Annotated in this window: 53 protein-coding genes (2 of these 53 only partly in view); 31 read left to right on the top strand and 22 right to left on the bottom strand. The window is 67.6% G+C overall.

Annotated features, from left to right (window positions below):
- The 3 genes from ACPV3N_RS04820 to ACPV3N_RS04810 all read right to left on the bottom strand — a co-directional run.
- Window position 1: a 1-nt sliver of a DUF1428 domain-containing protein gene (locus tag ACPV3N_RS04820; protein WP_440115271.1), read on the bottom strand. Its footprint begins 365 nt before the window's first position; just 1 of its 366 coding nucleotides falls inside the window; only part of the start codon is in view: it crosses the left edge, with 1 base visible at window position 1; its stop codon lies off the left edge, out of view.
- Between the two features lie 118 nt (window positions 2-119).
- A complete protein-coding gene (locus tag ACPV3N_RS04815) occupies window positions 120-962 on the bottom strand; it encodes an oxygenase MpaB family protein (protein WP_440115269.1) in 843 nt (280 codons plus the stop codon).
- Between the two features lie 32 nt (window positions 963-994).
- Window positions 995-1,564: a TetR/AcrR family transcriptional regulator gene (locus ACPV3N_RS04810; RefSeq protein WP_440115267.1), complete on the bottom strand. Its 570-nt coding sequence runs from the start codon at window positions 1,562-1,564 to the stop codon at window positions 995-997.
- A 136-nt stretch (window positions 1,565-1,700) separates the two neighbouring features.
- Here ACPV3N_RS04810 and cobS point away from each other — a divergent pair, with 136 nt between their 5' ends.
- Complete coding sequence (gene cobS / locus ACPV3N_RS04805) at window positions 1,701-2,690, top strand: cobaltochelatase subunit CobS (RefSeq protein ID WP_440115265.1); 990 nt, start codon at window positions 1,701-1,703, stop codon at window positions 2,688-2,690.
- 72 nt (window positions 2,691-2,762) lie between these two features.
- The gene (locus ACPV3N_RS04800) at window positions 2,763-4,913 is read left to right on the top strand and encodes a transglycosylase domain-containing protein (protein WP_440115263.1); all 2,151 of its coding nucleotides are present in this window, start codon (window positions 2,763-2,765) and stop codon (window positions 4,911-4,913) included.
- Window positions 4,914-4,916: 3 nt separating this feature from the next.
- On the opposite strand, the gene ACPV3N_RS04795 is transcribed toward ACPV3N_RS04800, so the two are convergent.
- The 4 genes from ACPV3N_RS04795 to ACPV3N_RS04780 all read right to left on the bottom strand — a co-directional run bounded on the left by ACPV3N_RS04795 (window position 4,917) and on the right by ACPV3N_RS04780 (window position 8,090).
- Window positions 4,917-5,324, bottom strand: coding sequence for a PaaI family thioesterase (locus ACPV3N_RS04795; RefSeq protein WP_440115261.1), 408 nt, complete (start codon window positions 5,322-5,324; stop codon window positions 4,917-4,919).
- Window positions 5,321-5,776 carry a PaaI family thioesterase gene (locus ACPV3N_RS04790; RefSeq protein WP_440115259.1) on the bottom strand — a complete coding sequence of 152 codons (456 nt, stop codon included), beginning with the start codon at window positions 5,774-5,776 and terminating at the stop codon, window positions 5,321-5,323. Before ACPV3N_RS04790 ends, ACPV3N_RS04795 begins: the two co-directional genes overlap by 4 nt.
- Before the next feature lie 123 nt (window positions 5,777-5,899).
- Entirely contained in the window at window positions 5,900-6,115 is a 216-nt protein-coding gene (locus tag ACPV3N_RS04785; protein ID WP_440115257.1) for a hypothetical protein, read from the bottom strand.
- A gap of 289 nt (window positions 6,116-6,404) precedes the next feature.
- Window positions 6,405-8,090 (bottom strand): amidohydrolase, encoded by a 1,686-nt coding sequence (locus tag ACPV3N_RS04780; protein WP_440115255.1) that lies wholly within the window; start codon window positions 8,088-8,090, stop codon window positions 6,405-6,407.
- 88 nt (window positions 8,091-8,178) lie between these two features.
- Here ACPV3N_RS04780 and ACPV3N_RS04775 point away from each other — a divergent pair, with 88 nt between their 5' ends.
- The 4 genes from ACPV3N_RS04775 to ACPV3N_RS04760 all read left to right on the top strand — a co-directional run bounded on the left by ACPV3N_RS04775 (window position 8,179) and on the right by ACPV3N_RS04760 (window position 16,789).
- Window positions 8,179-9,432, top strand: coding sequence for a threonine ammonia-lyase (locus ACPV3N_RS04775; RefSeq protein ID WP_440115253.1), 1,254 nt, complete (start codon window positions 8,179-8,181; stop codon window positions 9,430-9,432).
- 166 nt (window positions 9,433-9,598) lie between these two features.
- Window positions 9,599-10,441, top strand: a complete 843-nt coding sequence (locus ACPV3N_RS04770; RefSeq protein ID WP_440115251.1) for an arginyltransferase — start codon at window positions 9,599-9,601, stop codon at window positions 10,439-10,441.
- Window positions 10,425-12,581 carry an autotransporter assembly complex protein TamA gene (locus ACPV3N_RS04765; RefSeq protein WP_440115249.1) on the top strand — a complete coding sequence of 719 codons (2,157 nt, stop codon included), beginning with the start codon at window positions 10,425-10,427 and terminating at the stop codon, window positions 12,579-12,581. The genes ACPV3N_RS04770 and ACPV3N_RS04765 overlap by 17 nt, the downstream gene beginning before the upstream one ends.
- Entirely contained in the window at window positions 12,581-16,789 is a 4,209-nt protein-coding gene (locus tag ACPV3N_RS04760; RefSeq protein WP_440115247.1) for a translocation/assembly module TamB domain-containing protein, read from the top strand. Before ACPV3N_RS04765 ends, ACPV3N_RS04760 begins: the two co-directional genes overlap by 1 nt.
- A gap of 63 nt (window positions 16,790-16,852) precedes the next feature.
- Here ACPV3N_RS04760 and ACPV3N_RS04755 read toward each other — a convergent pair whose 3' ends face one another.
- The 6 genes from ACPV3N_RS04755 to ACPV3N_RS04730 all read right to left on the bottom strand — a co-directional run bounded on the left by ACPV3N_RS04755 (window position 16,853) and on the right by ACPV3N_RS04730 (window position 22,318).
- The gene (locus ACPV3N_RS04755; protein ID WP_440115245.1) at window positions 16,853-17,446 is read right to left on the bottom strand and encodes a fasciclin domain-containing protein; all 594 of its coding nucleotides are present in this window, start codon (window positions 17,444-17,446) and stop codon (window positions 16,853-16,855) included.
- The gene (locus ACPV3N_RS04750; protein WP_440115243.1) at window positions 17,443-18,438 is read right to left on the bottom strand and encodes a hypothetical protein; all 996 of its coding nucleotides are present in this window, start codon (window positions 18,436-18,438) and stop codon (window positions 17,443-17,445) included. The genes ACPV3N_RS04755 and ACPV3N_RS04750 overlap by 4 nt, the downstream gene beginning before the upstream one ends.
- Before the next feature lie 102 nt (window positions 18,439-18,540).
- Window positions 18,541-19,161 (bottom strand): lysozyme, encoded by a 621-nt coding sequence (locus ACPV3N_RS04745; RefSeq protein ID WP_440115241.1) that lies wholly within the window; start codon window positions 19,159-19,161, stop codon window positions 18,541-18,543.
- A gap of 141 nt (window positions 19,162-19,302) precedes the next feature.
- Window positions 19,303-20,712, bottom strand: coding sequence for a type I glutamate--ammonia ligase (gene glnA, locus ACPV3N_RS04740; RefSeq protein ID WP_440115239.1), 1,410 nt, complete (start codon window positions 20,710-20,712; stop codon window positions 19,303-19,305).
- Window positions 20,713-20,794: 82 nt separating this feature from the next.
- A complete protein-coding gene (locus tag ACPV3N_RS04735) occupies window positions 20,795-21,133 on the bottom strand; it encodes a P-II family nitrogen regulator (protein ID WP_440115237.1) in 339 nt (112 codons plus the stop codon).
- Window positions 21,134-21,508: 375 nt separating this feature from the next.
- A complete protein-coding gene (locus tag ACPV3N_RS04730) occupies window positions 21,509-22,318 on the bottom strand; it encodes a hypothetical protein (protein WP_440115235.1) in 810 nt (269 codons plus the stop codon).
- A gap of 735 nt (window positions 22,319-23,053) precedes the next feature.
- Between ACPV3N_RS04730 and ACPV3N_RS04725 the strand changes: the two genes are divergently transcribed.
- Complete coding sequence (locus tag ACPV3N_RS04725; RefSeq protein ID WP_440115234.1) at window positions 23,054-23,245, top strand: hypothetical protein; 192 nt, start codon at window positions 23,054-23,056, stop codon at window positions 23,243-23,245.
- 51 nt (window positions 23,246-23,296) lie between these two features.
- On the opposite strand, the gene ACPV3N_RS04720 is transcribed toward ACPV3N_RS04725, so the two are convergent.
- The 4 genes from ACPV3N_RS04720 to ACPV3N_RS04705 form a co-directional block, all read right to left on the bottom strand.
- On the bottom strand, window positions 23,297-24,265 hold the full coding sequence (locus ACPV3N_RS04720) for an IS1595 family transposase (RefSeq protein ID WP_440115232.1): 969 nt from the start codon (window positions 24,263-24,265) through the stop codon (window positions 23,297-23,299).
- Window positions 24,266-24,330: 65 nt separating this feature from the next.
- A complete protein-coding gene (argC, locus tag ACPV3N_RS04715) occupies window positions 24,331-25,266 on the bottom strand; it encodes an N-acetyl-gamma-glutamyl-phosphate reductase (protein WP_440115230.1) in 936 nt (311 codons plus the stop codon).
- 4 nt (window positions 25,267-25,270) lie between these two features.
- Complete coding sequence (locus ACPV3N_RS04710) at window positions 25,271-25,618, bottom strand: hypothetical protein (protein ID WP_440115228.1); 348 nt, start codon at window positions 25,616-25,618, stop codon at window positions 25,271-25,273.
- Between the two features lie 67 nt (window positions 25,619-25,685).
- Window positions 25,686-27,068: a leucyl aminopeptidase family protein gene (locus ACPV3N_RS04705; RefSeq protein ID WP_440115226.1), complete on the bottom strand. Its 1,383-nt coding sequence runs from the start codon at window positions 27,066-27,068 to the stop codon at window positions 25,686-25,688.
- A 36-nt stretch (window positions 27,069-27,104) separates the two neighbouring features.
- Between ACPV3N_RS04705 and ACPV3N_RS04700 the strand changes: the two genes are divergently transcribed.
- Together ACPV3N_RS04700 and map are read left to right on the top strand one after the other, a co-directional pair.
- A complete protein-coding gene (locus ACPV3N_RS04700; RefSeq protein WP_440115224.1) occupies window positions 27,105-27,935 on the top strand; it encodes a DUF4163 domain-containing protein in 831 nt (276 codons plus the stop codon).
- Window positions 27,936-27,966: 31 nt separating this feature from the next.
- Window positions 27,967-28,794 carry a type I methionyl aminopeptidase gene (gene map, locus ACPV3N_RS04695; RefSeq protein ID WP_440115222.1) on the top strand — a complete coding sequence of 276 codons (828 nt, stop codon included), beginning with the start codon at window positions 27,967-27,969 and terminating at the stop codon, window positions 28,792-28,794.
- Here map and ACPV3N_RS04690 read toward each other — a convergent pair.
- Window positions 28,791-29,453 carry a heme exporter protein CcmB gene (locus tag ACPV3N_RS04690; protein ID WP_440115220.1) on the bottom strand — a complete coding sequence of 221 codons (663 nt, stop codon included), beginning with the start codon at window positions 29,451-29,453 and terminating at the stop codon, window positions 28,791-28,793. The two genes, map and ACPV3N_RS04690, sit on opposite strands and share 4 nt — an antisense overlap.
- Window positions 29,450-30,022 (bottom strand): heme ABC exporter ATP-binding protein CcmA, encoded by a 573-nt coding sequence (gene ccmA / locus ACPV3N_RS04685; protein ID WP_440115218.1) that lies wholly within the window; start codon window positions 30,020-30,022, stop codon window positions 29,450-29,452. The genes ACPV3N_RS04690 and ccmA overlap by 4 nt, the downstream gene beginning before the upstream one ends.
- A 53-nt stretch (window positions 30,023-30,075) precedes the next feature.
- Here ccmA and ACPV3N_RS04680 point away from each other — a divergent pair, with 53 nt between their 5' ends.
- Window positions 30,076-30,366, top strand: coding sequence for a 4a-hydroxytetrahydrobiopterin dehydratase (locus ACPV3N_RS04680; RefSeq protein WP_440115214.1), 291 nt, complete (start codon window positions 30,076-30,078; stop codon window positions 30,364-30,366).
- A gap of 9 nt (window positions 30,367-30,375) precedes the next feature.
- Here the strand turns inward: ACPV3N_RS04680 and ACPV3N_RS04675 are convergent, their stop codons facing one another.
- The 3 genes from ACPV3N_RS04675 to ACPV3N_RS04665 form a co-directional block, all read right to left on the bottom strand.
- Window positions 30,376-31,194: an SDR family oxidoreductase gene (locus tag ACPV3N_RS04675; RefSeq protein WP_440115212.1), complete on the bottom strand. Its 819-nt coding sequence runs from the start codon at window positions 31,192-31,194 to the stop codon at window positions 30,376-30,378.
- Window positions 31,195-31,273: 79 nt separating this feature from the next.
- Window positions 31,274-33,325, bottom strand: coding sequence for a S9 family peptidase (locus ACPV3N_RS04670; RefSeq protein ID WP_440115210.1), 2,052 nt, complete (start codon window positions 33,323-33,325; stop codon window positions 31,274-31,276).
- A 65-nt stretch (window positions 33,326-33,390) separates the two neighbouring features.
- Window positions 33,391-34,008, bottom strand: a complete 618-nt coding sequence (locus ACPV3N_RS04665; RefSeq protein WP_440117439.1) for a DNA-3-methyladenine glycosylase family protein — start codon at window positions 34,006-34,008, stop codon at window positions 33,391-33,393.
- A 102-nt stretch (window positions 34,009-34,110) separates the two neighbouring features.
- Between ACPV3N_RS04665 and ACPV3N_RS04660 the strand changes: the two genes are divergently transcribed.
- The 21 genes from ACPV3N_RS04660 to ACPV3N_RS04560 all read left to right on the top strand — a co-directional run.
- A complete protein-coding gene (locus ACPV3N_RS04660; RefSeq protein ID WP_440115208.1) occupies window positions 34,111-34,428 on the top strand; it encodes a 2Fe-2S iron-sulfur cluster-binding protein in 318 nt (105 codons plus the stop codon).
- Between the two features lie 87 nt (window positions 34,429-34,515).
- Window positions 34,516-35,514 carry a cysteine synthase A gene (locus ACPV3N_RS04655; protein ID WP_440115206.1) on the top strand — a complete coding sequence of 333 codons (999 nt, stop codon included), beginning with the start codon at window positions 34,516-34,518 and terminating at the stop codon, window positions 35,512-35,514.
- A 61-nt stretch (window positions 35,515-35,575) separates the two neighbouring features.
- Complete coding sequence (locus tag ACPV3N_RS04650) at window positions 35,576-35,914, top strand: hypothetical protein (protein WP_440115204.1); 339 nt, start codon at window positions 35,576-35,578, stop codon at window positions 35,912-35,914.
- Window positions 35,904-36,650: a motility-associated ABC transporter substrate-binding family protein gene (locus ACPV3N_RS04645; RefSeq protein WP_440115202.1), complete on the top strand. Its 747-nt coding sequence runs from the start codon at window positions 35,904-35,906 to the stop codon at window positions 36,648-36,650. Before ACPV3N_RS04650 ends, ACPV3N_RS04645 begins: the two co-directional genes overlap by 11 nt.
- A 349-nt stretch (window positions 36,651-36,999) precedes the next feature.
- On the top strand, window positions 37,000-37,479 hold the full coding sequence (locus ACPV3N_RS04640) for a division/cell wall cluster transcriptional repressor MraZ (RefSeq protein WP_440115200.1): 480 nt from the start codon (window positions 37,000-37,002) through the stop codon (window positions 37,477-37,479).
- Entirely contained in the window at window positions 37,476-38,423 is a 948-nt protein-coding gene (gene rsmH, locus ACPV3N_RS04635; RefSeq protein WP_440115198.1) for a 16S rRNA (cytosine(1402)-N(4))-methyltransferase RsmH, read from the top strand. Before ACPV3N_RS04640 ends, rsmH begins: the two co-directional genes overlap by 4 nt.
- On the top strand, window positions 38,423-38,899 hold the full coding sequence (locus ACPV3N_RS04630; protein WP_440115196.1) for a hypothetical protein: 477 nt from the start codon (window positions 38,423-38,425) through the stop codon (window positions 38,897-38,899). Before rsmH ends, ACPV3N_RS04630 begins: the two co-directional genes overlap by 1 nt.
- Window positions 38,896-40,617, top strand: coding sequence for a peptidoglycan D,D-transpeptidase FtsI family protein (locus tag ACPV3N_RS04625; RefSeq protein ID WP_440115194.1), 1,722 nt, complete (start codon window positions 38,896-38,898; stop codon window positions 40,615-40,617). The genes ACPV3N_RS04630 and ACPV3N_RS04625 overlap by 4 nt, the downstream gene beginning before the upstream one ends.
- Window positions 40,614-42,104, top strand: coding sequence for a UDP-N-acetylmuramoyl-L-alanyl-D-glutamate--2,6-diaminopimelate ligase (locus ACPV3N_RS04620; RefSeq protein ID WP_440115192.1), 1,491 nt, complete (start codon window positions 40,614-40,616; stop codon window positions 42,102-42,104). Before ACPV3N_RS04625 ends, ACPV3N_RS04620 begins: the two co-directional genes overlap by 4 nt.
- A complete protein-coding gene (locus tag ACPV3N_RS04615; RefSeq protein WP_440115190.1) occupies window positions 42,101-43,558 on the top strand; it encodes a UDP-N-acetylmuramoyl-tripeptide--D-alanyl-D-alanine ligase in 1,458 nt (485 codons plus the stop codon). The genes ACPV3N_RS04620 and ACPV3N_RS04615 overlap by 4 nt, the downstream gene beginning before the upstream one ends.
- Window positions 43,559-43,570: 12 nt before the next feature.
- On the top strand, window positions 43,571-44,641 hold the full coding sequence (gene mraY, locus ACPV3N_RS04610; RefSeq protein WP_440115188.1) for a phospho-N-acetylmuramoyl-pentapeptide-transferase: 1,071 nt from the start codon (window positions 43,571-43,573) through the stop codon (window positions 44,639-44,641).
- Window positions 44,638-45,975, top strand: a complete 1,338-nt coding sequence (murD, locus tag ACPV3N_RS04605) for a UDP-N-acetylmuramoyl-L-alanine--D-glutamate ligase (RefSeq protein ID WP_440115186.1) — start codon at window positions 44,638-44,640, stop codon at window positions 45,973-45,975. The genes mraY and murD overlap by 4 nt, the downstream gene beginning before the upstream one ends.
- Window positions 45,972-47,192, top strand: coding sequence for an FtsW/RodA/SpoVE family cell cycle protein (locus tag ACPV3N_RS04600; protein ID WP_440115184.1), 1,221 nt, complete (start codon window positions 45,972-45,974; stop codon window positions 47,190-47,192). Before murD ends, ACPV3N_RS04600 begins: the two co-directional genes overlap by 4 nt.
- A complete protein-coding gene (gene murG / locus ACPV3N_RS04595; protein WP_440115182.1) occupies window positions 47,189-48,388 on the top strand; it encodes an undecaprenyldiphospho-muramoylpentapeptide beta-N-acetylglucosaminyltransferase in 1,200 nt (399 codons plus the stop codon). Before ACPV3N_RS04600 ends, murG begins: the two co-directional genes overlap by 4 nt.
- Window positions 48,385-49,800, top strand: a complete 1,416-nt coding sequence (murC, locus tag ACPV3N_RS04590) for a UDP-N-acetylmuramate--L-alanine ligase (protein ID WP_440115180.1) — start codon at window positions 48,385-48,387, stop codon at window positions 49,798-49,800. The genes murG and murC overlap by 4 nt, the downstream gene beginning before the upstream one ends.
- Complete coding sequence (gene murB / locus ACPV3N_RS04585) at window positions 49,797-50,765, top strand: UDP-N-acetylmuramate dehydrogenase (protein ID WP_440115178.1); 969 nt, start codon at window positions 49,797-49,799, stop codon at window positions 50,763-50,765. Before murC ends, murB begins: the two co-directional genes overlap by 4 nt.
- Window positions 50,762-51,721: a D-alanine--D-alanine ligase gene (locus tag ACPV3N_RS04580; protein WP_440115176.1), complete on the top strand. Its 960-nt coding sequence runs from the start codon at window positions 50,762-50,764 to the stop codon at window positions 51,719-51,721. Before murB ends, ACPV3N_RS04580 begins: the two co-directional genes overlap by 4 nt.
- Window positions 51,714-52,622 (top strand): cell division protein FtsQ/DivIB, encoded by a 909-nt coding sequence (locus tag ACPV3N_RS04575; protein WP_440115174.1) that lies wholly within the window; start codon window positions 51,714-51,716, stop codon window positions 52,620-52,622. Before ACPV3N_RS04580 ends, ACPV3N_RS04575 begins: the two co-directional genes overlap by 8 nt.
- The gene (gene ftsA, locus ACPV3N_RS04570) at window positions 52,622-53,902 is read left to right on the top strand and encodes a cell division protein FtsA (RefSeq protein WP_440115172.1); all 1,281 of its coding nucleotides are present in this window, start codon (window positions 52,622-52,624) and stop codon (window positions 53,900-53,902) included. The genes ACPV3N_RS04575 and ftsA overlap by 1 nt, the downstream gene beginning before the upstream one ends.
- Window positions 53,903-54,003: 101 nt before the next feature.
- A complete protein-coding gene (gene ftsZ, locus ACPV3N_RS04565) occupies window positions 54,004-55,704 on the top strand; it encodes a cell division protein FtsZ (RefSeq protein ID WP_440115170.1) in 1,701 nt (566 codons plus the stop codon).
- A gap of 59 nt (window positions 55,705-55,763) precedes the next feature.
- A protein-coding gene (locus tag ACPV3N_RS04560) for a tetratricopeptide repeat protein (protein WP_440115168.1) crosses the window boundary here: on the top strand, window positions 55,764-56,371 show its beginning. Its footprint extends 1,219 nt past the window's final position; only the first 608 of its 1,827 coding nucleotides appear in the window; it begins with the start codon at window positions 55,764-55,766; its stop codon lies beyond the right edge, outside the window.

The raw sequence follows: 56,371 nt of genomic DNA, 5'->3' as shown, positions 1-56,371 counted from the left end.
TGGGCGGACCTTCCCGGTAAAAAGCGGGGTCGCCGCGGCGACTCCCTTGCGAAGCCTGCGGACAGAGTGCGGCAGATTCCGGTCCGCGGCAAGGTTCGGGCCGGACGAAACCTTTCCGGTCAGCGCTGGCGAAAGGCCCACCGCAGGCCTTCCGACATCGTGCGGGTGGCAAGGCGGGCGGGAAGGGCGGCTCGGCCGGGCCGCTCGAGCCGAAGCATGGTTCGGGCATAGGGCGGCAAGAGATCGACCGCTGCAACGCCAAGAGCGCGCTGCACCGCTATCGGGGTCCCCCGCGGCCGCTGGTCGAGGACAAGGCGTGCGACTTCCCGCGCTGCCTCGCTCGTCGCCAGATCAGCGCGAAGCTCGTCTATCAGGCGCGCGGCCTCGCCCTGTGTCTCGGGCACCGGGTCTGCGCCAAGCGCGCGTGCGACGATCGCGAACTGCCGGAAATACTCGTCCCGATCGGCAGCGGGCATGTCCGGCCGGACATAGGCGAGATAGGCGCCAAGAAAGCTCGTCGCTTCCGCCACGTGGACCCAGGCGAGCGTGCGCGGGTTCGTCGCGGCATAGGGGACACCGCCCGGCAGCAAGCCGGCAACTTGCGCGTGTATCCGGTTGACCCGCTCGATCGCCGCCATGGCTTCGTCGCGGTGGGCGAACGTCGTCTGCGCAATGAATCGCGCCGTGCGCCGAAGGCGGCCGTGCATGTCGGCGCGAAAATCCGAGTGGTCGAGGACGCCTTGCAAGGCATGGGGATGAAGCATCTGCAGGAGCAGCGAGCGGATGCCGCCGACCATCATCGAGACCACGCCCGAATGCACCATCCGGATCGGGGAATCGCGCTCGAACAGGGCCTCGTCGCTGACCTCGACCGGGCGCTGGCCGGACGCGACATCGTTGAATACCCCGCGCACCTTGCCGACGAGGCGGCGCCGGACGAGTTCGAGAGGGGACCGCGGCATCGCTCGCTTCCTAGCGCAACGCCGCGTCGACGTCAGTAGGCGGACATCCGCCGGTCGAGCGTCGCGAGGGCGCGGTCGAACGCGGCAATTTCGCGGCTTGCACGCGCAGCGATCTCGGCGCCCTCGATCTGGGCGAGAACCGACCGCGCTTCCTCGTCGATATCGCCAGCGACGACGATCGTGCGGTCGCGCCTGCCCGCCTGGAGCGCGTGGGCGATGTGCCGGGCGAGCGTTTGCCGCGCGTCGACGAGCGCGGCGCGTGCCGCGCCGTCGATGACCGCCGGGTCGGCCGACATCGCCGTCACCAGGTCGACCGCCTCGCCGTCCCGGCACGAGTGGCGGCGAGCCTGGATCAGGCCGCGCAGGAGCGCGCAGCCCCGCCGTCTATCGTCCTGCAGCGCTTCGAATTCCCGGCGAAGGCGTTTCGCACGGCGTTGGATCAGCGCGCGACCGAAGTCCGCCTTGGTGGAAAAGTGGTGGTGGATCGAAGCCTTGCGGATCCCGGCACGGTCCGCGAGCGCGCCGTAACTGAATCCGCCAAATCCCTGAAAGCAGACGAGTTCCTCGCCGATATCGAGCAGCTCGTCGCGTGAGGTTTTCATGGTTCTACCTGATAGTAGGTTTTTTTCCACAGGGTCAAGCGGGTTCCCTACCTTGAGGTAGGCATGGCAACTTCGGCCACTGCAAGCGGAAATACCGTTGCGACCCCGCGTGCGCGCGTATAGGCCGCCCGGCACGATGAACGACATGACCGACGCCCTCGATACCGCCAAGCGGACAGTCCTTGCCGCTCCCGACACCACAGTCAGCGCGCGGGACGTTTTCGGGGTCGACGTGGACTGGCAGGTGCCGGCCTTTTCCAAGGCCGATCCGCGGGTGCCCGACATCGACGAAAGCTACGTGTTCGACCCGGACACGACGATCGCGATCCTTGCCGGCTTCGCGTTCGACCGTCGGGTGATGGTGCAAGGGTACCACGGCACCGGCAAGTCGACCCACATCGAGCAGGTCGCCGCGCGGCTCAACTGGCCGTGCATCCGGATCAACCTCGATGCGCACATCAGCCGCATCGATCTCGTCGGGCGCGACGCGATCGTCCTGCGCGACGGGTTGCAGGTCACCGAGTTTCGCGAAGGGCTGCTGCCGTGGGCGCTCCAGCACCCGGTCGCGCTCGTGTTCGACGAATACGACGCCGGACGACCCGACGTGATGTTCGTGATCCAGCGCGTGCTCGAGCAGCAGGGCAAACTGACCCTGCTCGACCAGAACCGCGTAATCCGCCCCGACCCGCACTTCCGCCTGTTCGCGACCGCGAACACCGTGGGTCTTGGCGATACCAGCGGTCTCTATCACGGCACCCAGGCGATCAACCAGGGCCAGATGGACCGCTGGTCCATGGTCGTCGCGCTCAACTACCTGCCGGCCGAAACCGAACAGGAGATCGTCAGGTCCAAGGCTCCCGAAGCCGACCCGAAGGTCGTGGCCGACATGGTCAAGGTTGCCGATCTGACCCGACAGGGGTTCATCGGCGGCGATATCTCGACCGTGATGAGCCCTCGCACGGTCATCACCTGGGCGCAGAACGCCGCGATCTTTGGCGATGTGGGCTTTGCCTTCCGCCTGACCTTCCTCAACAAGTGCGACGAGGCCGAGCGGGTGCTGGTGGCCGAATACTACCAGCGGGTATTCGGCGTCGACCTGCCCGAGAGCGTGGTCGGCCGGAACTGAGCGGCCCGGCCCGGATTGCCTGCAGGAACGGCGGCCTGTTCATCGCTGTGTTGACCTGCTAATACAGCTGAGATGGCGTTGCGCGACCTCTGGGGACGATCCCGAACCGGCGACGAATCCGCTCCCCGCGGGGGATATTTCGCGCTGCACGAGGCTTATGGCGGGGCGCCACCGGTGGCCGAACGGTTCGAGGACTGGGACCGCCGGCTCGGCGATGCGGAACCCGCGCCACGATCGACTTGGTTCGGGCGTCGCAAGCGCTGGTGGATCGTCCGCGGATTTGCCGCGCTGATCGGCCTGTTCATCCTGCTGGTTGCATGGCTGGCGGTGACCGCGCCGCTCTCCAAGTCGCTCGAACCGATTGCTCCCCCGCAGCTGACGCTGCTTGCCAGCGACGGGACGCCCATCGCCCGGAACGGGGCGGTGATCGACGAGCCCGTCGCGGTCGACAAGCTACCCGATCACGTCGTCGAGGCGTTTCTCGCGATCGAGGACCGCCGGTTCTACGACCATTGGGGGATCGATCCGCGCGGTATCGCACGCGCGCTGTTCACCGGGGTGGGCGGAGGGTCGACGATCACCCAGCAGCTCGCCAAGTTCACCTTCCTCACGCCCGAGCAGACCCTTACCCGCAAGGCGCGCGAAATGCTCATCGCGTTCTGGCTCGAGGCATGGCTGTCCAAGGACGAGATCCTCGCCCGGTACCTGTCGAACGCCTATTTCGGCGATAACGTCTATGGGCTGCGCGCTGCCAGCCTTCATTATTTCTACCGGCAGCCTGAACGGCTGAAGCCCGAGCAGGCCGCGATGCTGGCAGGGCTCGTCCAGGCGCCGTCGCGGCTGGCCCCGACCCGGCACTACGATCGCGCGGTCAAGCGCATGGATCTGGTAAAGAGCGCGATGGTTGCTGCGGGCTACCTCACCCCGGCTGAGGCGGAGGCGATGCGTCCCCCCGGACTGGACGTGCGGCCCGCTCCGAGCCTGCCGACCGGAACCTACTTCGCGGACTGGGCGCTTCCCGAGGGCCGCCGGCTGGCCGAGGCGGGGTACGGTGGGCAGACGCTGACCACGACGCTCGATTCCCGTCTGCAGGCCATCGCCCGGCGAGTGACGTCGCGGGTGCCGGGCAAGGCGCAGGTCGCGCTCGTGGCAATGCGTCCCAACGGCGAGGTCGTCGCGATGATCGGTGGCAAGGACTATGCCGAGTCGCCGTTCAACCGCGCGACCCAGGCCCGGCGCCAACCGGGTTCGACCTTCAAGCTGTTCGTCTGGCTTGCCGCTTTGCGCGAAGGGATGGACCCGCAGGATCGAATCGACAACCGGCCCTTCGAGACAGGCTCGTACCGGCCGAAGAACGCCGGTGGCCGGTATTCCGACAGCATTACGCTCGAGGACGCGTTCGCTCGGTCGAGCAATGTTGCGGCGGTTCGCCTGCTGCAGACCGTCGGCAGCGAAAAGGTCATCGCCACCGCGCGCGATCTGGGGGTGACGTCCCCTCTCGCGCAGGGTGACCCAAGCCTGGCGCTGGGCACGTCGACGATGACTTTGCTCGAATTGACCGCCGCCTATGCGGGGGTTGCCGCGAACGAGTTTCCCATCCGGCCACGGGCTTTCGCCGAGCCGGAGAAGGGCTGGCTGGCACGAGCGTGGGACTGGACGCGGCATGAAAGGTTGTCCGGCCGGACCCACGCGCAGATCGAGCAGCTGCTTCGCGCCGCGATTAACCGGGGCACGGGGCGGGCGGCGGTCCTCTCGGTCCCGAACTACGGGAAGACCGGCACGAGCCAGGAATACCGCGACGCGCTCTTCGTCGGATACGCTGGCGACCTCGTCGTCGGAGTGTGGATCGGGAACGACGACAACAGCCCGCTTGGCGGGATCAGCGGGGGCAGCCTGCCGGCGCGGATCTGGCGCGACTTCATGGTCCAGGCGCTGGGTCGTGGGGCCAGCCGGCCTGCGCCCGCCCCGGACGTGCAGGACGATCCAGGCGGTCCGGTCGAGCCGATGGACGTGCCGGACCCGGCGCTGCTGCCCGAGGCGCAATTCCCGCTCGACGAGCGCGGCTCGCGCGTCCGGATTGGCGGGGAGGGTGTGACCGTCTCGACCGACGTCGATGGCGTCCCGATCGACATGCGGTTCGGCCGCGACGGGGTGCGTATCGAACCGGGAGCGCAGCCGGCCCGTCCGCCGCAGGAGGCCCAGCCCGCCTCGCCGCCGCCCTAGTCGTCAGCCTGCGGAACCAGGCTCGACCATCAGGACGTTCATCACGGCAGTTGCGATCGGGCGGCAAGGATCGTCCTGCCACGCCTCTACCGAAAGGTTGGCGTTTCGCCGGCCCAGGCGGACGATCCGGCCGCGCGCATGACTTCCCCGGGGGCGGCCCGCCGACAGGTACTGGACCGTGACGTTGATGGGCTTGAGCAATGGCGCACGGCCACGGGCCGCAAGCGCGCTCCTCAGCGCCGCATATCCGGCGGTTTCCAGCAATCCTGCGATCGCCCCGCCGTGCCATGCGCCCGGCCGTCCCTCGAGCTCGTGGGCAAAGGGAAGCGAAAGCAGAGGGGGAACGCCGGGCTCCGTTTCGGCCACGGTCACGCCCAGAGATCGCGCGTAGGCGGTGAGGTATGCGGTCATGCGGGCATCATCGACCGAGCCGGATCGAGCATCATGAACACGCCGGTCGCCTCCGCCACCAGATCGAGCGGGTCCCCGTCGTGCGCCTGCCCCCTGATGAACGCGGCGGTGCGCGTGCGCCGGTAGCAGGTCACGCGCGCACGAACCGGCGCGCGGTCGCGGCTCGGCCGCAGGTAATCGACCCTGAGGTCGAGTGTCGCGATCGGGCGGAATTCGCCCGAGGCGACCCAGATCGCCATGCCCGCGGCCATGTCGAACAGACTTATTATAGGGCCCGAGGCAAGGACCGGCCGACCCTCGTCGCCCACGAGGTCGGCGCGCCACGGCAACTCGAGTTCGCACCAGTCGGCGCCATGCGAATTGTAGCGCAGGCCCAGCCAGCCTGGATGCGCCCGTGCCAGTGCCCGTTCGACGAACGCGCCGACATCGAATTGAACCGGTGCTGTGTCCACTGAGCATCCCGTGGCGCGAATGGGAGAGCTGCGCAATCCCGCTCGATCCCGGTATGACCATCCTTCCGACCAAAAAAAACGGGGCCCTAAGGCCCCGTTCTCGTTCTAACGACTGGCAGCAGCTTACGGGCTGACCGGATCGTCGTCGTTGCCGGCGGCGATGATGACCGCGGCGATGATCGCGGCAAACGCCAGGATCGCGAGAATCCAGGTCGAGCCACCCATCTCGCTGGCTTCGTCAGCCGGAGCGGCGACCCGCTGGGGCGCAGCCTGGGCGACCATGGGCGCTGCAGTGAGCGAAAGAGCAGCCGCTGCGGCGGCAAGCTTGCGGAACGTCATATTATATTCTCCTCGAAGATCGGCATTCTTCAATCTCTTCCCCGCCGCCCTAAGCCAACCAAAGTTAGGAGGCAACCCGGTTTTTCGGCGGAAATCAGCAAAACTTAAGGCGAGTGATCCCCATAAACCAAAACGCCTGCCTTTCGGCAGATGCACGCGCCGGGGCCGCTTGCCCCAGCCCCCCACCAACGCGTTGCCCGGTGAGAGGTTCCGGCGCCCGACGAACGAATTTATCCAAACGTATCAGCAACTAGGGGGGCGACTTGCAACGCCAAGGGTTAAGATCCGGTTAGCGCCCCGCCGAATGCGCGGGCGCAGCGCGAGGAGCCTCGTAAACCCGTTCGCCGCCAACCCAGGTCTGGAGCACCCGCGTAGCACGCAGGTCTTCGGGAGAAACCAGCAGGGGATCGCGGTCAAGTACGACGAAATCGGCCCGGAGGCCCGGCTTGAGTTCGCCGAACCGTCCTTCGCCGAACCCCGCCCACGCGCCGCTTGCCGTGTACGCTGCCAGCGCGGTTTCCCGACTCATCGCTTCGGCGGGGAACCAGCCCCCGAACGGCTGCCCGTCCGGCCCGGTCCTGCTGATCGCGGCTGCCAGGCTTGCGAACGGGTCCGACGATTCGACCGGAGCGTCGGTCCCGAATGCCAGCGGGGCGCCCCCCGCCGCGATGCTTCGCCAGGCGTAGGCACCCGCCAGCCGGTCAGGCCCGAGCCGCGCTTCGGCCATCAGCCGGTCCGACGTCTGGTGTACCGGTTGCATGGAGGCGATCACGCCCAACTTGCCGAAACGGGAAATGTCCACCGGATCGACGACCTGCGCGTGCTCTATCCGCCAACGGCGGTCGCCCGTATAGGTTGGCGCCAGTTCCTCGATCGCGTCGAGCACCTCGGCATTCGCCCGGTCTCCGATCGCGTGCGCGGCAACCTGGAACTTGTCGAGTGCGGCCCGGCTCATGAAGTTGCGCAGTTGTGCGCCGTTGACCAGCGGCAGTCCGGTGTTCTTCGGATCGTCGGCATAAGGAGCCTTGAGCCACGCCCCGCGCGAGCCGAGCGCACCGTCGACATAGAGCTTGACCCCGTTGAGCCGCAGCCTGTCGTCGTAGAGCCACGGGGTAGGCCCGGGCCCGCCGATGAGTTCCATGTTTTCGACCCCGGCGGCGTAGGCCATCAGGCGCACCTGCAACCAGCCTGCATCGCCGGCGCGCCGCATCGCCTGCCACGCTTCTATCGTCGTGCCCATGTCGGCGGCGGCGGTGACGCCGTTGGCGATCAGGATTTCCTGTGCCTTGGCAAGGGCCAGGTCCCAGTCGTCGGGGCGCGGCGCGGGGACCGCCTTCGCCACGAGGTCGGCGGCGTTGTCGACGAAGACGCCCGCCGGCGCGCGCGAACCGGGCACGCGCTCGATCCGCCCGCCAGCCGGGTCGGCGGTCGCCGAATCGATGCCCGCCGCCTTCAGGGCCAGTGTGTTCGCCCACTGCGCGTGGCCGTCCACTCTTTCGAGCAGGACGGGCCGGTCGCTTACCGCCGCGTCGAGTTCGGTCGCGGTGGGAAAGCGGCCGAGACCCCAGGTCTCCTGGTTCCATCCCCGGCCGACGATCCATTTCCGTTCGGGATACTCGGCCGCATAAGCGCGGATCGCGGCCTGCGCCTCGGCCAGCGATTTCGTCTTCGACAGGTCCAGCGTGAGCGCGCCGAAGCCGATTCCCATGATGTGGGCGTGCGAATCGACAAGCCCCGGAATCACCACCGCACCCTTGCCGTCGACCGCAAAGTCGGTGCGCTGCGGACGCTTGTCCTTGCGCTGCAAAAGCTCCTTCACGCGGCCGTCGTCGTCGATCCAGATGCCGGTGAAGCGGGTGACCTTGCCTGTCCGGTCGACCGATATGCCGTCGACGTTGTCTACCAGGGTGTCCGCGGCCGCGGGCGCGGCCAGCGAAAGGGCCGCGAGCGATAGGAGGAGTGAGCGTGTCATCATGCAGAACGGTTAGGCAAATTCGCCCGTGAAGCAAATGCACAACGCGCGTGTTTCCCCGCTGCGTCATTTGCCCTAGGGCACGCTCGAGATGACCCGAGCGACCACCCTGATCGAGCCCGCGAGCGCGGCTCTGCCGCTGACGATCGACGACGTGCGCGCCGCGGCCCGCCGGATACACGGCGCGGTCGTGCGCACCCCGACGCTGCGGTCGATCACTCTCTCGCAGATCGCCGGCGCCGATATCTGGCTCAAGTTCGAGAATCAGCAGTTCACAGCCGCCTACAAAGAGCGCGGAGCGCTCAACGCGCTGCTCCAGTTGACCGACGAACAGCACAGTCGCGGCGTGATCGCGGCGTCGGCGGGCAACCATTCGCAGGGATTGAGCTATCACGGAACGCGGCTCGGCGTGCCGGTGACGATCGTGATGCCGCGCACCACCCCGTCTGTGAAGATCATGCAGACCGAGAGCGTCGGCGGCAACGTGGTGCTCGAGGGCGAAACGTTCGACGAGGCCTACGCCCACGCGCGCCTGCTCGGGAAGGAGCGCGACCTTACTTTTGTGCATCCGTTCGACGATCCGCACGTTGCCGCAGGCGCTGGCACGGTTGCGCTCGAGATGCTCGAGGATGCGCCCGACATCGACTGCCTGGTCGTGCCGATCGGCGGCGGCGGGCTCATTTCCGGCGTCTCGACGGTCGCGAAGGCGCACGAGCCGCCAATCGAAGTGGTTGGCGTGGAAGCAGCGCTCTACCCTTCGATGTACGGCCGGATCAGCGGGCGCCCCGTGAAATGCGGCGGCGACACGCTTGCCGAAGGCATCGCGGTCAAGGACCCGGGCGAATTCACCGCCAGCGTGATCGCCGAGAGGGTCGACGATATCCTGCTGGTCGAGGAGGAGGCGCTCGAGCGCGCGGTCAGCCTTCTGTTGCAGATCGAGAAGACCGTGGTCGAGGGGGCGGGGGCCGCCGGGCTTGCCGCGGTTCTGGCTCATCCCGAACGTTTCCGCGGCCGCAAGCTCGGCCTCGTGCTGTGCGGAGGCAACATCGATACCCGCCTGCTCGCAAATGTCCTGTTGCGCGATCTTGCCCGTTCGGGCCGGCTGGCACGGCTCAGGATCACGCTGCAGGACCGCCCCGGCGCGCTGTACAAGGTGATGCGCGAATTCGACGCGCACTCGGTCAACATCATCGAGATCTATCACCAGCGCATCTTCACCACCCTGCCGGCCAAGGGCCTCATAACCGACATCGAGTGCGAGGCCCGCGACCGGGAGCAGATCGACGCGCTGGTCGCCGCCCTGCGCGACAAGGGCTATTCGGTGAGCCAGGTGGAACTCAACTGACAACCGGGCCGGGCGGTTGGCAACCTTGCCGCAACTGTGCAAACTAGGTTTCCGTTAACCGTGATAGATGGTTAAAGGTGTTTTACCGCCGCCTTCGAGCGGGCATAGGTTACACCGAGCTTGGCCGCACCCCCGCGGCGCCGAGAGAGAGGACCAGCGCAAGACCGTGACGGCTCCTGTCCGTTTTCCCCGTTTCTTCGTGACGAGCCCGGCGCCGTGTCCGTACCTGCCGGGCCGCAGCGAGCGGAAGGTCTTTACCGAGCTCAAGGGTCCTCATGCCGACCAACTCAACGAAGCGCTGGGTCGGATCGGGTTCCGGCGCAGCCAGACCGTGGCCTATCGGCCGAGCTGTCTCGATTGCCAGGCCTGCGTATCGGTACGGGTTCCCGTGCGCGATTTCGTCCCGTCGAGCACGCAGAAACGCAATATCAAGCGCAACTCCGACCTCATGGCGACCGAATGTCGCCCGTGGGCGACCGGCGAACAGTTCGACCTCCTGCGCAAGTACCTCGGCGTCCGCCACCCCGGCGGCGGCATGGCCGCGATGGACGAGATCGATTACGCGGACATGGTGGAACACACGCCGGTCTCCAGCTATGTCATTGAATACAGGGAGCCTGCCGATGGGCTGATGCCGGGTCGTCTTGTCGGCGCGTGCCTCACCGATCGCCAGGGCGACGGGTTGTCGATGATCTATTCGTTCTACGACCCGGAACATGAGGCGCGCACGGGTCTTGGCAACTACATCATCCTCGACCACATCCGGCGGGCGGAGGCAGACGGCCTCGGTTTCGTCTACCTCGGCTACTGGGTCGAAGGGTCCGAACGGATGCAGTACAAGATCCGCTACCGGCCGATCGAACTGCTCGGACGCGACGGATGGCAACGCCTCGATCGCGAACGACACGAGGCTCTCGTCGCGGCTGCCATGGCACCCCGCTCCCGGGTCCGCGAAACCGCCAGCCCCGCCAAGGACGCCTCGCTTCCGCAGTTTGCTCAGGACGACTAGCCAGGCCGTAGTCGCGCTGACCGGCGCGGTTCTGGCGGCAGTCCCGGTCGGGGCTGCGGCGCAGGACCGCCGTACGCCTTCGTCTCTCGAGGAACTGATCCCCGATTCGGCGGTCGCCGACCCCGAACGATGGGCGGCGCAAGGCGCCCCGGCCGATCCCGACGAGGATGCCGCGGTCGCCGCATTGGCAGAACCGGATCCCGACTCCCCGCTCGCCGAGGTGCCGCCGATCGACCTTCCCTGGCCCGACGACCTCGAGCTTCCGGCGCTGGCCGACCTGGAGCCCGATGATTCGATCCAGTTTGCGGACGTGGACGAACGGGACCGGGAGCAGACCGGCCTTGCCGACGCCGAGATCGTGCGGATCACCGCGGAGCTGGTCCTGGCCTTTCCGCCGGACGACGCCGCGTTCCCCCAGCGCGCGGAGTTCGCCGAACGTTTCGGGCAGCTCTCGACCATCGCCGAACTCGATTCGGACGAGGACAACATCGCCCAGCTCGCCGCGCGGGCCAAGGCGGACGAGGAACTGCTGGCAACGATGCTGCGGGTCTACGGCTATTACGACGCGCAGGTCATCCGCACGGTGGGCGCGGCCCTGCCGGGAGAAGAAAATGCGGCGAACCGGCCGCGGGTGCGTTTCGACCTGATTCCCGGCGCGCGCTATCGCTTCGGTGCGATCGACCTGGGCGACCTCGCCGCCGCAACTGACGGCGAAGCACTGCGCCGGGTGTTCGAAATCCGGTCGGGTGATCCGCTGTCGAGCGATTCAATAATCGCCGAACAGTTCGACCTCGATCGCGCGCTGGGCGAGATGGGTTATCCGTTCGCCGCGATCGACGAGCCCGAACTGCTGGTCGACCATGCGCGGCAGGAAGGCGACCTGACGATGAAGGTCGCGCCGGGCGGCAAGTTCGTGTTCGGCGAGGTCAATTCGAACCTGCCCGACTTCCTATCGGGCCGCCACCTCGCCACCATCGCCCGGTTCGACCCGGGCGACATCTACCAGCGGTCGCTCGAGTACGACCTGCGCCGCGCGATCGTCTCGACGGGATTGGTATCGTCGGTGACCGTGAGCCGGCGCAAGGTGAGCGACCCGGCCGGCGGCCAACCGGGTGAAGTCGCGCTCGACGTCGAGATCACGCCGGCCAAGCTCCGCACGATCGCCGGCGCCATCGGATACGGTACCGGGGAGGGCTTCCGCGTCGAGGCAAGCTGGGAACATCGCAACCTGTTCCCGCCCGAGGGTATGCTGCGGCTGCGCGGTATCGCCGGAACCCAGCAGCAACTGGCGGGCGTGACCTTTCGCAAGAACAACTTCGGCGGACGGGACAAGGTGCTTACCCTCGACGCCTTCGCCTCGACGATTTCCAGCCAGGCCTACGACGCGCGCACGGTCTCGTTCGTGGGGACCTACGAACGGCTGTCGACGCTGCTGTTTCAGAAACCGCTCGCCTGGAGCGTCGGATTCGAGGCCGTGGCGACGGGCGAGCGGCCCGCCCCGATCGGCGGCGTGGTGCAACCCCGGCGGACGTATTTCATCGGCGCGCTGCCGGTTTATGCGCAGGTCGACACGACCGACAGCCTGCTCGATCCCAAGAACGGTTTCCGACTGGGCGGCCGGCTCTCGCCGGAGGTGTCGCGGAGCAATGCGACCCAGAGCTTCTATCTGCGCAGCCAGATCGACGCGTCGGCCTATCGCCAGGTGAGCGAGCGGGTGGTTGCCGCCGGGCGCGTCCGGTTCGGGGCCATACCGGGCGCCGCGCTCGCCGACATTGCCCCGTCGCGGCGGCTCTACAGCGGCGGCGGCGGATCGGTGCGCGGGTATGGCTTCCAGGCGATCGGGCCGCGCGACGCGAACGGGAACCCGACCGGCGGCCGCAGCCTCGTCGAAGGCGCGATCGAGGCGCGGATCGGCACCAGGTATTTCGACGGTGCGCTGTCGGTCGTACCTTTCCTCGACGCAGGATCGGTGAGCCAATCGGTCACGCCCGATTTCGATACCGTCCGCTTCGGAGCCGGCATCGGCGTTCGCTACGATACCGGCTTCGGACCGCTCCGGCTCGACGTTGCGACCCCCATCAATCCCGCTCCGGGGGATAGCCGGATCGCGGTCTACGTGTCGCTGGGGCAGGCATTTTGATGAGCGAGCCGAAAACCACGGACTCCCCATCGGCCGAGCCGGACCGGCCGGCAAGGACCGGGAGCACCCCTGCCAGATGGGCGCGGAAGACCGCGAAGTGGGTGGGGGGCAGCCTTGCGGCTCTGGTGCTGCTGGTCGTCGCCGCGGTGGCTTTGCTCAACAGCCCCATCGGGCAGCGGTGGGTGACCGACCGGATAGCCAAGGTCGCGCCCGCGTCGGGTCTCGGGATCAGCATCGGCCGGATCGAGGGTGATCTCTACGGCAAGGCGACGCTGCACGATGTCACGCTCTCCGATCCGAAGGGACCTTTCCTGAGCGTCCCGATCGTCGAACTCGACTGGCGCCCGCTGAGCTGGTTCACGCGCGGGCTCGACGTGCGCGAGCTGACCACGCACCGCGGGACGCTGTTCCGGCTGCCCGAACTCAACCCCGGCGATCCGGACGCGCCTGTCCTTCCCAATTTCGATATCCGGATCGACCGGCTGAAGATCGACGACCTCACGATTGCGAAGGGACTTGTCGGGTCCGAGGCGCACGAGGTCAACCTGCTGGCAAGGGCCGACATCCGCGACGGGCGGGTGCTCCTGGACGCGAACGGCCGCCTGGGCGAATTCGATCGCATACGCGCGCTCGTCGATGCGGAACCCGACGGGGACAGGTTCGATATCGATCTCGACTACCGGGCTCCAAAGGGGGGCGTGATCGCCGGCTTGATCGGGGCTGAGGCAGGCTATGTCGCCCGGGTCTACGGTGACGGTAGCTGGAGCCGGTGGAACGGCGTCGGGCAGGTGCTGCGCGACGGCGAAAACTTCGCCGCCTTCCGGGTGGCGAACAGGGGCGGCGACTACACGCTGGTCGGGCAGGCCCGGCCGCAGGCGGCGATCGCGCCGGGCCTGCTGCGCGGCGCGGCGGGGGAGACGGTTTCGTACAAGGCGACCGGGACGCTTCGCGACAGCGTGTTCGACGGCACTGTGCGCATGGTCGCAGGCGGCATCGCGGGCACCGCGACCGGCGCCCTCGACCTCGGAGAGAACGCGGTCGAGTCGCTCGCCGTCAATGCGCGGGTCAGGAACCCGGCGTTGCTGGGACCCGGTACGCGGATCGAGGGGGCGCGGATCGCCGCCACGCTTGATGGCCCGTTCCGCGACCTGGCTATCGATCACCGGCTGACGGTGGCGCGGTTCGCCAGCGGTACGACCGAAGTCAGCGGGGTGGCACAGAAGGGGACGGCGACCTTTGACGGCACGCGCTGGACGTTGCCGGTCGATGCCTCGATCGCGCGCATCGTCACCGGTTCCGCGCAGATAGACCCCAGGCTGGTCGACGGATCGGTGCGCGGGACCATCGTGTATGCGGGCGGCCGGCTTACTTCGGACCGCCTCGCGCTCGCGTTTCCTGGCGCAAGCGCGCAACTGGCGCTTGCGGGCGACACCGCAAGTGGCAACTACCGAGTTTCGGGGCCGGTCACCGCCAACGGGCTGGCGCTCGAGAACATCGGCACGCTCAACGGCGGCGCCACAATCGTTGCCACCTTCGGCGCTTCGCCGTGGACGCTGAGGGCGGATTTTCGCGGCCGCATCCCACAGGTGACCAACGAAACGCTCGCGAACCTTGCCGGTCCATCCATCGCCTTCAGCGGGGGGATCGCGACGGGCGGGAACCGGCCGTTCGATTTCCGGGGGGTGCGGATCGATTCGGCCAAGCTCGACCTGTTCCTCGACGGGATGATCCGGCCCGGTCGGACCAGCGTGGCAGGGCGGGGCCGTCACGCCGACTACGGTCCCTTCACGGTCGAGGGCGCCTACACCTCGCGCGGCCCGGAAGCTGTGCTGGTATTCGCCGACCCGCTGCCCGCAGCGGGGCTCAAGGACGTACGGGTCGCAGTGGTACCGACCGATGACGGCTTCGGCATCGAGACGCGGGGCGATTCGCTGCTGGGGCCGTTCGACGGCCAGATCGATCTCCTGGCGCCATCGGGCGGCCCCACGCGACTGGCGATCCGCCGGCTCGACATCTGGAAAACTTCGGTCACCGGTAACCTTGCTCTCGCGGACGGCGGGGCCGCCGGCACGTTGGCAGTGTCGGGCGGGGGGCTCGATGGCACGATCGCACTGGCGCCCCGGGCCGGGGGGCAGGCATTCGACGTGAAGCTTGCCGCGCGCGAAGCGCGGTTCGCCGGCGCGACGCCGCTGTCGATCGGCCGCGCCGACATCGAGGCAAATGGCCTGCTGGCCGATGGCAACAGCACGATCGGCGGCAGTGTCTATGCCCAGGGAATCACCTACGGGAGCCTGTTCATCGGGCGGCTTGCCGCCCGGGCCGACCTTCGCAACGGGGAGGGAACCGTCACCGCCTCGGTCGCCGGCAGGCGCGGAAGCCGATTTGCGATGCAGCTCAATGCCAACGTCGCGCCCGAGCAGGTTGCGATCGCCGCGCGGGGCGAGTTTGCAGGGCGGTCGATAACGATGCCGCGCCGGGCGGTCCTGCTCAAGCAGCCGGACGGCGGCTGGCGGCTCGAGCCCACCCAGGTGAACTTCGCGGGCGGATCGCTGATCGGATCGGGCGAGCTGGGTGGCGGACGCACAGCGCTGACGCTCCAGATGGCCGGCATGCCGCTCTCGGTGGTCGACATCTTCACCGAGCTCGGCCTGGGTGGCAGGATTTCGGGCGTCGTCGACTTCGCGAGTGGCGGCGGCGCGCCCCTGACGGGCGAGGCGCGGATCAAGATCGATGATCTGACCCGATCGGGTCTGGTGCTTACCTCTCGCCCGATGGACCTGGCGCTGGTGATGCGGCTGTCGCCCGAGCGGCTGGAGACCCGCGCGGTGATGGACGAGGGCGGCCAGCGGCGCGGGCGGCTCCAGGGCCGTGTCGCGGGCCTGCCGCGCGACGGGACTCTGTTCGACCGGCTGCGGGCAGGCGACCTGTTTGCCCAGTTGCGCTACCGGGGTCCCGCCGACGCGCTCTGGCGGCTTGCCGCCGTCGATGCCTTCGACCTGACCGGACCCCTCTCGGTCGCTGCCGACGTCACCGGGTCACTCGCCGCGCCTCGGGTGCGGGGGGTCGTGGCGAGCGAGAACCTGCGATTGCGGTCGAGCCTGTCCGGCACCGACCTGACCAACGTCAAGGCGCGGGGCACTTTTTCGGGCTCCCGACTGAGGCTCACCCGGTTCGCCGGCACCTCCCCGAACGGGGGCAGCGTTAGCGGGAGCGGAGTGATCACGCTCGAGGACCTCGGCGTCAGGGGACCGCAGCTCGACATACGCATCGCCGCTCGCGATGCCCGCCTGCTCGATGCGCAAGGCCTGAGCGCGACCGTCACCGGACCGTTGCGGATCGTATCGGATGGCATTGGCGGCACGATTGCCGGCAGGGTCATGGTGGACCGCGCGAGCTGGCGTCTCGGCACCGCCGCCGCGGATGTGCGGCTGCCGCAGATCAGGACCCGCGAAATCAACCTGCCCTATGACGTCCGGCCGAGCCCAGCAGCCACGCGGCCATGGCGTTATCTCATCGACGCGCGTGCGCCGAGCCGGGTCGATGTCGATGGCATGGGACTCGACAGCGAGTGGGGTGCGAACGTGCGCGTTCGCGGGACCACCGACGATCCGCGCATCGGGGGCGAGGCGCGGATGATCCGCGGCGACTACACCTTCGCCGGAACGCGATTCGAGCTTACGCGAGGGGTCATCCGGTTTGACGAGAACGTGCCGGTGGATCCCCGGCTCGACATCGTCGCCGAGAGCCGGTCGCAAGGCATCGACGTGGAAGTGAAGGTGCAGGGGAGCGCCCTGCAGCCAGAAATCACCTTCCAGTCGACCCCCTCGCTGCCCGAAGAGGAGATCCTCGCCCGGCTGCTGTTCGGGGGCTCGATCACCGAGCTGTCGGCAACCGACGTCCTCCAGCTGGGCTCGGCGCTCGCCTCGCTCAGGGGCGGCGGCGGAATGGACCCGATCAACAAGCTGCGTTCGGCAATCGGGCTCGACCGCTTGCGGATCGTCAGCGCGGACCCGGCACTCGGCCAGGCAACCTCGATCGCGCTCGGCAAGAACATCGGCCGGCGTTTCTACGTCGAGATCATTACCGACGGGCGCGGATACAGCGCGACACAGGCGGAGTTCCGGATCACCAGCTGGCTGTCGATCCTCGGCAGCATTTCGACAATCGGTCGCGAATCGATCGTCGCCGAGGTCAGCCGGGATTACTGAGCATGCTTTTCGGGGCGCCCGGCGGGCATTGGCCCGCAGGACGCTCCCGTTATAGCGGACCGTTCAGGCCGAGGGCGAGCCGCCGGGCCTCTTGAGCAGCTGATCCACCTTCAGCACGACACCATTGCTGGCAACGAGTGCCTGGCCTTCGATGGTCGCCTTGGCGCCGCCCGCGCGGGTCACGGTGATCGCGTTGCCCGATTTCGAAAAGGTCACTTCCCCGTCGTCGAGCGTGGTCATCGTGACCGGACCCTTGCGGTCGTCGATCGCCTTGCGGATCGCGTCGGGCGTGAGGTGTCCGGGCAGGATATGCCCGCGCAGCACCGCCACCAGTTCGGCGCGCCGGGCGTCGTCCGCCATCGCTTCCGGCCCGCCTTCGAGCGACCCGAAGGCGCCGTCTTCCGGCGCGAGGATCGTGTAACTGCCCGGCCCGTCGAATACGTCGGCAAGGCCCGCTTCCGTCAGGGCACCCGACAGCGTCGTCAGATCCGAGGCGCCCCCGATCGTTGCCGCGAGAGTGCGGTTGGCGGACGGCTCGGCGGCGCCGTCAGTAGCAGCCGGAGCATCGGACTGCGAACACGCGGTGAGCGGGGAAAGGACCGCGAGTGCGGCGGCGGCCGCGATCGGTTTCATCATCGGCATGGTCATGACCCTCATGTCAGCAGCTGGATGGCAGCCTGAATGAGCTGCGTGGTCGGATCGACCTGGTACACGTACCCGTCCGCATAGCGGTAATAGCTGTCGGGCGTGTCGTAGTACCGGTCGCGGTAGGCGTAGGGCACGTTATACACGTCGTAGCCCGACGGCATCGGCTGTCCGACGGCGAACTGGTCGCCGGTCAGTAGCGCCGCGATCGAGGTGATCGCGGAGGTCTGCGGGTCGACGCGGTACAGCACGTTGTCTGCGTATCGATAGCTGTCGGCGGACCCGAGGTTGAAATAGTCGACATAGTAATCGGGGACCGAAACCGGCTGATAGTAGCTCGGCCACGGATTGCCGACCGAAAGGGCGCCGCCCAGCAGCGGGATATATCCCAGGATCGATCCGTTCGAACCGGTCCGGAAAAGATAGCCGTCATCGTAATAATAGCGGCCGTCGCCCGGCGCCCGGTAGCCGAAAAACGAGGGCTGGTAGAACCGGTCGTCCCAACCGTCTTGCTTCTTGGCGAGACCCGGAGGCATGCACCCGTTGTTCTTCTTGGCGAGTCCCGGGGGGCACCCTTCGATGTAACCATAGCGATCGCGATCGCCGAACGTGATCGTCCGCACCTCGCGGTAGCCGTCGCGGCGATAGTCGCGATCGTCCTTCGAACGATAGTCACGGTCGGCGCGCCGCTCGGTCGCCTTGACTCGCTCGCTCCTGTCCGGGCGCTCCCAGCGGTCTTCCCTGTTTCCCTTCACCGGGGGTCCCTTATCGGCCCTATCGGCGTTTGGACCGGGTCCGCGATCGTCCTTTGCGGCGGCCTTCAGGGCCGGGCCCCTGTCGGAATTCCCGGGCTTGTCGGCCTTGCCGTGACCGTTGCCATGGGCTTCCATGACGGCGTTTGCGCCGCCCTTGTCGGCACCGTGACCCTTGCCGTTGCCCGGATCGGCGAGGGCACCGGTCGCGGTGAGCGCGATAGCCGCCGCGCTCATCAGAAACTTGCGCATTGTGCATCTCCTTTGCCCGCTGAACGGCGGGTGCACACGGCGGTTCCATGAACATCCGACAACGGTCTGCATCCGGCTGAATGAAAGGGAAAAAACCGGAAGTCACCCTTGCGAGTAGAGCCGCGCTTCCGCCTCGCGCCTTCGGGAGAGGCCCCGCAGGACCCGGCCGCCCGCGCGGTTCCAGCGTCCGAACTCGTGCCGTGCGCCGGCAAAGTCGCCAGCGACATGGCGCCGGGTCAGCGTCGCCCGGCTTATCGCGCCGGTATTGTAATGAAAGCTGACGAGAGCGTCGAACTGCGCCTCGCTTGTCGGCGCCTCGCCGATCGCCTTGCTGACTTCGGCGGCATAACGGACGAGGTCGGCAGCGAGGCGCGCGTCGCACTGGGCGCGTGTCCAGACCGTCCCGGGGCCGATGTCCGGCCCGGTCGCGCCCCAGCCGATCGTCCACGGGTGCCCGCCGGTGCCGGGATCGGGGTAGGCTTCCACCCGCCCGTCGGACCGCTTCTTTGCGAGGCCTTCGAATCGCTGGATAAGCGCGATTCCGCGCGGGCCGATGGTGCGCCCGGAGACCAGGGTTGTCACACCTGTCACACAGTCCTGCGGGGGAATTCCTGCGACCCCGATCGCATCGTCGATAGCGCGGTCAAGAGCGTTGACCTCGGCGCGCGTGAAGCCGCGCCCGAGCATTGACCGGACCGCGTCGAAAATACCCTTGCGCCGCATGGTTCGCCCCGCGCTGCCATGAAAACCGAGGCGCGGGAACTAGGCGTGAAAAGACGCTGTAGGAAAATGATTTCCGGTTCGGGACGCGAAAAAGGGGCGCCCGGTCTCCCGGACGCCCCCTCGTGCCGGCCAGCGCGCGTGTCAGGCGCTGAAGTACATGTCGTATTCGACCGAGCTCGGCGTGGTCTCCCAGCGGCTGACCTCGTCCCACTTCAGTTCGATGTAGGCGTCGATCTGGTCCTTGGTGAAGACGTCGCCCTTGAGCAGGAACTCGTGGTCCGCATCGAGGCTTTCGAGCGCCTCGCGCAGGGAACCGCACACGGTCGGAACCTCGGCGAGTTCGGCTGGCGGCAGGTCGTAGAGATTCTTGTCCATCGCGTCGCCGGGGTGAATCTTGTTCTGGATCCCGTCGAGGCCGGCCATCAGCAGCGCGGCGTAGGCAAGGTACGGGTTCGCCATCGCGTCGGGGAAGCGGAATTCCACGCGCTTGGCCTTCTCGCCCGCGCCGTAGGGGATCCGGCACGAGGCCGAGCGGTTGCGCGCCGAATACGCCAGCAGCACCGGCGCCTCGAATCCGGGGACCAGCCGCTTGTAGCTGTTGGTGGTCGGGTTGGTGAAGGCGTTCAGCGCCTTGGCGTGCTTGATGACGCCGCCGATGAAGTACAGGCACATGTCCGACAGGCCGGCATAGCCGTTGCCGGCGAACAGCGGCTTGCCGCCGTCCCAGATCGACATGTGGGTATGCATGCCCGAGCCGTTATCGTCCTTGATCGGCTTGGGCATGAACGTCGCGGTCTTGCCGTACGCATGGGCGACCTGGTGCACCACGTACTTGTAGATCTGCATCCGGTCCGCCGTCTCGACCAGCTTGCCGAAGGTGAGGCCGAGTTCGTGCTGTGCGGCGGCGACCTCGTGGTGGTGCTTGTCGCACGGCAGGCCCATCTCGAGCATCGTGGTGACCATCTCGCCGCGGATGTCGACCGCGCTGTCGACCGGGGCCACCGGGAAGTAGCCGCCCTTGGCGCGCGGACGGTGGGCAAGGTTGCCCGCCTCGTAGTCGCGGCCCGTGTTGGTCGGCAGCTCGATGTCGTCGATGCGGAAGCCGCTCGCCGCGTAGCCGTCCTCGAAGCGGACGTCGTCGAACATGAAGAACTCGGCTTCGGGGCCGACGTAGACGGTGTCGCCGATGCCGGTAGATTTGAGGAAGTTCTCGGCGCGTTTGGCGGTCGAGCGCGGGTCGCGGGCATACCACTCGCCGGTCGAGGGTTCGACGATGTCGCAGAAGACGATCATCATCGGGCTCGCGCTGAACGGGTCCATGTAGACCGCGTCGAGGTCAGGCTTGAGGATCATGTCGCTTTCGTTGATCACCTTCCAGCCGGCGATCGACGAACCGTCGAACATCAGCCCGTCCTCGAGCTCGTCCTCGCCCAGAACGCTCGATACCATCGTCAGGTGCTGCCACTTGCCCTTGGGATCGGTGAAACGCAGGTCGACCCACTCGACCTCGTTCTCTTCGATCTGCTTGAGGACGTCCTTTGCTTTCGACATGTCATTTCCTCTTGGGTTGCCCGAACGGTGACGGGCGGGGGTTGGCTGCGGCGGGGGCCCTGGCGCGCCCGGCCGCGGAGGTTCAGATGGCGGCGTCGTCCTTTTCGCCCGTGCGAATTCGCAGCGCCGAATCGATGGTGGAGACGAAGATCTTGCCGTCCCCGATGCGCCCCGTTTGCGCGGCACCCGCGATCGCCTCGACCACGCGCTCGGCCTGGTCGTCGGCGACGACGACCTCGAGTTTCACCTTGGGCAGGAAGTCGACGACGTACTCGGCCCCGCGGTAAAGCTCGGTATGGCCTTTCTGGCGGCCGAAACCCTTCGCCTCGGTGACGGTAATGCCGGAAACGCCGACCTCGTGCAGGGCCTCCTTCACCTCGTCCAGCTTGAACGGCTTGATGATCGCTTCGATCTTTTTCACGTGACCCCCACATTGCGTTCGGTCTTGCGCATCCGGATGGCACCGTTCGCGCGCCCGGGAAAGCAGGCCGGCTTCCGATTGCCCAACTCGCGCCCGATGTTCAAGAATCGTGCCAAGGCACCTCATGCCGCCTAGGGCATCGAAAAGGCCGTTGGAAGGCAGGTTGGCGACAGAAATCGCCCTTCGACCGGGGCGGCAAGGCAATTTTGCAAAGCGCGCCAGAAGCGCTGCCCACTCGCAATGCAGCAGTTGCCCATTAATTGGGCAATTGTATACTTGACAAAGCAGGGCTGAAACGGTTTGATTCGGCCTCTACGATGTCAACGTGGTGCAGTTGCCCATTATTGGGCAGAGAGAGTGGCTTTCGACCGGAACTTAGAGGTAGCGGCGCGCGACCGCCTCGATCCGGTCGAGGGTTTCCGCGACGAGTTGCGAGCACTCCAGCAGCGTTGGGAAGACCGGTTTTCCTGCAAAGACTTCCAATCCATCGGGGAAGCTTATGCTCGCGGTCGCATGTCCCTTGTCCTCGAATTCCAAGGTGCCGCCGGGGTTGAGGTAGCCCATCAAGTTCATACGCCCGCCGGGGCCAACTTGAATCAGGCCGGGCTCGAACACATTGTTGTGCACCTTATCAACCATTCGCAGGCCGCGGATTTCAGTGATGGTGATCGTCGGCATGATGAGGTTGTGTTTGTCGATGTTGTCGGCCTTGCGGATCTCCCAAAGGCCAAATTTCCCTCCCTTGTAAGGCTGTATGACGGTCAATATTTCGAGGGCTATCAGGGGGAACGCCTTCATTACTCGTCGGTTCGCTGGCGCGGATTTGGTGGGTTTGGGCGGCATGAAGGACTTACGCAGTCCCTTCCTGGTTTCATCGGCGGGGAAGTGTATGCGGCCCGAGTTGCCCGTCTTCGCCCTCATCAAGCCCGACATGACGTAATCGAGTGCGGAACTGAGGCAGTGAAACGCATCGCCGATTGCAAGCACCATATGGGCGGGGATACCTTCCGCCTGGGCGCAAATCGTTTGCCGCCCGGTTTCAGGGTCTCGATTGTCGACGATGTCGTAGAAGTCGCTGCCGACATGGGCAGCGAACCACTCCTGCGCCTCGCTAATGTGGCGGTTGGCCCGATTGACCTTTAGTCTGGCCTGAAAGAATGTGCTGTCAAAGGCTGACTCATCCATGACTGACACCGATCAAAAGAGAGAGGACGCGGTTCTCCGGCAGATGCTGAAGACACCGCCGAAACCGCACAAACCCGTTGACGCAAAGAGCCGCAGGGATTCTAAGGCCCCTGCGGCTCCCCGTGATCGAAGAAGCTAGAGTTTAGCGGCCCTTCTTCTTCGTCACCTTCACACGCTCGACTACAGAGGTTGCGCTCTGTCGCCGTGCGGCTGCAACCGGCTTAAAGCGACCAGTGATGGCGCTCCTGCCGATAAGCTTGGTTTTTGCCATTGGATTGTCCTTTGACTGAACCGAGCGGTTGGGCCGCTCGCCCGAAGACGCCGCCTGCGCCTCCTGTCGTCAAAGGCTCAGCGATTTCTTGGGCGATACCCGTCGCCGATAATTCACCCGTTCCGTTCTTGAGTCGAGTCGCCTTCTGCTTGTTATCCCGCTAGTGCTCACGCGGGGGACTTAATGGCGATAGAGATTCCAAGGGCCTTAAAGCCCGTTACTGACTTTGCGGTGCAAGTTATCGTAGGGGCGCTGGCCTTCACGGCGGTTATGCTCATCGCAGTGGGCTTAGCGGCTCTCGTAAAGTGGATAGAGACTTGGGCTGTTGCGCCAGAGTGGTTGATTGGCGGCTTGCACTGGTTGGAGTGGGGGCTCTTTTGGACCGACGCATTTTGTTTTGGCTTGTTTTTGGTGAGCGAAGTTCTCAAGTTGGTAAGAGGCCTTTGGAGAGAGTTGACCGAGCAATGAGCAAGACCGGACGTTCGCTCGGGCGAGGCGCTAAAACCGGCTCGTTCACGATCGACAAGAGATACATCAAGACGCAGGCCCGTGAGGCTGTGACGCTCTTTCTCGCGCCCGTGTCGGGCGTCTATCGCGCTGCTGTTGGCAAGGCCCAAAATAGGCCGAAGATCACAATCCGAGATAGGGCCAGCTAGCGCAGGTAGCGCTTTCGACGTTCGCCAATGCGGCGAAACGGCTTCACCTTCTTAGGCGGCGCTAAGACCAGTCCGCCGATAGGTGAGGCGCTTGCCGATGGCCCCAAGCAGGTTGGTATCGGCGCGCTCGAAGTCGTTCAGCTTGCGGGTGTTGTAACGGAAGTCGAACTCGCTGGTGTAGCGGTGCAGGTGGCGCTCGCTGACATGGTGGTAGGTGCCGACGATACCGCGCTTCAGGAGGCTGAAGAAGCCTTCGACGGTGTTGGTGTGGACAGCGCCGCGACCGTATTCCTTGAGCGAGTGGGCGACTACGCCATGCTTGCCGAACTCGGTGCCAACCTTGACGTAACCCTTGTGTTCGTCGGTCATGAGATAGCTGAAGCGGTCAACGTTGGTCACGAGGACCGAACGCAGTGTTTCGCCAGTCACCTTGGCAACGTGGAAGGAACGGACTTTGCCGCCGCGCTCGACGAGGGCGACGACAGGCTGCTTGTTGTCTAGGGCCGAACGGCGCTTCTCGACGAAACGCTTCTGTTGGCGATTGTTGCGGTTGGACACCTTGCCGCCAACGTAGGTCTCATCGGCCTCGACGAACTTGCCGAAGCCGCCGAGCGGACCGGTATCGACCGCCTTCATGGCCTCGCGAATGCGGTGCATCATGAACCAGGCGGTCTTGTAGGACACGCCGATGTTGCGGGCGATCTGGTGGGCGCTGGTGCCCTTCTTGGACGAACAGAGGACGTGGTTCACGTAGAGCCACTTGTTGAGCGGCACCTTGGAGGACTCGAACACGGTGCCCACCGTGACGGTGTATTGCTGGCGACAGGCGTTGCACTGAATGACGCCCTTGCGGATCATGCCTTCGGGATGCGCCTTGGTCTTGCGGCCCTTCTGGGGCGGCAAGCGGGTGGCGTTGGCGGACTCGCAATGCGGGCACACGGGACCATCGGGCCACATGATGCTTTCCAGATGCTCGCGGGCGGCATCTTCGTTCTGATAGCGAGGGTCAAAGAGGTTCATCGTCGGGCTTCCTTACCCGATGATATTGCCGCTTGGCCCCTGCTTTGTCAAGTATATAATGCCCATTAATTGGGCAGGCGCAGTCCGATGGTTTCGGCGAGGCCGGCCATGAGATTGAGCGACTGGACCGCGGCCCCGCTCGCCCCCTTGCCAAGGTTGTCGAGCACCGCGACGAGCCGCGCCTGCGATCCGTCGGACGAGGCGAAAACGTGAAGCTCCATCGCGTCGGACGGCTCGCGCGAGCCGCGCAGGAGGAGTTCGCCGCCGACCGGGGCATTGCCCATGCGCACGACGCGGCTTCCGGCGTAGAATTCGGCAAGCGCGGCCCGCAGCGCATCGGGCGAGGCTGCCCCGCCAATGACGGCAAGAGGGAGGGGAATCTCGACCACCATGCCGCGGTGCGCGGGGACCACCGCGGGGGCGAACAGCGGAGCGATCGTGAGCCCGCAGAGCGCCTGCATCTCGGGCACGTGCTTGTGCCCGAGTGCGAGCGCATAGCCGCGCCAGGCGATGTCGCCATCTTCTTCGAACTGGGCGATCAGGCTCTTGCCTCCGCCCGAGTAGCCCGAGACAGCGTTGCAGGTGTAGGGCCAGTCATCGGGAAGGAGGCCGGCCCGAACAAGCGGTGCGAGGAGGGCGATGAAGCCGGTCGAATAGCAGCCGGGGTTGGACACCCGGTCCGCGCCCGCCACTGCGTCGCGACCGACGACCTCGGGAAGGCCGTAAGTCCATCCCGGCGCGGTCCGGTGCGCGGTGGATGCGTCGATCACGCGCGTGCCGCTGGCCGGATCGATCATCCCGACAGCTTCGCGCGCGGCATCGTCGGGAAGGCAGAGGATCGCGAAGTCAGCCTCGTTCAGGGCCTCGCGCCGGGCGCCGGCGTCCTTCCGGCGCGCCTCGTCGAGCATGATCAGCCCGAACTCGTCCCGGCCCGACAGCCGGTCGGCGATCTCGAGACCGGTGGTGCCCACCGCGCCGTCGATGAAGACGCCCAGCGCCACGCGGTCAGCCTTCGGATACGAGTTCGTCGAGGCGGAGATAGCCCGACGGCCCCTCCGGACCGAGGCAACCCCAGCACCACGGACCCGAGTAGTCGAGCGCTTCGAACCGCGTGCCCGGATCGAGCCGCGTGACCGGGTCCGACCCGTCGCGCGGATGGGACAGCAGGTTGGCGCCGGCTTCGCCGATCGTGCGCACCTGCGGCACGACGTAGTGCGCGCAGAGATAGCGGTCGGCGAGCGCGATGTGCGCGAGGTCCCCGCGGATCGCGACGGTGCCCACCGCCGGCCGGGCGACCGGACCGGACAGCGACAGTTGGCCTTGCGGCAGCGGATATTCGGCGGCGTCGATCACGTTTTCTTCGGCTTGCCCCAGGGTTGCGCCCGGCGCGCTTATAGCGCCCGCGCGTTGACGGCAAGTTTCAGCCGTAGCGGGCCTGCAGCATGTGCCACGCCGCGCGCAGGCCAAGCGCCGCGCCTCCCTTTGGCCGGCCGGGCTTCGCCGCGGGGCGCCAGGCGAACGTATCGAAGTGCGCCCAGTCGAGGTCCTTCTCGACAAACTTGTCGAGGAACAGGCCCGCCACGCTCGCCCCGGCATAGCCGTTCGTCGCCGCGTTATTGGTGTCGGCGATGTCGGACTTGAGATATTCGTTGTAGGCGTCGGGAAGGGGTAGTCGCCATGGTTCGTCGTCGTGGGCCTTGCCGGCATCGATCAGTGCTTGCGCCGTCTCGTCGCGGCGGGCCATCAGCGCGGGCAGGTCAGGGCCGAGCGCCACACGCGCCGCGCCGGTGAGGGTGGCGAAGTCGATGATAAGGTCGGGTTTTTCCTCGCTCGCGCGGGTCAGCGCGTCGCCGAGAATCAGGCGGCCCTCGGCGTCGGTGTTGCCGATCTCCACGGTCACTCCCTTGCGGCTGGCGAGCACGTCGCCCGGGCGGAAGGAATTGCCCGAGATCGCATTCTCGACCGCCGGAACCAGCAGGTGCAGCCGCACCTTGAGCCCCGCGCCCATGATCAGGCCGGCGAGCGCGATCGCGTGCGCGGCGCCGCCCATGTCCTTCTTCATCAGGGCCATGCCGGTCGCGCCCTTGATGTCGAGGCCCCCTGAATCGAAGCAGACGCCCTTGCCGACGATTGCGAGGACCGGGTCTTTCTCGCCGCCCCACGTCAGGTGGATGAGCCGCGGCGCGTGCTCGCGCGCGGCGGCGCGGCCGACTGCATGGACCATCGGGAACTCGCGCTCGAGCGTCTCGCCCTTGGTCACTGCGACCCTGGCCTTGTGCGCCTTTGCGAGTGCCTCCACCTCGGCTTCGAGGGCGGCCGGGCCCATGTCCTCGGCAGGGGTGTTGACGAGGTCCATGACCTTGCGGGCGGCCGTGGCTTCGGCGACGGCAGGCTCGACCGCCTTGGCATCCCTGGTCAGGAGCACGCGGGCGCCCGCCGACGTGTCATCGTCCTTGTATCGGGTGAAGCGGTATTGCGCGGTCTGCCAGCCGAACAGCGCGGGACCGGGCTCGCCGTTCGCGCGGCGGTAGGTGCCCTCGGGCAGCGCCTCGGCGAGCTTGGCCATGCACCAGCTCGACAGGCTTTCCGGGTCGGCCACCCCGCCGACCGCGAACCAGTCGTCGCCGTCGGGCACGATGCCGACCTGATACCCGCTGCCGTCGAACTTCTGCGCCTCCAGCGCGGCACGCTGGCCCCTGGTCAGCGCTTTCGCCCAGTCGGCAAACCCGTCCTTGTTGACGAGGTGGATGGGCACGGCCTTCTGTCCGCGATCGGGCTGGATAAGGTCGGTAGCTTTGCTCATAGGCGAGATCACCTAATGCCTGCGCGGAGAATTCCAATGCCCGACCGCTGGTTCGCCCCTTTCGCCATCGCGATGCTCGCCGCCTGTTCCTCGCCCGAAGAGGTGGCCGAAAAGACCGGCGTGAGCGCCGATGCGGGCGCTGCCACGGCTGGCGGCGAGGCGAAGGCAACAGCGAGCGGCACCGAATTCGCCTTCGCGAGGACCTTTGCCGAGCCCGCGGGCGGGAAACTCGAATTCTCATACGCCTGGCCAAAACAGGCGGCGGTCGAGCCGAACCTTGCGGCGTTGCTCCACGATAAACTCGACAGGCAGCTGGCCGACACGAAAGGCGACTGGGAAGCCTCCTACGCCGAGTGCCCCAAAGAGGCAGTGTCGTGCCGCAACTACTCCCTGGAAGCCAGATACGAAGTTGTCGCCGACTTGCCCGGCTATCTCAGCCTATCGAACCTGTTCTCGACCTATACCGGCGGCGCGCACGGGATATACGGAATGGAATCGCTCGTGTGGGACCGGAAGGCCGGAAATGCGCTCGACGGGATCGACCTGTTCCGCTCTCCCGCCGCGCTCGGTTCGGCGATCGGGCCTGCATTGTGCAAGGCGCTGAATGCGGCTCGGGTAAGGAAGGGCATGGAGCCGATCAAAGAAGGGGCGGACAGCGGGTTCGAACCCTGCCCCGGGGTCGATCAGGCAACGGTGCTTGTGGGATCCTCCAACGGAAAGACCTTCGACCGGATCACTGCATGGTACGGGCCGTATGTGGCCGGCTCGTATGCCGAGGGGGAGTACGAGCTCGACTTTCCGATGACTGCCGCCATGCTCGAGGCCGTGAAGCCTGCCTACCGCCCGGCGTTCAGCGCCAAGCGGTGACTTTTCGCGTTCCAGCGCCTATGTGCGCCGCATGACCGAATACCAGACCGTAACCGGGACCGAGACCGTCGTGCGCGACGGCACGATCAAGCTTCACGGGCCCGCCGGGTTCGAGGGCATGCGCAAGGCCGGGCGGCTGGCTGCCGAGATCCTCGATGCGCTGGCGCCGATGGTGCAGCCAGGGGTGACCACCGGCGAACTCGACGACGTCGTGCGGCAGATGACGCTCGACGGCGGGGCGGTGCCCGCGACACTCGGGTATCGCGGCTACACTCACTCGTGCTGCATCTCCGTGAACCATGTCGTGTGCCACGGCATCCCGGGCGACAAGGCGCTCAAGGACGGCGACATCGTCAACATCGACGTGACCCCGCTGCTCGACGGCTGGCACGGCGACACCAGCCGGATGTACCTTGTCGGCGACGTGCCGCTGAAGGCGAAGCGGCTGGTCGAGGTCACCCACGAATGCCTGATGATCGGAATCGAGCAGGCCAAGCCCGGGGCGCGCCTCGGCGATATCGGCGCGGCGATCCAGGCGCATGCCGAAAAGCACCGCTACGGCGTGGTGCGCGAGTTCTGCGGCCACGGCCTTGGCCGCCTGTTCCACGACGCGCCCGAGGTGGTCCACGCCGCGAAAGCCGGCACCGGCCCCGAACTGCGCCCCGGCATGTTCATGACCATCGAACCGATGATCAATCTCGGCCGCCCTTGGGTGAAGCTGCTCAACGACGGCTGGACCGCGGTGACCCGCGACAAGAGCCTTTCCGCGCAGTTCGAACACTCGATCGGCATCACCGAGAACGGCAACGAGATCTTCACCCTGAGCCCGACCGGGCGCGACAAGCCGCCCTACGCCTAGGTTTCCCGCGCGGCCCGTACTGCCGCCCCTGCAGCGAAGGGCGCGATAGCGCACAGCGCCAGGCTGATCGCCGCGCACAGCGCGAGTCCCGCGCCGTCGGGGTTTGCCAGTGCGCCCGCGCCGAAGATCAGCACCGGCACCGCTAGCGGGATCAGCAACAGCCCGCCCAATGCCGCGCCGCCGCGCAGGGTGGCGGTGAGGGCGGAGATGGTAAGGCCGATAGCGGCGAGACCGGGAGTGCCCGCCAACAGGCCTAGCAGCAGCGTGCGGGTCGTTTCGCCCGGCAGGCCCAGCAGCGCGCTCGCGGGGAGGGCGGCGATCAGAAGCAGCGGGCCGAAGCTCAGCCAGTGAGCGAGAAGCCGTACGGCCAGCACCAGTTCCTCCGATATGCCGCGCAACGCGAACTGGTCGAAGAAGCCTGCTTCCAGATCGGGCGCGACGAGCCGGTCGATCGGCAGGATCGCGGCGAGGAGGGCGGCGATCCACAGCACTCCGCCGCCGGTCCGCGCCAGGAGCGGCGCGTCGGGTCCGACGGCGAACGGAAACAGGACCGCCACCGCGACGAAGAACAGCACCGGCAGCCACGGCCCGCCGAGCCCACTCGATCCGCCGAAGCCGAAAAGCAGGCCCAGGTCCCGGCGGAGCAGCGCCGCGATCATGCGGGAAAATCCGCCAGATCGACCCTGCCGAGGCGCGGGACGGCGATCGGTTGGTGCGAGGCGATCACCGCGATCCCGCCACGGGCGCAATGGTCCGCCACGCGCGTCTCGAGCTGGCGCGCCGCATCGGCGTCGAGCCCGTTCAGAGGCTCGTCGAGCAGCCAGATGCCGCCCGCCCGCGGGTTCGACTGCCGCAGGGCCGCACGCTTGCGCTGGCCGGTCGACAGGAAGCGGACGGGCACCTCGTCGAGCGTGGCCAGCCCCGGATCGGGGATAACGGGGCCGCCGTCGATACGCTGCCAGAACGCGAGCGCGGCGCCGAGCGGCAAGTACTCGTCGAGCGGCAGGTTGCCGTCGAGCAGCGCGACCGGACCAGCGGTCTCCACCGACCCCGCGAACGGACGCAACAGGCCGGCGAGAATGCGCAACAGGCTTGATTTGCCCGTACCGTTGGCGCCTGCAACCTGCAGCGCTTCGCCGGGTCCAAGCGCGAACGACAGCCCCGCGAACAGCAGGCGATCCCCGCGCCGGCAGGCAAGATCGTGTGACGCGAGACGGGCCCCTTCCATCGCCGGCCGCGTTAGGCCATGGCCGCCGGGCCGACAAGCGAGGGAAACGAGAGATGGCCATCGCCGAACTGACCGAAAACGAACGCAGCGCTGCGCTTGCCGACCTGTCCGGCTGGTCGCTTTGCCGAGAGGGCAAGGCGATCGAGCGGACGTTCACGTTCGCCGATTTCGGCGAGGCGTTCGCCTTCATGATCCGCGCGGCGCTGATCGCCGAAAAGACGGATCACCATCCCGAATGGTTCAATGTCTACAACCGCGTCGAGGTGACCCTGACCACGCACGACGCGGGCGGCCTCAGCGTGCGCGACGTGGCGATGGCAAAGGCGATGGACGCGCTGGTCTGACGCCGGCGTCTACTTGCCCAGCGGGCGGGTCGAATTGCGGACCTGCCGGCGGAGCCGTCCGGGCATCCAGCGCGAGGCGAAGGCGAGCCGCCGGGGTGTCTTGCCGACCAGCGTGTGCAGCCTGTTGCGGTGCACCGCGTCCCACGCCCCCTGCGCGACCGCCAGCGCCGGGGTGATCTCCAGCCCGCCTTCGATCACGCGGGATCGGATCGATTCGTTCGAGGCCTGGTTGGGGCTGTGTTCGAGAAGGGGGGTGTCGATGAAACCGGGCATGAGGTCGCGCACCGCGATGCCGAATTCCGCCCATTCGGCGTCGAGCGCCTCGGTGATCGCGCGCACGCCGAACTTGGTCGCCGAATAGACGCTCGCCCCTGACGTGCCATAGATCCCCGCCGCGCTCGCCGTGTTGAGCAGGCACGATCCCGGCGCGGTCTCGCGGAGATGGGGCAGCGCGGCCTGCGCACCGAAGATCACGCCCTTGAGGTTGACGTCGAGGCAGCGCTCGATCTCCTCGGTCGTGTTGGTGTCGAGCGATCCGCCGAGCGGTATGCCGGCGTTGTTGGCAACCACGTCGATCCGCCCCCCCGCGGCGGTCGAGAACGCGGCGAGCGCGGTGTCCCACGCTGCCCGGTCCCGCACGTCGAAGCGATGGGCGAAAGTGAAGCCGCCGTGTCCGGCATCGCCGATCCGGGCCTGGGTTTCCTGCATGCCCGCCGCGTCGACGTCGCCGAGGCCGACGAACCAGCCGCGCCCCGCGAAGTATTCGGCGATCGCGCGGCCGATCCCCGACCCGCCGCCGGTGATGAAGATCGCCTTGCGCGTGTTCATCGCTTCCACTCCCCGACCAGCGCCCTGCTGGCGCCCCCTTACGGGCGATAGCGCGACCAGTAGCGGATTGCTACCGTTCTCAGTCGGTGAGCCCGCGGACGTACTCGGCGCCTTCGACCACTTTCGCGGTCGACTTTGCGACTGCGTCGCCGATCGGCTCGGCCCGCCCGCCAAGACAGGTGGCGAGGAAGTTCTCGGCGACCGCATTGAACGCGATGTTGTTCGACGGCCGCGCGAACCCGTGACCTTCGTCGGGGAAGAGGACGTAGGTCACCGGGATGCCCTTGGCCTTCATCGCCTCGACGATCTGGTCGCTTTCGGCCTGGTTGACGCGTGGGTCGTTGGCGCCCTGGCCGATGAGCAGCGGACGCACGATCCTGCCCGCGCTGTGGAGCGGGCTGCGTTCCTTCAGCATCGCGAGGCCATCGGGCGCATTGGGGTTGCCCATCCGCTGGTGGAACTGCTCGATCATGGGCGCCCAGTAGGGCGGAATCGTCTTGAGCAGCGTTTCAAGGTTCGAAGGGCCGACGATGTCGACGCCGCAGGCCCAGCGGTCGGGCGTGAAGGTCAATCCGGCCAGCGTGGCATAGCCGCCATAGCTCCCGCCCATGATCGCGACCTTGTCCCGCGGCGCGATGCCCTTGGCGACCGCCCAGTCCATCGCGTCGTCAAGGTCGTCCTGCATCGCGCGGCCCCATTGCAGGTCGCCGGCGGAGATGAAGTCCTTGCCCAGCCCCGTGGAGCCGCGGAAGTTCACGCTCATCACCGCGTAGCCGCGGTTGGCCAGCCACTGGTGATAGGAATTGTAACCGTACCGGTCGCGGTCCCACGGGCCTCCGTGGACGAGCATGACCATCGGCACGGGCGCATCGGGCACGCCGTCCATGTTGGCGTCGCTGCCCGGCGGCAGGGTCAGATAGCTGACCAGCGTCTTCCCGTCGCGAGCCGGAACCTCGAGCGGATGCATCGGCTGCAGCGGCATTCCGACAAGGTCGGGCCGCGCGGTGTAGAACTCGGCAAGGGTCCCTGCCTTGCGGTCGTAGAGCCATGCCTTGGCCGGCGCTGTCACCGGGTCGTTGACGACGACCCACTTGGTGTCGTCCTCAGTCCGGCTGGTCACCGAGAACTGGCCGTCGAGCCTGCTGTCGAGCCAGTCGAGCGAAGCCTTTATCTGCGGATCGAGCGCGGTCCATTCGGTCTTGAGGTAGTTGACCGAATAGGCCTCGACCTTGCCGGTCTTCGGATTCGACAGCGCGCCGCCGATGTCGGCCTTGGTATCCTGCGCGATGACCGTCTTCGCGCCAGTCGCGGTGTCCTGGGCGATCAGCGCGGCGGTGTTCCGCCCGCGGCTGTCGATCCAGTACAGGGTCTTGCCGTCTGCGGTGTAGCCGGCAGGCGACGTGGTCAGCGAATCCTCGAGCGCGGTGCTTTCCGACGGCGTGTCCGCCACCTTGCCGTCAACGATCGGAAACATGTCCATGCCGCCCGCTGCATTGGCGCGCAGGGCCATCCGCAGCGTGAGCGAATCGTCGGCGAGGAAGCCGGCATAGGCTCCGTCGTTGCGGAGCACCTCGGTCATCTTGCCGGTGCCGAGGTCGAGCAGGTGGACATCGTGAAAGCGTGCGTCGCGGTTGTTTACTCCGACGAGCAGCTTGTCCCTGATCGTGGTGGAGCTGCCGATCAGCTGCACGGTGGTCTTTTCGAACGGGGTGAGGGTGGTTTCCCCGCCGGTCGCGACGTCGATGCCGTAAAGGAGGAAGTTCTCGTCGCCGCCCTTGTCCTGGATGTAGAGCAGGCTGCGGCTGTCGGGCGCCCAGAAGTACTGGCGTATCGGCCGTTCGGTGGCCGCGGTCATCGGCCTTGCCGCGTCGGGGTTGCCCGATGGCGCGATCCATACGTTCAGCACGCCGTCGCGCGGGGCAAGCCAGCTCAGCCACTTGCCGTCAGGGCTAAGGCGTCCCGCGCTGCGGGTCGGATTGCCGAAAAGAACTTCGCGCGGGATCAGCGGTGCTGCCTCGGCGGCGGCGTTGACGGATGGGGGCATCGGGGCCTCGGCGATGGAAGTGGTGGTACAGGCGGACAGCGCCAGCGCCGAAGCTGCGACGGCGAACGGAATGCGAATGGAACCCACGGCGCTTCTCCCCCAAGCGATGACTGTCTTATCCTGCTAATACAGGTTCGAGGCCTCGTGCAAGGCTAAAGTGCTGGATTGTTGTAGCAATGCCAGGTGAAGATCGCCGCCGCCCCGCGGTGGGGCCGCCAGGTTTCGGCGAGCGCGCGGGTTTCCTTCTCGCTTGGCCGCTCGTCGAGGTCGAGGATCCGGCCGAGGCCCGCCTGGACGGCGAGGTCGCCGGCGGGCCAGATGTCGGGCCGGCCTTCCGCGAAGAGAAGATAGATCTCGGCGGTCCAGCGGCCGATTCCCTTGACCCTCGTCAGCTCGGCGATGGCCTCCTCGTCGTCCTCGGGAAGCGCGTCGAAATCGATCGCTCCTGCCGCGACCAATTCGCACAATGAACGGGCATATCCCTGTTTCTGGCGGGAGAGGCCGCAGGCGCGCAGCGTGTCGAAGTCACGCGACAGGATGACGTGAGGGTCCATCCCGGCTCCAACTTCCGCCTCGAGCTTTGCCCACATGCTCGCCGCGGCGGCAACGCTGACCTGCTGGCCCACGATCGCCCGCAGCAGCGTCACGTGGCCGCGCTCGCGGATGCGCGGTTCGGGATAGCCGGCGGCATCGAGCGCGCGCGCGATCGCCGGCTCGCGTGAGGCAATCGCGTCGAGGCTGTCCCTGATCTGGCTTGCGGTAAGGCCCACCCGGCTGGTCTCCATATCGGCGGCAATCTTGCCAAAGAGGCGGCCAGCCCCTAGCAGCCGCCCCGAGCGCCCGACAGGGCAAAACCGAGGACCCCGAACGCCATGCCCAAGCTGATCGTCGTCAACCGCGCCGGTGAGGAAAGAGCCGTCGATGTCGCCGACGGGCTGACTGTCATGGAGGCGATCCGCGACAACGGGTTCGACGAACTGCTCGCGCTGTGCGGCGGGTGCTGCTCCTGCGCGACCTGCCATGTCCACGTCGATCCTGCCTTCGCGGACAGGCTTCCGCCGATGAGCGAGGACGAGGACGACCTCCTTGAATCGAGCGACCACCGCGACGGGAACTCGCGGCTGGGATGCCAGGTCCCGTTCACCGCGGACCTCGACGGGCTGAGGGTTACGATCGCCCAGGAGGACTGACGCCCCTGCCTCCCGGCAAGGCTGGGTAGCAGACCGCAAACCGGAAATGCATTGCCGCCCGATGGGCGCGCTCCTAGCTCGGCCCTCATGATTGCCCCAGTTCGCGCCCAGGCGCTCGACCTTATCGGAAATACCCCGATCGTGCGGCTCGCCGGTCCCAGCGCCGAGGCGGGCTGCGACATATTCGGCAAGTGCGAATTCCTGAACCCCGGCGGCAGCGTGAAGGATCGCGCGGCGCTGGGGATCGTCCGCGATGCGGAAGAAGCGGGCGATCTCGCGTCCGGCGGCACCATCGTCGAGGGGACGGCCGGGAATACCGGGATCGGCCTGGCGCTGGTCGGCAATGCGCTCGGCTACCGGACGATCATCGTGATGCCCGACAACCAGAGCCGCGAGAAGATGGCGACTCTGCGCGCGCTGGGCGCCGAACTCGTCCTCGTGCCGCCCACGAAGTATTCCGACTGCAACCATTTCGTGCACACCAGCCGCCGCCTCGCAGAGGAAACGCCGGGAGCAATCTGGGCGAACCAGTTCGACAACACCGCCAATCGCAAGGCGCATATCGAGACGACCGCGGCGGAGATCTGGGACCAGCTCGAAGGCAGGATAGACGGGTTCACCTGTGCGGTGGGCACTGGCGGCACGCTTGCCGGCGTGGCGATGGGCCTGAAGGAGCGCGACGAGAAGATCACCATCGCGCTCACCGACCCGCACGGGGCGGCGCTCTACAGCTACTACGCCACCGGCGAACTGCGGTCGGAGGGCAGCTCAGTCGCGGAGGGTATCGGCCAGGGACGGATTACCGGCAACCTCGAAGGCGCGCCGATCGACACCCAGTTCCGTGTGTCGGACGAAGAGGGGCTCGAATGGGTCGCCCGCCTGCTGCGCGAAGAGGGGCTGTGCCTGGGCCTGTCGTCGGGGATCAACGTCGCCGGCGCGGTTGCGCTCGGCAAGCAGCTTGGGCCGGATGCGCGGGTGGCGACGATCCTGTGCGACACGGGCTTCCGCTACCTGTCGACGCTCTATTCGCCCGAATGGCTGGCGGAAAAGAAACTGCCGGTGTTCGACTGGCTGCAATCCAACTGAGGTGGCTCACTCCAGCCGCCCGAGATTGACTGGTTGGCGTCATCGGCTAGCCTTGCGGTCGATGGCCGGACGACCGCCAACGCTCGTTCATGACGAGACCACTCCGATCACCCCGCTGGGCGGCACGCGCGCGCAGGCGGTCCAGCGATTGCAGGTGGGCCTGTCGCTGCTGCTCGGCATCGTGCTCATCGTCGGGCTCGCGAACGTGATCGAGGACCGCGCCAAACAGAGTGACAAGGCCGCGGTCCCTGATGCCGCATCGACCGTCGCGCCGAGCCCAGCGTCCACCGCCAACGATCCGCTCGCCGACGCCGGGGTCGTCCCCGACCTCCCCGCCGAAACGGCGCAGGCCACGGGCACGCCGGCCGCCGTCGATCTCGAACCCGAAGATGGGCAGTAGAGCGCGGCTGGCCGCCGCGGGCCTGCTCGCGGCGCTGCTGGGGGTCGCCATCGCGGGGCAGGTCCTGCCGACGGTGCGCGACGAAGGCGACAAGCCCGCGCTCGGCCTGTTCACCTCGCTGCCGATCTACTGGGCCGAAAGTGCCGACATCGCCGATGCGCTCAGGCAGCGCGCCGCGGAAGACCACTGGGCACGCCGCGCGCTCGAGCGCGAAAACCGGCTCGTCCCGCTCGACACGCTCGACGGACGCGAACTCAAGGACCTCGACCGGCTGGTCATGGCACAGCCGCGTCCGCTCGCGCCGGTCGAGAATGTCGCGCTCGACGAATGGGTGCGCGGAGGCGGGCGCTTGCTGCTGTTCGCCGACCCGTTCCTGACCGAGCACTCGCGCTTCGCGCTGGGGGACCCGCGCCGGCCCCAGGGGATGGTGCTGCTGTCGCCGATCCTCAAGCGCTGGGGCCTCGAACTCCGGTTCGACGAACGCCAGCGTGCGGGAGAACGCATCGTCGAAAGCGGCAACGTGGCGCTGACGGTGGACCTTGCCGGGACGCTCGCTGCGGTGCCGCCGGGCGCTCCCGCGCGCTGCACGATCGAGTCCGGGGGACTCATCGCGGCCTGCAAGGTCGGTTCAGGGGCGGTGACAGTGGTGGCCGATGCCGCCTTGCTCGACCGGGATCGGGCCGCGGAAGACAGCGCCGACACCCTCAAACACCTGGTCGTTCGCGCCTTCGATTGAACCGCGCGGGTTCGCGCACGGGAAATCACGGGATAGCCCATCGGTTCACAGGAAATGACCGCAATCCTCTCGGCGAGAAGCCACCGCGGTGCCCGTCTGCATTGGTGATCCGCTGGCTTTATCCACACGAAAATCAGCCGTTAACCGCGCTATCCCGCATTTTCCCGCACTTTTCCCTTCCATCCCGGCCGCGGAAAAGTTAATAGACTGTTCCATCGGACATCCCGTTTCCGCTGCACCGCCGTCGATGCGGTGCAAGACGCCGACGCATGCGTTTGCGGCTGCGGGAAAGATGTGTCTGCGGGGTTGGCCCTTCCGGCGTTTGGAGCGGGGCCGAGGATGGGGACGGGTGGCAACATTGCTTTTCGGCGGTTACAGCGGACAGGCCTTTTCGCCCCTCGGCGAAAAGGGTCGTTTCGTCCTGCCGCCGCTATTCCGCAGCGCGGTAAAGGAATCGAGCGACGGCCGCGTCCTGTGCCTCGACAAGCATCCCCGGTTCACCTGCCTGGTCGGCTTCGGCCTTTCGCGTCAGAACGAGCTCGAGGCCCAGCTCGACCGCGAGGAGGACCGCGCGGGACCCGACTTCGACCGCGATACGCGCGCCGCGCAGCTGTTCGGCTTCGCGCGGGTGCCGTTCGATGATTCGGGCAGGTTCGTGCTGCCCGATCACCTGCGCATGCTGGGGAACATCGATGATGCGCTGTTCTTCCAGGGCGGCGGGCGAAGCTTCACGATCTGGAATCCCGCCGAACTGATGAAGATGGATGACGCTTGGGCTGCCGCGAAGGCCGCCTGCGCGCAGTTCCAGTCCGAGGGGAAGGGCAAGTGACCGCGCCGCACGTTCCCGTCCTGCTAGACGAGGTGATTGCCGCGCTGGCCCCGAATACGGGCGACGTTATCGTCGATGCGACGTTCGGGGCCGGCGGCTACACCCGTGCACTGCTCGATGCGGGGGCAATCGTTCATGCGTTCGATCGCGATCCCGACGCCATTGCGGCGGGCCGCGGCTGGCCGGAAACTGCGGAAAACCCGCCCCGGCTGGTTCTCCACGCGCGGCGTTTCTCCGAGATGGTCGACGCGCTCGCCGAGTCGGGACTCGCGCGGGTCGACGGGATCGTGATGGATATCGGCGTTTCTTCGATGCAGCTCGACCAGGCGGGGCGCGGGTTCGCGTTTTCGGCCGAAGGTCCGCTCGACATGCGCATGAGCCAGGACGGGCTTAGCGCGGCGGATTTCCTGAACGCGGCGGACGAGAGCGACATAGCCGACGTGCTTTACACCTACGGCGAGGAGCGCCAGAGCCGCCGGGTCGCCCGGGCGATCGTCGCTGCCCGTCCGCTGGAGACCACCGGGGACCTTGCCCGCGTGGTGCGCAAGGCGCTGGGCTATCGCCCCGGCGCTCCGAAGGACCCGGCGACCCGCAGCTTCCAGGCGATCCGTATCCACGTGAACGCGGAGCTCGACGAGTTGCAGACCGCGCTCGCGGCGTCGGAGGTGCTGCTGGGTGAGGGTGGCCGGCTTGCGGTCGTCAGCTTCCACAGCCTCGAGGACCGCCTGGTCAAGCGCTTTCTCCGCGATGCCTCGGCGGTTCAGGGTGGCTCGCGTCACCTGCCGCAGGCCGAGGTGGTGCCGCCCACGTTTGCGCGCGTTTCGAAGGGGATCCGCGCCTCCGAAGCCGAGGTCGCCCGCAACCCGCGGGCGCGCTCGGCCACGCTGCGCCATGCGGTCCGCACCGCGGCCCCGGCGCGACCCGAAACCGCGAGGGCCGCGTGATGGTCGCCGGCAGCCGCCTGCGCCAGATCGGATGGGCCGTGACCCTGGCGCTGTGCTGCGCGGTCTTTGCCGCGCTCACATTCAAGGTGAACTCGGTACGCAGCGAGGTGCGGCTCGCGGAACGCAAGATCCTGTCGCTCCAGCGCGAGAAGATCCTGCTCGAGACCGAGTTCGAGACCCGCGCCAGCCAGCAGCAGCTTGCTCAGTGGAACGCGGTCGATTTTGGCTATCAGGCGCCGGGGCCGGGGCAGTATCTAGAAGGCGAGCGCCAGCTCGCCGGGCTCGGCGAGGCGCGCCTCCCGACCGCACCCGCGCCGATCCGCGTCGCCCATGCCGACGACGCCGCTCCGGCGCACTTTCCCGCGATGGTCAGCCCGCTCACCGGCAAGCCCGTCCGGGCCGTGTCCGACGACACCCGCTCGCTGGCGGACAAGCTCACCAACGGCGGTGCGTTTCTTGCCGAGGCTGGCCAGTGAATGCGCTGACCTACACCGCCGCGATCCATTCGGGGCGGGTCCAGCTTGTCACTCTCCGCCAGCGGTCGCTCTCCACCGCGCGGCTGCGCGTATTGCTCGTGGCCGCCGCGTTCGCCGCGCTCGCCGCCGCGGCGGTCCTTCGCATCGGCTACCTCGGTATCACCGGAAGCGGGCGCCCGGTGACCTCGTTCGAGGAGGCGCTGCTCCCGCCCCGGGGCGAGATCACCGACCGCAACGGCGAGCCACTCGCCCGCGCGTTCCCTGCCTTCGCCATGTGGTACAACCCAGAGGCGCTGGGCGACGGCAGCCCGCTGGTGAAGGGGCCGCGCGCGGTCGCCCGCGAGCTTGCCGCGATTTTTCCCGATGTCGACGAGACCGAGCTCGCCGACCGGCTGGCCAAGGGCAAGCCCGGCTACCTCCGCCGCCGCGTGCTGCCCGAGGAAGCGAACAGGGTTCAGGCGATCGGCGAACTTGCACTCGAGCTGCCGCAGGAAACCGACCGGCACTATCCGCAAGGATCGATGGCGGCGCACGTGCTCGGCTACGTCGGGGCCGACGGCCATGGCCGGGTCGGCATGGAGGCGGTTCTCGATCAGCACCTTCGCGATCCCGCCACGCGGGGCGAGCCGGTTCCGCTGTCGATTGACGTGCGGGTGCAGGGCGCGCTCGAGGACGAGCTGACCCGGGGAATGCGCGCCACGAACGCGATAGGCTCTGCCGGCATCGTCCTCGACGTCGATACCGGCGAAGTCCTCGCGCTCGCATCGCTGCCGGAATTCGATCCCAACCACATCGACCAGGCCGGCGTGGACAACATGTTCAACCGGGTGACCAACCAGGTCTACGAACTGGGTTCGACCTTCAAGCCTCTCACCGTTGCGGCCGCGATCGACGCGGGCACGATTACCGACTTCGGCCGCCGCTACTCAGCTCGCCCGTTTCCCATCGGAGGTTTCACCATCAGGGACAGCCATCCGCTGGGCGATTCGCTGAACACGCCTGAGATGCTGATCCACTCGTCGAACGTCGTCACGGCGCACATCGTCAGCGACCTCGGCCCCGACCGCCTGAAGAAGACGATGGCCGACCTCGGCATGAACGAACGGCCGCACATCGAGCTGCCGGCGCGCGGGTTTCCCCTGTGGGCCAGTGGCAAGTGGCCGATGTTGCGCGCGATGACGGTGGGCTACGGCCACGGCATTGCTGTCACTCCGCTGCACCTCGCGAGCGCCTATGCCGCGATGGTCAACGGGGGCATCTGGCGCCCGGCGACGATGCGCAAGGTGGCCCCGGGCGAGACGATCAAGGGCCGCCGGGTGTTCAAGGCGAGCACTTCGGCGCGGATGAACCAGCTGCTGCGGATGATCGCGGTCTACGGCACCGGCCGCAATGCGAACGCGCCCGGCTTCCGGGTGGGCGGCAAGACCGGTTCAGCAGAAAAGCCAGGGGCAGGCGGGTACCGCAAGAGCTCGCTGGTCTCGACCTTCGCCGCCGCATTCCCGATGGACCGTCCGCGCTACGTCGTGATCGCCATGCTCGACGAGCCGAAGGGAACCGTCGCCTCGAGTTTCCAGCGCACCGCGGCGTGGAACGCCGCTCCCATCGTCGGGCGGCTGGTCCCGCGGATCGGTCCGATCCTGGGCATCGCGCCCGATTCGACGCGAGACGTCGACCTGACCGACCTCGACCCCCTCGTCCCGCAGGGGCGCGGCGAATGAAGCTGGCGAAGATCGCCGCCGAAGCCGGTTTCGATCCCGGTGCGGCCGCCGACCGCACGGTGACGGGGTTCGCCATCGACCACCGCAAGGTTGCGCCCGGCACGGTGTTCGGCGCGTTCCAGGGCTCGGCGTTCAACGGCGAGGATTTCATCCCCGCCGCGGTTGCCGCCGGCGCGGTCGCGGTCGTCGCGCGGCCCGAGGCGAAAGTGGAAGGCGCGCTGCACATAGCCGATCCCGAGCCGCGCCGGATGTTCGCGCGCGCCGCGGCGGTCTTCTTCCGGCCGGTACCGGCAACGGTGGTCGCCGTGACCGGCACCAACGGCAAGACCTCGACAGTCGAGATGACGCGCCAGCTCTGGCGCATGGTGGGGGTCAGCGCAGCGTCGATCGGCACGCTGGGCGTCACCACGCCCGATGAAAGCGTTTCGACCGGGCTGACCACGCCTGACATCGTGACCTTTCTGTCGAATCTCACCGGCCTTTCCCGCGAAGGGGTGACCCACGTTGCCTACGAAGCGTCGAGCCACGGCCTCAGCCAGTTTCGCAACGAAGGGCTGCACGTTGCCGCAGGGGCCTTCACCAACCTCAGCCGCGACCACCTCGATTACCATGCGAGCATGGACGATTATTTCTCCGCGAAGATGCGGCTTTTCGACGAGGTCGTCGCAGACGGCGGCACGGCGGTTATCTGGCGCGACGGCGATGGATGGGCCGAACGCGCCGAGGGGCACGCGCGGAGGAGGGGGCTGCGCGTGTTCTCGGTGGGCGGCGAGGGGGAGGACATCCGCCTCGTCGCCCGCACGCCCGGCCGTCTCGGCCAGGAACTCGAGATCGAACACGCGGGCGTGACCCGCCGGGTGAACCTGCCCCTGATCGGGGCCTACCAGGCCGCCAACGCCCTTGTCGCCGCGGGCCTCGTGGTCGCCACCGGCGGCGATGCGGCAACCACCTTCGAGGGACTCGCGCGGTTGCAACCCGTTCGCGGCCGCCTGGAGCGGGCGGCGCTCAACCGGGCGGGTGCGCCCGTCTACGTCGACTATGCCCATACGCCCGACGCGCTCGAGGCGGCGATTGCCGCGCTGCGACCGCACGTCAGCGATGCCCCGCGCGGGCGGCTGATCGTCGTGTTCGGCGCAGGCGGCGACCGCGACCAGGGCAAGCGGGCCGAGATGGGCCGCGTCGCAGCCGAGCGCGCCGACGTGGTCATCGTGACCGACGACAACCCGCGCGGAGAGGACCCGGCGGCGATCCGCCGGCAGGTGATGGACGGCGCGACCGGCGCGCGCGAGATCGGCGACCGGCGGGCGGCGATCGCCACGGCGGTCGCGCTGGCGCAGGCGGGGGACATCGTCCTTGTCGCCGGCAAGGGACACGAACAGGGCCAGATCATCGGCTCGGGAGAGAACATGAAGGTACTGCCGTTCGACGACGTAACCGTGGCGCGCGAAGCCGCCGCCGCGGGGCCTGAGGGCGGGGCTGCCCGATGAGCGCGCATTCCGCCTTGCGTGCGTGGCCCAGGCAGAAGCGCGACGCGCTGCGGCTGGCGCTGTGGACCTCCGAAGAGATCGCCGAGGCTACCGGGGGGACCGCGTTCGGCGAATTCCAGTGCGCCGGGGTCGAGATCGACAGCCGCGACGTGCGTTCGGGCGACCTGTTCGTCGCGCTCCGAGGCGAGACGACCGATGGTCACCGGTTCATCGACAAGGCCATTGCGAGCGGAGCGGCCGCCGCGCTCGTCAACCAGCCGGTTGACTGGCCGCACGTGCTCGTATCCGACACGGGCGAGGCGCTGGCGCGCCTCGCCGCGGCAGCGCGCGATCGGGCCGAGGCGGTCCGGGTTGCCGTGACCGGCTCGGTCGGCAAGACCGGGGTCAAGGAAGCGATCTTCGCCGCGCTCGACCGTGCCAGCCGCGGCGCGGCGCACCGCAGCGTGCGCAGCTACAACAACCACGTCGGCGTTCCGCTCAGCCTTGCCCGGATGCCCTCGCGCGCGAAGTTCGGCGTGTTCGAGATGGGAATGAACCACGCCGGCGAAATCGATGGCCTGACGGCGCAGGTCCGCCCGCACGTCGCGGTGATCACCACCATCGCTCCGGCGCACATCGAGAATCTGGGATCGATGGAAGCGATCGCCGATGCCAAGTCTGAGATATTCAACGGACTGGTGGCAGGCGGCCTGGCGATCATCCCCACCGATACGCCGCACTACGAGCAGCTGCGCGACAACGCGCGCAAGGCGGGCGCGCGCGTGATGACCTTTGGCCGCGCGCCGGGGTCCGACGCCCGGTTGCTCGATGCGATCCCTTCCGCGAACGGCGGCTCGCTTGTCACCGCGGACATCGACGGGACGCGGTTGTGCTACTCGGTCGCGGAGCCGGGAGATCACTGGATCCTGAACTCGCTGGCGGTGATGGCCGCGGTGCAGGCAGCGGGCGGCGACCTCGCGGTGGCCGGGCTCGCGCTTGCCGAAATGGGCGGCCTCAAGGGTCGCGGCGCGCGCCACCGCGTCGCCGTGGCCGGCGGTCACGCGCTGGTGATCGACGAAAGCTACAACGCCAACCCGGCATCGATGCGGGCGACGTTGCGCCAACTCGGCCAGACACCGGCGACCAGGCGGATCGCCGTGCTCGGCAGCATGAAGGAACTGGGCGACTTCGCTCCCGCGATGCATGCGCAGTTAATCGAGCCGATTGCAGAGGCGCACGTCGATCACGTGGTCCTGGTGGGCGACGAGATGTGCGCACTGGCGCGCGAACTGGGGAAAGGCGGGGGCGGACCCGTTGCCGCTCCCCTCTCGTTCGCGCATTGCGATGGACCCGGCGAAGCAATCGCTGCGCTGGAGGAGTTCGGGCTCGCCGGTGGCGATGCGGTGTTGGTCAAGGGATCGAATTCGGTCGGTCTCGGGAGGCTGGTGGCGCACCTCGTCGACCGCGGTCGTTAGGCGAAGATACAAATGCTGTACTTGCTCGCCGAGTGGATGGGTTTCGAGGGACTGTTCAACCTCGTCCGGTACCAGACCTTCCGCGCCGGCGCGACGATCATGACCGCGCTGGCGATCGGCCTGATCATCGGTCCGCGCATGATCGACATGCTGCGCGTGCGCCAGGGCAAGGGGCAGCCTATCCGCGAGGACGGCCCGCAGACCCATCTCGCCAAGCGCGGCACGCCCACGATGGGCGGTCTGATGATCCTCACCAGCCTGCTCCTCGCCTCGCTGATCTGGATGGACCTTTCGAACCCGTTCGTCTGGGCCTGCATCGCGGTGACGGTGGGTTTCGGCGCGATCGGTTTCCTCGACGATCTCGACAAGGTCCGCAAGGCGAGTCACAAGGGCGTCTCGGGCAAGGTCCGGCTGCTGATGGAATTCATCGTCGCCGGGATCGCCAGCTACATCATCGTCAGCCAGATCAGCACGTTCCTTTACGTGCCATTCCTCGTCGGCAAGGGCATTCCGCTCGGGCCGTTCTATTTCCTGTTCGCTGCACTGGTGATGGTCGGCGCGGGTAACGCGGTGAATCTGACCGACGGGCTCGACGGGCTGGCGACGATGCCGGTGATCATCGCCGCGGGCGCGTTCGCGATCATCGCCTATCTCGCCGGACGCGCGGATTATTCGGCCTATCTGGGCATCCCCCACGTGCCCGGCGCGGGGGAACTGGCGATCTTCTGCGCCTCGATCATGGGAGCGGGGCTTGCCTTCCTGTGGTTCAACGCGCCGCCCGCGGCGGTGTTCATGGGTGACACCGGCAGCCTTGCGCTGGGCGGCGCGCTCGGCGCGATCGCGGTCGCCAGCCACCACGAGATCGTGCTCGCGGTGGTCGGCGGGCTGTTCGTGTTCGAGGCGCTCAGCGTCATCATCCAGGTGTTCTGGTTCAAGCGCACTGGCAAGCGCGTGTTCCGCATGGCGCCGATCCACCACCATTTCGAACAGCTGGGCTGGTCCGAGAGCAAAGTCGTCATCCGGTTCTGGATCGTGTCGATCGTGCTGGCGCTGCTCGGCCTCGCGACGCTGAAGCTGCGGTGATCACGAGCCCCGCCTTCGTCGGCAAACGCTACGCCGTCCTCGGCCTCGCGCGCAGCGGGCTGGCGGCGGTCGGGGCGCTGGTTGCGAGCGGGGCACGGGTGACCGCGTGGGACCGGCAGGACAATGCGCGGGCGAAGGTCGATCCGGCGAACGTACTGCTCGCGGATCCGCTCGAGATCGACCTCACCGGTTACGACGGCGTTGTCGTTTCGCCCGGGGTGCCGCTCAACACCCACCCGATCGCAAGGCGCGCCCCGCAGTTCGGCGTGCCGGTGATCGGCGACATCGAACTGTTCGCCCAGGCCCGCGCCAGCCTGCCGCCGCACAGGGTCGTCGGGATCACCGGCACCAATGGCAAGAGCACGACGACCGCGCTCGTTCACCACGTCCTCGAGACTGCGGGCGTGCCGGCCACGATGGGCGGCAACATCGGCCTTCCGATCCTGGCGCAGGACCCTCTACCCGAAGGCGGGGTCTACGTGCTCGAGCTCTCAAGCTACCAGATCGACCTCACCCAGAGCCTCGATTGCGACATCGCGGTGCTGCTCAACATCACCCCCGATCATCTCGACCGGTACGACGGTTTTGCTGCCTATGCGGCGTCCAAGAACCGCCTGCTCGAGATGCAGGGCGAGGACCATTTCGCGATCGCGAATTGGTCCCTGGTGGAGCATGGCCTGATCCGCCGGGGCGCGGCAGGGTTCAGCCCTCTCGTCGAGGCGAGCGCGGAGGGGCAGCGCAACTGGCCCTCGCTCCAGGGCCCGCATAACGCGCAGAACGCGGGCGCGGCAATGGCGGTCTGTGCCCGTCTCGGCCTGACGGCGGACCAGATCGAGGAAGGCCTGTCCACCTTTCGCGGCCTTCCGCATCGGATGGAGAGGATCGCCGAGCATGGCGGGGTTGCGTTCGTCAACGACAGCAAGGCGACCAACACCGACAGCACCGCGCCCGCACTTGCCGCGTTCCCAGCCGCCGGCGAAGGCCCGCGAATCCACTGGATCGTCGGCGGGTTGCCCAAGGAGGACGGGCTGGGGGCTTGCGAGGCGCATCTCCGCAACGTCAAGGCGGCTTATACGATCGGAGAGGCGGGGCCGCGCTTTGCGGAACTGTTGTCACCGCGCGTGCCGGTGGTGCGTGCCGAGATGATGTGTGAGGCATTGCGCGCGGCGATCGCGGCGGCGGTGCCGGGAGACGTGGTGCTGCTGTCGCCCGCCTGCGCCAGTTTCGATCAGTTCAAGGACTACGAGCAGCGCGGAGAGCGCTTCAAGCAGTTCGTCGAGGCGCTGACCGCCGCCGACTATCTCGAGCCGTGCTGCACGGAACCCGGCCAGTGACCGAGCGGCCCTACATCCCCCGCGCGACGGCGCCTGCTCCCCGGCACCGGTACCCGGTTTCGACCGGCGCACGGCTGCGCATCTGGTGGCGCGAGGTCGATCGGGTGCTCATCGCCCTCGTCCTCCTGTTGATGGCGGTGGGCACCGCGGCAGTCTTCGCCGCCAGTCCCGCAAGCGCGCATCGGCTGTCGACGCGTTCGATCGACCTGCCGGAACTCTACTTCTACTGGGCGCACCTGCGTTGGCAGGCGGTGGGGCTGATCTTCATGGGCGGAGCCGCGGCATTGAGCCGCGAGAACGCCCGGCGGGTCGGCATCGTGCTCGCCGCCGCGATGCTGGTGTTCCTTGTCCTAGTCCCGGTGATCGGCAGCGAGGTCAACGGAGCGAAGCGCTGGATCAACCTAGGCATCGCAGGGTTCCAGCCGTCGGAATTCCTGAAACCGGGCTTTGCGATCCTGCTCGCCTGGATCGTCAGTTGGCGGCTGCGCGATCCGCAGCTGCCGGTGCTGGTGATCGTTACTTGCGTGATGGGGCTCGTGGCCGCGCTGATGATGATGCAGCCCGATTTCGGCGGCACGATCCTCTTTGCCGGAGTTTGGTTCGTGATCGTCGTGCTCGCCGGGATCCCGCTCAAGCGCGTAGGAGCGCTGATCGGCGCGGGGGTCGCGGGGGTGACGGCGACCTATTTCCTCTACGACAATGCGCGGCACCGGATCGATGCGTTCCTTGGCGGCGGCACCGCGTTCGACCAGGTCGACCTCGCCAGCCGCACCCTTCTCAATGGCGGGTGGACCGGCACCGGACTGTGGCTCGGCGTGCGCAAGATGAACCTGCCCGAAGCGCATACCGACTACATCTTCTCGGTCATCGGCGAGGAGTTCGGCCTGCTCGTCTGTGCCGGGGTGGTCGCGCTCTACCTCGCGATCGTCGTTCGCGTCCTCGTGCGACTGGCGGACGAGGAGGACCTGTTCACGCTGCTCGCGGCGGCGGGGCTGACAACCCAGATCGGCGGACAGGCGTTCATCAACATCCTCGTCAATTTGCAGCTTTTCCCTTCCAAGGGCATGACCCTGCCGCTGGTGAGCTATGGCGGCTCGTCGACCATCGCGGTCTGCCTCGCGGTCGGTCTCCTGATCGCTTTGACGCGGCGCAATCCGTTCCTCTACCGCGAGACGCCTGGCCTGAAGGCACTGATCACGAAGGAGCTGTCCGCGTGACCCGCGCGACCCGTCATTACGTTCTTGCCGCCGGGGGCACCGGGGGGCACCTCATCCCCGCGTTCGCGCTCGCCACCGAGCTCGCGCAGCGAGGGCACCACGTCGCGCTCGTCACCGACGACCGAGGTGCGGCGCTGCCGGGCAAGCCCGATTTCCTGCCGGCGCACGTTATCCCGGCATCGAAACTGGGCCGCAATCCGCTCAGGTGGCCTGCGGCGATTGCCGCGATTGTCGAAGGACGGCGCATGTCGATGCGCCTGTATGAAAGCTTCGAACCGTCTGCCGTGATCGGTTTCGGCGGGTACCCCGTCTTTCCCGCGCTGCTGGGCGCGATGGCGTGCGACACCCCCACGCTCGTACACGAACAGAACGCGGTGCTCGGCCGGGTCAACCGTTTCTTCGCGGGCCGCGTCGACGCTATCGCCACCGCCTATCCCGAAGTCGCGCGGCTCGATGCCAGGCACGCGGACAAGGTACACCTTGTCGGCAACCCGGTGCGCGCCGAGGTCCTTTCGCTGCGCGACGAACCGTTTCCCGCATTCACTCCAGACGGCCTCCTGCGCGTGCTCGTTACCGGCGGGAGCCAGGGCGCGCGCGTGCTCAGCGAGGTCGTCCCGGACGGACTGGCGATGCTTCCGCCCGCTATCCGGCAGCGATTGCAGGTTACCCAGCAGTGCCGGGCCGAGGATCTCGAGACCGTGCGCCAGCGCTATCGCAGTCACGACATTCCGGCCGAACTGGGCAGCTACTTCGAGGACATGGCAGAGCGGCTTGCCGATGCCCACCTGTTCATCGGGCGCGCCGGCGCCAGCACCATCGCGGAACTGACCGCGGTCGGCAGGCCGGCGATCCTCGTGCCGCTTCCCATCGCCACCGACGACCACCAGGCGGCCAACACGCGCGAGATCGTCAAGGCCGGCGGCGCGCGGATGATCCGCCAGGACAGGTTCACCGCAAAGGAACTCGCCAAACAGATCCAGGCGCTCGCCCAGCGGCCCGAGACGCTGGCGACCGCTGCTCACGCCGCATGGAACTGCGGCCGGCCCAAGGCGGTCGAGGACCTAGCGGACCTTGTCGAAAGCTTCGGCGCGAACGAACTCATGGACATCATCCGGGTGGGTCCCACCACCGCACGCGGCGCGACCCAGGGCGCGGTCGCTGGCCACGGAGCGGCGCTGGAAGGGACCGGCGCATGAAGGGCGTTCCGACCGACATCGGCACCGTGCACTTCGTGGGCATCGGCGGGATCGGCATGTCCGGGATCGCCGAGGTCATGCAGAACCTCGGTTACACCGTCCAGGGTTCAGACCTCTCCGAGAGCGCGAGCGTGGAACGGCTGCGCGGCCGGGGTATCATGGTCCATATCGGCCATGCCGCCGAGAACGTCGAGGGAGCTGCAGTCGTCGTCATCTCGACTGCGGTCAAGCGCAGCAACCCCGAAGTCGTCGCCGCGCTCGAACAGCGCATTCCGGTGGTCCGCCGTGCCGAGATGCTGGCCGAACTGATGCGGCTCAAGAACACCGTCGCCGTCGCCGGCACGCACGGCAAGACCACCACGACCAGCATGATCGCCGCCCTGCTCGACGCGGGCGGAGTCGACCCCACGGTCATCAACGGCGGGGTGATCGAGCAGTACGGCTCGAATGCGCGGCTGGGTGACAGCGACTGGATGGTGGTCGAGGCCGACGAGAGCGACGGCAGCTTCCTGCGGCTCGACGGGACCATCGCGGTGGTCACCAACATCGATCCCGAGCACCTCGATCATTACGGCGATTTCGACGCGGTCCGCCGCGCCTTCGTCGAGTTCATCCACAACGTGCCGTTCTACGGCGCCGCGGTCCTGTGCATCGATCACCCGGAGGTGCAGGCGGTGATGGGGCAGGTGCGCGACCGCAAGGTGGTGACCTACGGCTTCTCGCTCCAGGCCGACGTCTGCGCGGTGAACGTCGTGCCCGAAGCGGGCGGTAACCGGTTCGACGTCATCGTCCGCCGACGGGGGGAGGAGGACCGGCGCATTGCCGACGTGCGTCTGCCCATGCCTGGCCGGCACAACGTCCAGAACGCCCTTGCCGCGATCGCCGTCGCACTCGAGATGAGCTGCGCCGACGAGACCATCCGCGAAGGTTTCGCGCAGTTTGGCGGGGTGCGCCGCAGGTTCACGCGGGTGGGCGAGGTATCCGGGGCCGCAGTGATCGACGACTATGCCCACCACCCGGTCGAGATTCGCGCCGTCCTCGCGGCCGCGCGCGAGAGCGCGAGTGCCACAGGTGGTCGGGTCATCGCCGTGGTCCAGCCGCACCGGTTCACGCGGCTCCGCGACCTGATGGACGACTTCCAGAACGCCTTCAACGATGCCGACCTCGTCTATGTCACCCCGGTCTACACCGCGGGCGAGGATCCGATCGAAGGCGTCGACGCCGATGCCCTCGTCGCCGGCTTGAAGTCGCGCGGCCACCGCTCGGCCGCGACGGTGGCCGACCGGGATGCACTGGCGCGGGACCTCGCGGGCGAGATCGCGCAGGGCGACTTCGTCGTTTGCCTTGGCGCGGGCGACATCACCCGCTGGGCGGCCGACCTTCCCGACGCGATCGCACGGGTGCCGGCATGAGCCCCCAGATAGGAGAACGGCGCGGCTGGCGGCACGGCTCGGCCCCCACGTCGGCCATCGAGGAGACGACGAACGTCCCGTTCTCGACCCGCGGCCTCCGCGGGAAGGTGACGCAGGACGCGCCGCTTGCACCGCTCGTCTGGTTCAAGGCCGGCGGCAATGCCGACTGGCTGTTCGAGCCAGCAGACCTTGAAGACCTCAAGGAGTTCCTGATGCGCGTGGGCGGGCGGATGCCGGTCATGGCGCTGGGTCTCGGCTCCAACCTCATCGTGCGCGATGGCGGCGTGCCCGGCGTGGTCATCCGTCTCGGCAAGGCCTTCGCCACGGTCGAGGCACGGCGCGACAAGGTCCTCGAATGCGGCGGGGGCGCAAGCGGCATTCTCGTATCCTCCAAGGCGCGCGACGCCGGCATCGCCGGCGTGGAATTCCTGCGCGGCATTCCCGGTACCGTGGGCGGCTTCGTGCGGATGAACGGCGGAGCCTATGGCCGCGAGGTATCCGACGTCCTGATCGATTGCGACGTGGTGCTGCCGTCCGGCGACTTCGTGACCTTGCCCGCGCGCGACCTTGAATACGGTTACCGTCATTCGAACCTGCCGGAAGGCGCGGTCGTGGTCGCCGCCCGGTTCCAGGGGCGCGAGGGCATCCCCGCCGAGATCGGCGAGGAAATGGACAAGATCGCCGCCGCGCGCGAGGCGAGCCAGCCGCTGCGAACGAAGACCGGCGGATCGACCTTCAAGAACCCGCCGGGCGAAAAGGCTTGGGAACTGGTCGATCGCGCCGGCTGCCGCGGGCTCAAGCTGGGCGGAGCGCAAGTGAGCGAGAAACACACGAACTTCCTGATCAATACTGGCGATGCGACCAGCGCCGACATCGAGGGGCTCGGAGAACTCGTGCGCGAAAAGGTGTACAGCAAGACTGGCGTCAGCCTCGAGTGGGAGATCCAGCGGGTGGGTCGCCCATGACGGACAGGCACCACGTTGCGGTCCTGATGGGCGGCTGGGCCAACGAGCGTCCCGTATCGCTCATGTCGGGTGAGGGGGTCGCAAAGGCTCTCGAGGCGCGCGGTCACCGGGTGACGCGGATCGACATGGACCGGCAGGTCGCGGCGAGGGTCGCCGAAGCTGCGCCCGATGTCGTGTTCAACGCGCTTCACGGGGTGCCGGGCGAGGACGGCACGGTGCAGGGCATGCTCGACTTGATGGGCATTCCCTATACCCATTCGGGGCTCGCCACTTCGGTCATCGCGATCGACAAGGAACTGACCAAGCATGCGCTGGTCCCGCACGGGGTTCCGATGCCCGGAGGCCGGATCGTCGAGTGCGAGACGCTGTACGAAAAGGACCCGCTGGCACGGCCCTATGTCCTCAAACCGGTCAACGAGGGCAGCTCGGTCGGCGTGGCGATCGTCACCGAGGAAAGCAATTACGGCAATCCCATCCGGCCCGACGCCAAGGGCCCGTGGCAGGAATTCGACCGGCTGCTGGCGGAACCCTACATCAGGGGCCGCGAGATGACGGTCGCGGTGCTCGACGGCCCCGACGGACCGCGCGCGCTCACGGTGACCGAACTCGTGCCCAAGTCGGGCTTCTACGATTTCGACGCCAAGTACACCGACGGCATGACCGATCACATCTGCCCCGCGCAGATCCCCGACCAGATCGCGAAACTGTGCATGCATTATGCCGTGCAGGCGCACGAACTGCTCGGCTGCCGCGGCTGCAGCCGCACCGATTTCCGGTGGGATGACGAGCTGGGCGAAGACGGGCTGTTCGTGCTGGAGACCAATACCCAGCCGGGAATGACCCCGCTGAGCCTCGTGCCCGAACAGGCGAGATACTGCGGCATGAGCTACGAGGATCTTGTCGAGGCGCTGGTGGAAGAGGCGCTGGGCCGCGCCCGGGGGGCGAAGGGTGGCTGAAACGATCAACCGCAAGGTCAAGGGTGTGCGCCGCTCCGCAGCAGCGCAAAGCCGCGCTGCCACCGCCCGCAAGGCGAAGGCGAAGACCACCGGTGCGGTGGGCGGAGCGCTCGCGCTGCTGCCGTTCACCGAAGACCAGTTGCACAAGGTGTTCCTCGCCGTGATTCTCGGCGGCGCGGCGGCGCTTGCGTGGTTCGTCGCGAGCCTTGCAGGCGTGCCCGCGCTGGCGCAGGCGCAGGTCGCCGCCGTGGCTTCGGACGCCGGGTTCGAGGTGCGCCGGGTGCAGGTCACCGGCGTCGAGCGGATGAATGAACTCAAGGTATACGAGCGCGTGCTGGCCGAGCGCGACCGCCCCATGCCGCTGGTCGACCTGGCGGCAATTCGCGCCGACCTTCTGGCGCTGTCGTGGGTCGAGGATGCGCGGGTGAGCCGCCAGCTGCCGGAAACGCTGGTGGTCGACGTGGTCGAGCGCACGCCCCGCGCGGCCCTCCAGAAGCCAGGCCGGCTGGTCCTGATCGACGGCGGAGGACACGAACTGGAGCCCGTTTCCGAGGCGAACGCCAAGGGACTGCTCAGGATATCTGGACCCGGCGCGGCGCGGCAGGTCGCCGCGCTGGATACGCTGCTCGACGCCGCGCCCGCACTCAAGAGCAGGGTCGCCGAGGCGGAATGGGTCGGCAACAGGCGCTGGAACCTCACCTTCAAGACCGGCCAGGTTCTCGCGCTGCCGCACGGTCCCGACGCATCGGCCGGGGCGCTGGTCCAGTTTGCCCGGCTCGACGGGGTCAACCGGCTGCTTGGCGGAAAGGTCGCCGCGTTCGACATGCGCGCGCCGGACCGCATCTACATGCGCATTCCCGGGCGCGCGCAGCAGGCGCTCGACGCAACGGAGGCTCGGTAATGGGCTTGCCGCGCATCGCCCGCGTGTTCGGCGCGGTCAACGTCGGGTCCTTTCGCATTTCAGCGATGATCATGGGCCTGTCGGAGACCGGCGAACTGATCGTGCTCGGATCGGGCAACCGCGCGAGCCAGGGCGTCAAGCGCGGCTATGTGACCGACATGGCGGCCGCGACCTATGCAATCCGCGATGCGGTCGAGCGGGCGGAGAAAAACGCCGGCACCTCGATCTCGAGCGTGTGGGTCGGCTGCTCGGGAGCAGGCCTCGCGAGCCGGGTCGCCAAGGTCGAAATCGACATCGGCGGGCGGCGGATCGAGGAGGACGACATCGAGCACCTGCTCGTCGCCGCGCGCGACAGCATCCAGCCCGACGGACGGATGGTGCTCCACGCGCAGCCCGCGCATTACACGCTCGACGGCGCGCACGGGGTCGCCAACCCGCGCGGGCTCCATGCCGAACGTCTCGGGGTCGATATCCACGTCATGCTGGCGGATGGCGCGCCGGTGCGGAACCTGATCGAGGCGGTGCAAAACGCCCACCTCGACGTCGAGGCGGTGGTTGCCGCCCCGATCGCGGCGGGGCACGCGTGCCTCAGCCCGGAGGAGCGAGAGCTTGGCACCGCGCTGGTCGAGATCGGCGGCGAGGTGACCAACGTCGCGGTCTACGCGGGCGGGATGCTGCTGGGTCTGACCGCGATACCTTTCGGTTCGGCCGACATCACCGACGCGATCGCGAGCGCATTCGGCATCCGGAGGTTGCAGGCTCAGCGCCTCAAGAGCCGGTACGGCTCGGCGATTGCGTCAGTCAGCGATTACAAGGACATGATCCCGGTCAACGGCCCGGGCGACGACGCCACCGGACCCGCGGCACGCGGCGCGGACGACCAGAACCGCGTGCCCCGCGCCGAACTGGTCTCGATCATCACAGAGCAGTTGTCCCGGCTGACCGACGAAATCGGCCGGGCGCTGAAGGGCATGGGGTTCACCGGGGCGAAAGGCGGCCAGGTCGTTGTCACCGGCGGTGGATCCGAACTCGCCGGCATTGCCGAATTTCTCCAGAGCGCGCTTGGCCGGCCGGTCCGCGTAGGCAAGCCGCCCGCGTTGCGCGGTCTCGGCGAAGCGAACGCGACACCCAGTTTCGTGACGCTCGCGGGCCTGTGCCTCTACGCAGCGGACGATCCGATCGACATCCGCTCGATAGGCCCGCGGCACACCGCCACCACCCGGTATTCTGGGGTTGGTCTGGTCAATCGTGTCGTGCGCGCGATGAAAGAGTATTTCTGATGGGTATTTACCCCTGTGGATAAGGAAAAACGTCCTATCCCGAGACGAATCGGTTCGTGTAAGACTGTGACAGAGCATTTTTCACCCCGGAGGGGCACCCAATGAGCATCAACATCGGTCCGCCAGCCACCGACGACCTTCGTCCCAAGATCACCGTGATCGGCGTGGGCGGCGCGGGCGGCAACGCGATCGCGAACATGATCGCGGCAGAGATCGAAGGCGTCGACTTCATCGTCGCCAACACCGACGCGCAGGCGCTCTCGAACGCTTCGGCCGACAAGCGCATCCAGCTCGGCCCCGACATTACCGGCGGGCTTGGCGCGGGCGCCCGGCCCGAGGTGGGCAAGGCAGCTGCCGAGGAGACCGTCGCCGACATCGAGGACGCACTCGAGGGCGTGAACATGTGCTTCATCGCCGCCGGCATGGGCGGCGGCACCGGCACCGGCGCCGCCCCGGTCATCGCCGAGGCGGCGCGCCGCAAGGGTGTGCTGACCGTCGGTGTGGTGACCAAGCCGTTCCTGTTCGAAGGCACCCGCCGCATGCGCGCGGCGGAGGCGGGGATCGAGGAACTGCAGAAGCACGTCGACACCCTGATCGTCATTCCCAACCAGAACCTGTTCCTCGTCGCCAAGGCGGAGACGACGTTCAAGGAGGCGTTCCAGCTCGCCGACGAGGTGTTGCAGCAGGGTGTCCGCTCGATCACAGACCTGATGGTCATGCCGGGCCTCATCAACCTCGATTTCGCCGACGTGCGGTCGGTGATGCAGGAAATGGGCAAGGCGATGATGGGCACCGGCGAGGGCGAGGGCGAGAACCGCGCGCTCGAGGCGGCCGAGCGCGCGATCGCAAATCCGCTGCTCGACGGCGTGAGCATGGCCGGCGCCAAGGGCGTGATCATCTCGATCATCGGCGGCGAGGACATGAAGCTCCTCGAAGTCGACGAAGCCGCGAACCACATCCGCGAACTCGTCGACGAGGACGCCAACATCATCTGGGGCTCGGCGTTCAACCCCGACCTCCAGGGCAAGATCCGCGTTTCGGTCGTCGCCACCGGTATCGACGGAACTGGCGAGGTGATGTCGAGCGAACCGCGGTCGTTTTCGCTCGGCGCGAGCCGCGCGCCCAAGCGTCCGGTTCTCGAGCTGCCGGCGGACGACGCGTTCAATGGCGACGACGAGCCCGCAACCAGTCCGACGCTGACCCCGCCGGATGCGGCGCCCTATGAACTCGGCGCGGAGGCCGAGGCATCGGGCAACCTCGACGCCGATGACGGCGAAGGCTACTTCAGCGACGCCGCGGACGAAGGCGGACGCGCGCCGCTCGACCTGGCGAGCCTCGGCACGGCTTCCGATGACGACGCGGACGACGCCGAGGACGACTATGACGACGTCGACGGCATCGTCGATCCGCTCGCGGGGCTGCGCAACGAAGCCGAAAGCGATGATGACGCCTTCGACGAAGGCGGCTGGAACAATGGTGCCGCTACAGGCGGCAGCGACGCTGCGGCCGGTGACGACGCACCGGCTGGCGGGCAGGACGAACTCCTGCTCGATGCCGATCGCCTCGCCCAGCAGGACGAGCCGGTACAGGCGCGCCTCGGCGGCGGACGCCGGCGGGGTCTCGTGTCGGGCGACAGCGGCGGGGCCGCCGCCTCGGGCGCGGGAAGCACGCTGTTCGAACGCATGGCGAATCTGTCGCGGGGCGGCACCAAGGCAGACGAAGAGGACGAGGACGACGACGAGGACGGCGGGGCGGCCTCGCTCAGCATTCCCCGGTTCCTCAATCGGCAGAACAACCAGTAGCAGGCGACGCGCTGCCCGTTTGGCGCGGGTTCAGGCGCGTGCCGCTACAGGGGCGAGACATGTTCGATCGTTCGAAACCGACACGTAGCCGCGCCGCGGCCGCGTTGCTCGCGGCGGCGCCCCTCGCGCTCGTCGCGGCGCCTGCGGGGGCGCAGAGCTATCCGGTGGTGCAGCCAATTCCCAGCCCGGCCTCGGGCGACCTCAGCCGCGCGCTGCAGCGGCTCGCCCGCAATCCCACCGATTTCGACGCGCTCGTCGCGGCGGGCCGGGCTTCTCTCGACCTCGACGACATCGATGCCGCGGTCGGCTTCTTCAGCCGCGCCGAGACCGTGAGGGCCGGCGATCCGAGGGTCAAGGCAGGGCTTGCGTCCGCAAATCTCAAGGCGGGGCGACCGATCGAGGCACTTGCCATGTTCGATCAGGCGCAGGGTGCCGGTGCCGCGCCGGCGTCGATCGCTGCCGACCGCGGACTGGCCTACGATCTTGTCGGCGACAATGCCTCGGCACAGTCCCAATACAAGCTTGCCCTCGCGCACGGGCGCGACGACGAAGTCCTGCGCCGTCTCGCGCTGAGTCAGGCGATCGCAGGCGATACCCGCGGGTTCGAGGCGACCCTGCTGCCGCTTCTCCAGCAGCGCGACCTCGCGGCCTACCGGGCGCGCGCGTT

Origin of the sequence: Tsuneonella sediminis, from assembly GCF_051912845.1 — a bacterium.
In the GTDB taxonomy this organism is placed as follows: Bacteria; Pseudomonadota; Alphaproteobacteria; order Sphingomonadales; family Sphingomonadaceae; genus Tsuneonella; species Tsuneonella sediminis.
The sequence above is the reverse complement of the archived record's forward strand: the minus strand, read 5'-3'. Positions and strand labels throughout refer to the sequence as shown.

What these genes read in the sequence shown, in the direction of transcription:
- ACPV3N_RS04815 (WP_440115269.1), bottom strand. Translation starts at nt 962, where the DNA reads ATGCCGCGGTCCCCTCTCGAACTCGTCCGGCGCCGCCTCGTCGGCAAG.
- ACPV3N_RS04810 (WP_440115267.1), bottom strand. Translation starts at nt 1,564, where the DNA reads ATGAAAACCTCACGCGACGAGCTGCTCGATATCGGCGAGGAACTCGTC.
- cobS (WP_440115265.1), top strand. Translation starts at nt 1,701, where the DNA reads ATGAACGACATGACCGACGCCCTCGATACCGCCAAGCGGACAGTCCTT.
- ACPV3N_RS04800 (WP_440115263.1), top strand. Translation starts at nt 2,763, where the DNA reads ATGGCGTTGCGCGACCTCTGGGGACGATCCCGAACCGGCGACGAATCC.
- ACPV3N_RS04795 (WP_440115261.1), bottom strand. Translation starts at nt 5,324, where the DNA reads ATGACCGCATACCTCACCGCCTACGCGCGATCTCTGGGCGTGACCGTG.
- ACPV3N_RS04785 (WP_440115257.1), bottom strand. Translation starts at nt 6,115, where the DNA reads ATGACGTTCCGCAAGCTTGCCGCCGCAGCGGCTGCTCTTTCGCTCACT.
- ACPV3N_RS04780 (WP_440115255.1), bottom strand. Translation starts at nt 8,090, where the DNA reads ATGATGACACGCTCACTCCTCCTATCGCTCGCGGCCCTTTCGCTGGCC.
- ACPV3N_RS04775 (WP_440115253.1), top strand. Translation starts at nt 8,179, where the DNA reads ATGACCCGAGCGACCACCCTGATCGAGCCCGCGAGCGCGGCTCTGCCG.
- ACPV3N_RS04760 (WP_440115247.1), top strand. Translation starts at nt 12,581, where the DNA reads ATGAGCGAGCCGAAAACCACGGACTCCCCATCGGCCGAGCCGGACCGG.
- ACPV3N_RS04755 (WP_440115245.1), bottom strand. Translation starts at nt 17,446, where the DNA reads ATGAGGGTCATGACCATGCCGATGATGAAACCGATCGCGGCCGCCGCC.
- ACPV3N_RS04750 (WP_440115243.1), bottom strand. Translation starts at nt 18,438, where the DNA reads ATGCGCAAGTTTCTGATGAGCGCGGCGGCTATCGCGCTCACCGCGACC.
- ACPV3N_RS04745 (WP_440115241.1), bottom strand. Translation starts at nt 19,161, where the DNA reads ATGCGGCGCAAGGGTATTTTCGACGCGGTCCGGTCAATGCTCGGGCGC.
- glnA (WP_440115239.1), bottom strand. Translation starts at nt 20,712, where the DNA reads ATGTCGAAAGCAAAGGACGTCCTCAAGCAGATCGAAGAGAACGAGGTC.
- ACPV3N_RS04730 (WP_440115235.1), bottom strand. Translation starts at nt 22,318, where the DNA reads ATGGATGAGTCAGCCTTTGACAGCACATTCTTTCAGGCCAGACTAAAG.
- ACPV3N_RS04725 (WP_440115234.1), top strand. Translation starts at nt 23,054, where the DNA reads ATGAGCAAGACCGGACGTTCGCTCGGGCGAGGCGCTAAAACCGGCTCG.
- ACPV3N_RS04720 (WP_440115232.1), bottom strand. Translation starts at nt 24,265, where the DNA reads ATGAACCTCTTTGACCCTCGCTATCAGAACGAAGATGCCGCCCGCGAG.
- ACPV3N_RS04705 (WP_440115226.1), bottom strand. Translation starts at nt 27,068, where the DNA reads ATGAGCAAAGCTACCGACCTTATCCAGCCCGATCGCGGACAGAAGGCC.
- ACPV3N_RS04700 (WP_440115224.1), top strand. Translation starts at nt 27,105, where the DNA reads ATGCCCGACCGCTGGTTCGCCCCTTTCGCCATCGCGATGCTCGCCGCC.
- map (WP_440115222.1), top strand. Translation starts at nt 27,967, where the DNA reads ATGACCGAATACCAGACCGTAACCGGGACCGAGACCGTCGTGCGCGAC.
- ACPV3N_RS04690 (WP_440115220.1), bottom strand. Translation starts at nt 29,453, where the DNA reads ATGATCGCGGCGCTGCTCCGCCGGGACCTGGGCCTGCTTTTCGGCTTC.
- ccmA (WP_440115218.1), bottom strand. Translation starts at nt 30,022, where the DNA reads ATGGAAGGGGCCCGTCTCGCGTCACACGATCTTGCCTGCCGGCGCGGG.
- ACPV3N_RS04680 (WP_440115214.1), top strand. Translation starts at nt 30,076, where the DNA reads ATGGCCATCGCCGAACTGACCGAAAACGAACGCAGCGCTGCGCTTGCC.
- ACPV3N_RS04675 (WP_440115212.1), bottom strand. Translation starts at nt 31,194, where the DNA reads ATGAACACGCGCAAGGCGATCTTCATCACCGGCGGCGGGTCGGGGATC.
- ACPV3N_RS04660 (WP_440115208.1), top strand. Translation starts at nt 34,111, where the DNA reads ATGCCCAAGCTGATCGTCGTCAACCGCGCCGGTGAGGAAAGAGCCGTC.
- ACPV3N_RS04655 (WP_440115206.1), top strand. Translation starts at nt 34,516, where the DNA reads ATGATTGCCCCAGTTCGCGCCCAGGCGCTCGACCTTATCGGAAATACC.
- ACPV3N_RS04650 (WP_440115204.1), top strand. Translation starts at nt 35,576, where the DNA reads ATGGCCGGACGACCGCCAACGCTCGTTCATGACGAGACCACTCCGATC.
- ACPV3N_RS04645 (WP_440115202.1), top strand. Translation starts at nt 35,904, where the DNA reads ATGGGCAGTAGAGCGCGGCTGGCCGCCGCGGGCCTGCTCGCGGCGCTG.
- ACPV3N_RS04630 (WP_440115196.1), top strand. Translation starts at nt 38,423, where the DNA reads ATGGTCGCCGGCAGCCGCCTGCGCCAGATCGGATGGGCCGTGACCCTG.
- ACPV3N_RS04620 (WP_440115192.1), top strand. Translation starts at nt 40,614, where the DNA reads ATGAAGCTGGCGAAGATCGCCGCCGAAGCCGGTTTCGATCCCGGTGCG.
- ACPV3N_RS04615 (WP_440115190.1), top strand. Translation starts at nt 42,101, where the DNA reads ATGAGCGCGCATTCCGCCTTGCGTGCGTGGCCCAGGCAGAAGCGCGAC.
- mraY (WP_440115188.1), top strand. Translation starts at nt 43,571, where the DNA reads ATGCTGTACTTGCTCGCCGAGTGGATGGGTTTCGAGGGACTGTTCAAC.
- murC (WP_440115180.1), top strand. Translation starts at nt 48,385, where the DNA reads ATGAAGGGCGTTCCGACCGACATCGGCACCGTGCACTTCGTGGGCATC.
- murB (WP_440115178.1), top strand. Translation starts at nt 49,797, where the DNA reads ATGAGCCCCCAGATAGGAGAACGGCGCGGCTGGCGGCACGGCTCGGCC.
- ACPV3N_RS04580 (WP_440115176.1), top strand. Translation starts at nt 50,762, where the DNA reads ATGACGGACAGGCACCACGTTGCGGTCCTGATGGGCGGCTGGGCCAAC.
- ftsA (WP_440115172.1), top strand. Translation starts at nt 52,622, where the DNA reads ATGGGCTTGCCGCGCATCGCCCGCGTGTTCGGCGCGGTCAACGTCGGG.
- ftsZ (WP_440115170.1), top strand. Translation starts at nt 54,004, where the DNA reads ATGAGCATCAACATCGGTCCGCCAGCCACCGACGACCTTCGTCCCAAG.